The 46,349-nt window shown below is 59.9% G+C and carries 46 protein-coding genes (1 of these 46 cut by a window edge); 28 read left to right on the forward strand and 18 right to left on the reverse strand.

The features are described from left to right. Nucleotides 1-71, forward strand: partial view of a helix-turn-helix transcriptional regulator gene (locus HBN63_RS13605; RefSeq protein ID WP_160086160.1) — the end only. It extends 748 nt beyond the left edge of the window; 71 of the gene's 819 nt are visible here — the last part of the coding sequence; the start codon falls outside the window, past its left edge; the stop codon is at nt 69-71. Nucleotides 72-83: 12 nt separating this feature from the next. Here the strand turns inward: HBN63_RS13605 and HBN63_RS13610 are convergent, their stop codons facing one another. From HBN63_RS13610 to HBN63_RS13620, 3 genes are read right to left on the reverse strand one after another with little or no spacing between them, the layout of a single operon-like run. Next, nucleotides 84-758, reverse strand: a complete 675-nt coding sequence (locus HBN63_RS13610) for a GNAT family protein (RefSeq protein ID WP_170049798.1) — start codon at nt 756-758, stop codon at nt 84-86. A gap of 14 nt (nt 759-772) precedes the next feature. Then, complete coding sequence (locus HBN63_RS13615; RefSeq protein ID WP_170049799.1) at nt 773-1,216, reverse strand: GNAT family N-acetyltransferase; 444 nt, start codon at nt 1,214-1,216, stop codon at nt 773-775. Beyond that, a complete protein-coding gene (locus HBN63_RS13620) occupies nt 1,213-1,863 on the reverse strand; it encodes an FMN-binding negative transcriptional regulator (RefSeq protein ID WP_170049800.1) in 651 nt (216 codons plus the stop codon). Before HBN63_RS13620 ends, HBN63_RS13615 begins: the two co-directional genes overlap by 4 nt. Nucleotides 1,864-2,118: 255 nt before the next feature. Between HBN63_RS13620 and HBN63_RS13625 the strand changes: the two genes are divergently transcribed. Further along, nucleotides 2,119-3,600, forward strand: coding sequence for a PLP-dependent aminotransferase family protein (locus HBN63_RS13625; protein ID WP_170049828.1), 1,482 nt, complete (start codon nt 2,119-2,121; stop codon nt 3,598-3,600). A gap of 121 nt (nt 3,601-3,721) precedes the next feature. Here HBN63_RS13625 and HBN63_RS13630 read toward each other — a convergent pair whose 3' ends face one another. Then, on the reverse strand, nt 3,722-5,146 hold the full coding sequence (locus tag HBN63_RS13630; protein WP_170049829.1) for an aspartate ammonia-lyase: 1,425 nt from the start codon (nt 5,144-5,146) through the stop codon (nt 3,722-3,724). A gap of 169 nt (nt 5,147-5,315) precedes the next feature. On the opposite strand from HBN63_RS13630, the gene HBN63_RS13635 reads away from it, so the two are divergent. Beyond that, nucleotides 5,316-6,221 carry a LysR substrate-binding domain-containing protein gene (locus HBN63_RS13635; protein ID WP_170049801.1) on the forward strand — a complete coding sequence of 302 codons (906 nt, stop codon included), beginning with the start codon at nt 5,316-5,318 and terminating at the stop codon, nt 6,219-6,221. A 21-nt stretch (nt 6,222-6,242) separates the two neighbouring features. Here the strand turns inward: HBN63_RS13635 and ggt are convergent, their stop codons facing one another. The 3 genes from ggt to HBN63_RS13650 form a co-directional block, all read right to left on the reverse strand. Further along, nucleotides 6,243-7,916 (reverse strand): gamma-glutamyltransferase, encoded by a 1,674-nt coding sequence (ggt, locus tag HBN63_RS13640; protein WP_170049802.1) that lies wholly within the window; start codon nt 7,914-7,916, stop codon nt 6,243-6,245. 118 nt (nt 7,917-8,034) lie between these two features. After that, nucleotides 8,035-9,159, reverse strand: coding sequence for a polyamine ABC transporter substrate-binding protein (locus HBN63_RS13645; protein WP_170049803.1), 1,125 nt, complete (start codon nt 9,157-9,159; stop codon nt 8,035-8,037). Between the two features lie 38 nt (nt 9,160-9,197). Beyond that, on the reverse strand, nt 9,198-10,238 hold the full coding sequence (locus tag HBN63_RS13650; protein WP_170049804.1) for a histone deacetylase family protein: 1,041 nt from the start codon (nt 10,236-10,238) through the stop codon (nt 9,198-9,200). Between the two features lie 235 nt (nt 10,239-10,473). On the opposite strand from HBN63_RS13650, the gene HBN63_RS13655 reads away from it, so the two are divergent. The 4 genes from HBN63_RS13655 to HBN63_RS13670 are packed head-to-tail and all read left to right on the forward strand — an operon-like array spanning nt 10,474 to nt 14,675. Next, the gene (locus HBN63_RS13655; RefSeq protein ID WP_090250831.1) at nt 10,474-10,767 is read left to right on the forward strand and encodes a PepSY domain-containing protein; all 294 of its coding nucleotides are present in this window, start codon (nt 10,474-10,476) and stop codon (nt 10,765-10,767) included. Between the two features lie 23 nt (nt 10,768-10,790). Next, nucleotides 10,791-12,038: a sialidase family protein gene (locus tag HBN63_RS13660; protein ID WP_170049830.1), complete on the forward strand. Its 1,248-nt coding sequence runs from the start codon at nt 10,791-10,793 to the stop codon at nt 12,036-12,038. Beyond that, the gene (locus tag HBN63_RS13665) at nt 12,031-12,642 is read left to right on the forward strand and encodes a hypothetical protein (RefSeq protein WP_170049805.1); all 612 of its coding nucleotides are present in this window, start codon (nt 12,031-12,033) and stop codon (nt 12,640-12,642) included. Before HBN63_RS13660 ends, HBN63_RS13665 begins: the two co-directional genes overlap by 8 nt. Then, a complete protein-coding gene (locus tag HBN63_RS13670; protein ID WP_170049806.1) occupies nt 12,639-14,675 on the forward strand; it encodes an alkaline phosphatase family protein in 2,037 nt (678 codons plus the stop codon). Before HBN63_RS13665 ends, HBN63_RS13670 begins: the two co-directional genes overlap by 4 nt. A gap of 21 nt (nt 14,676-14,696) precedes the next feature. Here HBN63_RS13670 and HBN63_RS13675 read toward each other — a convergent pair whose 3' ends face one another. Then, complete coding sequence (locus HBN63_RS13675) at nt 14,697-15,689, reverse strand: AraC family transcriptional regulator (protein ID WP_170049807.1); 993 nt, start codon at nt 15,687-15,689, stop codon at nt 14,697-14,699. A gap of 101 nt (nt 15,690-15,790) precedes the next feature. Continuing rightward, on the reverse strand, nt 15,791-16,585 hold the full coding sequence (locus HBN63_RS13680; RefSeq protein ID WP_170049808.1) for a hypothetical protein: 795 nt from the start codon (nt 16,583-16,585) through the stop codon (nt 15,791-15,793). A 305-nt stretch (nt 16,586-16,890) separates the two neighbouring features. Here HBN63_RS13680 and purE point away from each other — a divergent pair, with 305 nt between their 5' ends. From purE to HBN63_RS13710, 6 genes are all read left to right on the forward strand, one after another. Beyond that, on the forward strand, nt 16,891-17,382 hold the full coding sequence (gene purE, locus HBN63_RS13685) for a 5-(carboxyamino)imidazole ribonucleotide mutase (RefSeq protein ID WP_170049809.1): 492 nt from the start codon (nt 16,891-16,893) through the stop codon (nt 17,380-17,382). Beyond that, on the forward strand, nt 17,382-18,467 hold the full coding sequence (locus HBN63_RS13690; protein ID WP_170049810.1) for a 5-(carboxyamino)imidazole ribonucleotide synthase: 1,086 nt from the start codon (nt 17,382-17,384) through the stop codon (nt 18,465-18,467). The genes purE and HBN63_RS13690 overlap by 1 nt, the downstream gene beginning before the upstream one ends. 51 nt (nt 18,468-18,518) lie before the next feature. Further along, nucleotides 18,519-19,277 (forward strand): ABC transporter substrate-binding protein, encoded by a 759-nt coding sequence (locus tag HBN63_RS13695; protein ID WP_170049811.1) that lies wholly within the window; start codon nt 18,519-18,521, stop codon nt 19,275-19,277. Nucleotides 19,278-19,345: 68 nt separating this feature from the next. Then, nucleotides 19,346-19,591, forward strand: coding sequence for a GlsB/YeaQ/YmgE family stress response membrane protein (locus HBN63_RS13700; RefSeq protein ID WP_090250808.1), 246 nt, complete (start codon nt 19,346-19,348; stop codon nt 19,589-19,591). Between the two features lie 34 nt (nt 19,592-19,625). Next, nucleotides 19,626-20,159: a DUF3299 domain-containing protein gene (locus HBN63_RS13705; RefSeq protein WP_167144066.1), complete on the forward strand. Its 534-nt coding sequence runs from the start codon at nt 19,626-19,628 to the stop codon at nt 20,157-20,159. A 16-nt stretch (nt 20,160-20,175) separates the two neighbouring features. Then, nucleotides 20,176-20,643, forward strand: coding sequence for an FAD/FMN-containing dehydrogenase (locus HBN63_RS13710; RefSeq protein WP_170049812.1), 468 nt, complete (start codon nt 20,176-20,178; stop codon nt 20,641-20,643). A 17-nt stretch (nt 20,644-20,660) separates the two neighbouring features. On the opposite strand, the gene HBN63_RS13715 is transcribed toward HBN63_RS13710, so the two are convergent. The 3 genes from HBN63_RS13715 to HBN63_RS13725 all read right to left on the reverse strand — a co-directional run bounded on the left by HBN63_RS13715 (nt 20,661) and on the right by HBN63_RS13725 (nt 23,601). Further along, nucleotides 20,661-21,581, reverse strand: coding sequence for a D-hexose-6-phosphate mutarotase (locus HBN63_RS13715; RefSeq protein WP_170049813.1), 921 nt, complete (start codon nt 21,579-21,581; stop codon nt 20,661-20,663). 105 nt (nt 21,582-21,686) lie between these two features. Then, complete coding sequence (locus HBN63_RS13720) at nt 21,687-23,063, reverse strand: TRAP transporter large permease subunit (protein WP_170049814.1); 1,377 nt, start codon at nt 23,061-23,063, stop codon at nt 21,687-21,689. Beyond that, nucleotides 23,056-23,601: a TRAP transporter small permease subunit gene (locus tag HBN63_RS13725; protein WP_160086066.1), complete on the reverse strand. Its 546-nt coding sequence runs from the start codon at nt 23,599-23,601 to the stop codon at nt 23,056-23,058. The genes HBN63_RS13720 and HBN63_RS13725 overlap by 8 nt, the downstream gene beginning before the upstream one ends. A gap of 196 nt (nt 23,602-23,797) precedes the next feature. Here HBN63_RS13725 and HBN63_RS13730 point away from each other — a divergent pair, with 196 nt between their 5' ends. Continuing rightward, a complete protein-coding gene (locus HBN63_RS13730; RefSeq protein ID WP_090250792.1) occupies nt 23,798-24,898 on the forward strand; it encodes a TRAP transporter substrate-binding protein in 1,101 nt (366 codons plus the stop codon). Between the two features lie 60 nt (nt 24,899-24,958). Here the strand turns inward: HBN63_RS13730 and HBN63_RS13735 are convergent, their stop codons facing one another. After that, entirely contained in the window at nt 24,959-25,360 is a 402-nt protein-coding gene (locus HBN63_RS13735) for an acyl-CoA thioesterase (protein ID WP_090250791.1), read from the reverse strand. A 311-nt stretch (nt 25,361-25,671) separates the two neighbouring features. On the opposite strand from HBN63_RS13735, the gene HBN63_RS13740 reads away from it, so the two are divergent. The 7 genes from HBN63_RS13740 (at nt 25,672) to HBN63_RS13770 (ending at nt 34,536) form a co-directional block, all read left to right on the forward strand. After that, nucleotides 25,672-26,643 carry a phosphate ABC transporter substrate-binding protein PstS family protein gene (locus HBN63_RS13740; RefSeq protein ID WP_160086064.1) on the forward strand — a complete coding sequence of 324 codons (972 nt, stop codon included), beginning with the start codon at nt 25,672-25,674 and terminating at the stop codon, nt 26,641-26,643. Between the two features lie 180 nt (nt 26,644-26,823). Then, nucleotides 26,824-29,109, forward strand: coding sequence for an ABC transporter permease subunit (locus HBN63_RS13745; RefSeq protein WP_160086062.1), 2,286 nt, complete (start codon nt 26,824-26,826; stop codon nt 29,107-29,109). 15 nt (nt 29,110-29,124) lie between these two features. Beyond that, nucleotides 29,125-30,801 (forward strand): phosphate ABC transporter permease PstA, encoded by a 1,677-nt coding sequence (gene pstA / locus HBN63_RS13750; RefSeq protein WP_167144008.1) that lies wholly within the window; start codon nt 29,125-29,127, stop codon nt 30,799-30,801. Between the two features lie 63 nt (nt 30,802-30,864). Continuing rightward, nucleotides 30,865-31,698 carry a phosphate ABC transporter ATP-binding protein PstB gene (gene pstB / locus HBN63_RS13755; protein WP_090250782.1) on the forward strand — a complete coding sequence of 278 codons (834 nt, stop codon included), beginning with the start codon at nt 30,865-30,867 and terminating at the stop codon, nt 31,696-31,698. Nucleotides 31,699-31,751: 53 nt separating this feature from the next. Next, entirely contained in the window at nt 31,752-32,483 is a 732-nt protein-coding gene (phoU, locus tag HBN63_RS13760) for a phosphate signaling complex protein PhoU (protein ID WP_160086060.1), read from the forward strand. 132 nt (nt 32,484-32,615) lie between these two features. Then, nucleotides 32,616-33,518, forward strand: coding sequence for a response regulator (locus HBN63_RS13765; RefSeq protein WP_160086058.1), 903 nt, complete (start codon nt 32,616-32,618; stop codon nt 33,516-33,518). A 121-nt stretch (nt 33,519-33,639) separates the two neighbouring features. Beyond that, nucleotides 33,640-34,536, forward strand: coding sequence for a peptidoglycan DD-metalloendopeptidase family protein (locus HBN63_RS13770; RefSeq protein ID WP_170049815.1), 897 nt, complete (start codon nt 33,640-33,642; stop codon nt 34,534-34,536). A 253-nt stretch (nt 34,537-34,789) separates the two neighbouring features. On the opposite strand, the gene HBN63_RS13775 is transcribed toward HBN63_RS13770, so the two are convergent. The 5 genes from HBN63_RS13775 to HBN63_RS13795 form a co-directional block, all read right to left on the reverse strand. Beyond that, nucleotides 34,790-36,130, reverse strand: a complete 1,341-nt coding sequence (locus tag HBN63_RS13775) for a hemolysin family protein (protein ID WP_170049816.1) — start codon at nt 36,128-36,130, stop codon at nt 34,790-34,792. Nucleotides 36,131-36,199: 69 nt separating this feature from the next. After that, on the reverse strand, nt 36,200-37,507 hold the full coding sequence (phoR, locus tag HBN63_RS13780; RefSeq protein ID WP_160086052.1) for a phosphate regulon sensor histidine kinase PhoR: 1,308 nt from the start codon (nt 37,505-37,507) through the stop codon (nt 36,200-36,202). A 69-nt stretch (nt 37,508-37,576) separates the two neighbouring features. After that, nucleotides 37,577-38,266 (reverse strand): phosphate regulon transcriptional regulator PhoB, encoded by a 690-nt coding sequence (phoB, locus tag HBN63_RS13785; RefSeq protein WP_090250769.1) that lies wholly within the window; start codon nt 38,264-38,266, stop codon nt 37,577-37,579. A 91-nt stretch (nt 38,267-38,357) separates the two neighbouring features. Continuing rightward, nucleotides 38,358-39,251, reverse strand: coding sequence for a 4-hydroxybenzoate octaprenyltransferase (gene ubiA / locus HBN63_RS13790; RefSeq protein WP_170049817.1), 894 nt, complete (start codon nt 39,249-39,251; stop codon nt 38,358-38,360). 111 nt (nt 39,252-39,362) lie between these two features. After that, nucleotides 39,363-39,917 (reverse strand): chorismate lyase, encoded by a 555-nt coding sequence (locus HBN63_RS13795; protein ID WP_170049818.1) that lies wholly within the window; start codon nt 39,915-39,917, stop codon nt 39,363-39,365. A 214-nt stretch (nt 39,918-40,131) separates the two neighbouring features. On the opposite strand from HBN63_RS13795, the gene HBN63_RS13800 reads away from it, so the two are divergent. From HBN63_RS13800 to HBN63_RS13830, 7 genes are all read left to right on the forward strand, one after another. Beyond that, on the forward strand, nt 40,132-40,299 hold the full coding sequence (locus tag HBN63_RS13800) for a rubredoxin (RefSeq protein WP_090250760.1): 168 nt from the start codon (nt 40,132-40,134) through the stop codon (nt 40,297-40,299). A gap of 97 nt (nt 40,300-40,396) precedes the next feature. Next, nucleotides 40,397-40,564, forward strand: a complete 168-nt coding sequence (locus HBN63_RS13805; protein ID WP_160086046.1) for a rubredoxin — start codon at nt 40,397-40,399, stop codon at nt 40,562-40,564. 63 nt (nt 40,565-40,627) lie between these two features. Continuing rightward, nucleotides 40,628-41,776, forward strand: coding sequence for an FAD-dependent oxidoreductase (locus HBN63_RS13810; RefSeq protein ID WP_170049819.1), 1,149 nt, complete (start codon nt 40,628-40,630; stop codon nt 41,774-41,776). Between the two features lie 186 nt (nt 41,777-41,962). Beyond that, entirely contained in the window at nt 41,963-42,235 is a 273-nt protein-coding gene (locus HBN63_RS13815; protein WP_170049820.1) for an HU family DNA-binding protein, read from the forward strand. A 212-nt stretch (nt 42,236-42,447) separates the two neighbouring features. Further along, the gene (locus tag HBN63_RS13820; protein ID WP_143003809.1) at nt 42,448-43,665 is read left to right on the forward strand and encodes a tyrosine-type recombinase/integrase; all 1,218 of its coding nucleotides are present in this window, start codon (nt 42,448-42,450) and stop codon (nt 43,663-43,665) included. Beyond that, a complete protein-coding gene (locus HBN63_RS13825; RefSeq protein ID WP_143003808.1) occupies nt 43,666-45,270 on the forward strand; it encodes a site-specific integrase in 1,605 nt (534 codons plus the stop codon). Next, nucleotides 45,271-46,233 (forward strand): hypothetical protein, encoded by a 963-nt coding sequence (locus tag HBN63_RS13830; RefSeq protein ID WP_170049821.1) that lies wholly within the window; start codon nt 45,271-45,273, stop codon nt 46,231-46,233. It abuts the gene before it with no gap. Nucleotides 46,234-46,349: the final 116 nt, after the last annotated feature.

Genomic DNA, 46,349 nt, shown 5'->3' on the forward strand with positions numbered 1-46,349 from the left:
GCATCGACGACGACGTGCGCCAGCGACTGGCCGATGCACCGCTAAAGAACGGGCTGTTCGAGATCGAATAAACCGCTGCGCTATTACCGCAGGTCTTGCAGACGCTGCTGCCGCCCCTCTGCATCGAAATTGTCCGCCGCCAGCCAGCGTTCAAAGGCCGCGTTGCAGGCCGACCATTCGCTGTCGAGGATGGAGAACCAGGCGGTGTCGCGGTTACGCCCTTTGACCACCATATGCTGGCGAAACAGCCCTTCGTAGCTGAAGCCCAGACGCTTGGCGGCGCGCATCGAGCGGGCATTGTCAGCGTTGCATTTCCATTCCAGGCGGCGGTAACCAAGCTCGCCCAATGCCAGCTTGGCCAGCAGATACACCGCCTCGGTCGACGCCGGGCTGCGCTGCATGGTGCGGCCGAAAGCGATATGACCGATCTCGATACAGCCATCCTTGGGCGCAATGCGCAGATAGCTCAGCAGACCAACTGCACGCTGCTGGCTCAGGTCGATCACGCTAAAGAACAACGGATCGCGACTGGTCGCATGACCGCTCAGCCAGGCATCGAACCCCGCGCGTTCGCTGAATGGACCGTAGGGCAGGTAATCCCAGAGTGCCGGGTCGCTATCCGGGCCTTGCAACGCCTGCCACAGATCGTCGCCATGGCGCGCCGGGTCGAGCGGTTCGAGGCGCACATACTGACCGTCCAGGGGTTTATGGGCCGGGGTGGGCACGGGCTGCCAGTCGTGTAGCGGTTGCTGGGGCATGCGGCGGCTCCTGCTTAGAACTGTTTGCGGTATTGGATAAAGCCCGAGCGCTCGGCGATGCGGTCGTAGAGCTGGCGGCCTGGGTAATTGGTTTCCTGGGTCAGCCAATGCACGCGGCTGGAGCCGGCCGCCTGGGCCTGGGCATAGACGTGCTCAATCAGCAGGCGACCGATGCCGCCGCCGCGCTGATCGGCACCGACAAACAGATCCTGCAGGTAGCAGCTGTTCTCCACCGACCAATTAGTGCGGTGGAAGATCCACTGCACCAGCCCTACGGCCTGGCCGTTGCGCCAGGCGAGGGCGGCATGGGTGGGCTCGCTCGGGTCGAGAAAACGCTGCCAGGTCATCGCGCTGACCTCGGCGGGTAACGCGCTCTGGTAGAAGTGCAGATAGCCCTGCCACAGCGGCAGCCAGGCGGCGTGATCGGCGGTGCTGACGGGACGGATTTCAATGTTCATGGCGCTTCCTTGGCTAAGTGTTGGCTATTGATCTGTGCGGCCAGTTCGCGGTCGCGTGGGTCATGGCTGGCGTGCAGGCCATCGCGCACGCCGGCCTGGTCGGCCTGGCTGCGGTTTTGGCCGAGCTTCCATTTGCCTTCCAGGCGCTCGATGGGCAGGGCGAAGCCGACAATGGCGCGCAGCATGCTGTCGATGTAATCGCGCGGCGCATCGCTCACCGCCCAGGGCTGCGGGCGCTCGGCTTCGTGCAGCGCGCTGAGGCGGCTGACCAGCTGCAGCAGGCGCTCGGCGTCATCGAACACTTCGGCGCGGCCATGGGCCTGCACGCTGATGTAGTTCCAGGTCGGCACCACCTTGCCGTGCTCGGCCTTGGCGGCGTACCAGGACGGGCTGATATAGGCCTCCGCTCCTTGGAAAATCACCAGCGCCGGGCTGCCCTCGTCGAGGTCGCGCCACTGCGGGTTGGCCCGGGCGAAGTGGCCGTAGAGTGTGCCGTAGGGACCTTCATCGGCATCCAGCAGTAACGGCAGATGGCTGGCGAGTAGGCCCTGAGTACCGTGGCTGACCAGCGTAGGCAGGCGCGTGGCGCGCATCTGCTGGTGCAGCGTAGTGAGGTCGTCCTGGCGGAAGGCGACGGGCGTGTACATGGGCGGGCTCCTAGCAGGCCGTTGAAAAACGTTGGCGAGGCAGCCAGTGCAAGGCAAAAACAAGCGAAAAAGCGGAGTTTACGAGCTGTAAATGAGCATTTTGAGACGCCGTGTCTCGGCCTGTTTTTAACGCCGCAATGGCAACGCAGGTAGTTTTTCAACAGCCTGCGAACGCGATGAAGCCATGCTAGGCAGGATATTGGCCTGTTGTAAGATCCACTTTCTGCGACTTCTATGGAGCCAATCGGCATGGCCATTCCGTCCGCTGCGCCGCTGCCGGTCGATCTATCCGGCATTCACCTCGACCCACAGCGCGGCCTGGCGCGTCAGCTGTATCAGGCGCTGCGCGAGCGCATCCTCGATGGTCGCCTGCAAAGCCGTACACGCCTGCCGGCCAGCCGTGATCTGGCGAACCTGCTGGGTATCTCGCGCAACACCGTGACCCGCGCCTTCGATCAGCTGTATGCCGAGGGCTATATCGAGGGGCGCATCGGTGCCGGTACTTATGTGGCCGAGTTGAGCGGGGCGACGCGGCCAACGCCCGTACCCTCTGCCCAGGCTCAGCTGTCTGGCAGCACGCAGAGTGCCGCTTTGCAGCTGTTACAGAATCATCATCTGAACCCGCCATTGAGCGGCCCGCCACGGGCGTTTCGCGTCGGCGTGCCAGCTTTTGATCTGTTTCCCTTCGAGACCTGGGCGCGTTTGTCCGCGCGCTTCTGGCGCAAGCCCTCGCCGGCGCGTCTGGGCTATGGCGACCCGGCTGGCGATTGGCAGCTGCGCGAGCTGATCGCCGCTTACCTGCGCAACAGCCGCGGCCTGCACTGCGCCCCGGCGCAGATCATCGTCACCAATGGCGCGCAGCAGGCCATAAGCTTGTGCGCGCAATTGCTGGTCACGCCCGGCGCGCGGGTGGCCGTGGAGAACCCCGGTTACCGCGCTGCCGGCCATGCCCTGGCGATCGCCGGGGCGCAGCTGTGTGGCGTGGCGGTGGATGGCGAAGGCTTGGATACCGATGCGCTGGAGGAGGTCGAAGGATGCCGGCTGGTTTACCTGACGTCCTCGCACCAGTACCCGACCGGCGTCACCCTGTCGCTGGCGCGGCGCCTGCAACTGCTGGAGTGGGCCGAGCGCAATAACGGCCTGATCATCGAAGACGATTACGACGGCGAGTACCGCTACAGCGGCACGCCGCTAGCGCCGCTGGCGGCCCTCGACCGTCAGGGCCGGGTGCTCTACGTCGGCACCTTCTGCAAGATCGCCTTTCCGGCGCTGCGTCTGGGTTATCTGGTATTGCCGCCAGCGCTGGCCGAAGCCTTCGCCCGTCGTCGCGCCCTGGATATGCGCCATTCGGAAATCGGCACGCAGGCGGTGATGGCCGAATTTATCGCCGCCGGGCATTTTCAGCGGCATATCCGCCGTATGCGCACTGCCGCCCGCAGCCGTCGCGATGCGCTGCTGGCCGGTTGGCCTGAGTTGGTACCGGGCTGCGCGCCGCTGCCAGTGGTGGAGGCTGGGCTGCATCTGTGTGTGCGGGTGAACAGCCTGGCCCGCGAGCGTGAGCTGATCAGCGCCGCCGAAGGGGTTGGCGTGGAGATAAGTGCGCTAAGCAGTTATTGGCTGCCCGACAGCAGCACGCCGGAAAATCAGCGGGCCGGGTTGGTGCTGGGATTTGCCGCAGTGCCTGAAGCGCAGATCACCGAGGCTCTGGAGGCGTTGCGCCGCGCCTGGACGTTGTAGCCCGAACTAACGCGGTCTCTTTCCCATGGGAAGAGGAGAACCATACGCGTATAAAAAAGGGATGGCCGCAGCCATCCCTGAAGGAAAAGAGGCGGGGAGGCCTCCTGGTCGATGTTGCGCATTACAGGGTGAGCGGCACGAGGCGCGGGGCGATCATGTTTTCTGGGCGCAGGATGTCGGCCAACTCGGCATCGCCCAGCAGCTTCTCTTCACGCACCAGCTCTAGTACGCCGCGACCACTTTCCAGCGCCACCTTGGCGATGCGCGTGGCGTTTTCGTAGCCGATATAGGGGTTGAGTGCGGTGATCAGGCCGATGGAGTTTTCCATCAGTTCGCGGCAGCGCGCTTCGTTGGCGGTGATGCCGTCGATGCACAGCTCGCGCAGCATATCCATGGCGCGGGTCAGCAGGCGGATCGAGTCAAAGATCTTGTAGGCGATCAGCGGCTCCATCACGTTCAGCTGCAGCTGGCCGCCTTCGGCCGCCATGGTCAGCGCCAGGTCGTTGCCGATCACTTCGAAGGCCACCTGGTTGACCGCCTCGGGGATCACCGGGTTGACCTTGCCGGGCATGATCGAGCTGCCTGGCTGGCGCGGAGGCAGGTTGATCTCGTTGATGCCGGTGCGTGGGCCGCTGGACAGCAGGCGCAGGTCGTTGCACATCTTCGACAGCTTCACCGCCGTGCGCTTGAGCATGCCAGAGAACAACACAAAGGCGCCCATGTCTGAGGTGGCTTCGATCAGGTCGGCGGCCGGGGTCAGCGGGTGGCCGCTGATGATCGCCAGGCGCTTGACCGCCAGCAGCTGGTACTGCGGGTCGGCGTTGATGCCGGTGCCAATCGCGGTGCCGCCCAGGTTCACTTCAGTGAGCAGGGTCGGGGCAAGCAGCTTGAGGTGCTGCAGGTCTTCGCCAAGGGTGGTGGCGAAGGCGCGGAATTCCTGACCGAGGGTCATCGGTACGGCATCCTGCAGCTGTGTGCGGCCCATCTTCAGCACGTGGCTGAATTCCAAGTGCTTTTTTGACAGCGACTGGATCAGCTTGTCCAGCGCAGTGAGCAGGCTGTCGTGGCCGAGCAGCAGGCCCAGGCGGATGGCGGTCGGGTAGGCGTCGTTGGTCGACTGCGCCATGTTCACGTCGTTGTTCGGGTGCAGCTGCTTGTAGTCACCTTTCTCGAAGCCCATGGCCTCCAAGGCAATATTCGCAATCACCTCGTTGGCATTCATATTGGTCGAGGTGCCGGCGCCGCCCTGGATCATGTCGACCACGAACTGGTCGTGGAACTCGCCCTGAATGATGCGTGCGCAGGCGGTGCTGATCGCTGTGTGCTTGGCCGCAGACAGGTGGCCCAGCTCGCGGTTGGCGTCGGCGGCGGCCTGCTTGACCATGGCCAGGGCAACCACCAGTTTCGGGTAGTGCGACAGCGTCACGCCGGACAGGCGGAAGTTCTGCACGGCGCGCAGGGTCTGGATGCCGTAATAGGCGTCAGCAGGAACGTCGAGGGTGCCGAGCAGGTCTTTTTCGAGGCGAGTGGATGCAGCAGCGGACATGATCAAGGTCATCTCAGGAAATACGGCATATGCCGCGATGGCCCGTAGGTTAGGGGCTGCAGCTCGATACTGGCCAATGCTGTTAAGCACTGGGTCATGCATAATCGGCATAACGTTGGCGTGACCGCTCAACGTCGACCGACGTGTTCGCATGCACAAGGGCTGATCCATGAACCTCGAAAGCAAATGGCTGGAAGACTTTGTCACCCTGGCCGCCACCCGCAGCTTCTCCCAGGCGGCGCAAAAGCGCTTTGTCACTCAGCCGGCATTCAGCCGGCGCATTCGCAGCCTGGAGAACATGCTCGGGCTGACCTTGGTCAACCGCGCCTGCACGCCCATTGAGCTGACCGAGTCCGGCCAGCTGTTTCTAGTCACCGCACGGAGCATGGTCGAGCAGCTCGGTGAGGTGGTGCGTCATCTGCATAACCTCGAAGGCCAGCAGGGCGAGGTGATGCAGATTGCCGCCGCGCACTCGCTGACCCTGGGCTTTTTCCCCGAGTGGATTGCCCGCCTACGCCGTGAAGGTCTGCCGTTGACCACCCGTCTGGTGGCGACCAACGTCGGTGAAGCGGTGCATGCGCTGCGTGAAGGCGCTTGCGACCTGATTCTCGCCTACTACGACCCCGACGCTGCGCTGCAGATGGACCCGGAAATCTTCCCTTCGCTGCACCTGGGCCGCACGGAAATGCTCCCGGTGTGCGCGGTGGGCGAAGACGGCGCGCCGCTGTTTGACCTCAACAGCGGCCAGAGCGTGCCGCTGCTGGCCTACAGCGCCGGGGCGTTTCTCGGTCGTTCGGTCAACCTGCTGCTGCGCCAACGCGCGCTGCGCTCGACCACGGTGTACGAAACGGCGATGGCCGACAGCCTGAAAAGCATGGCCTTGCAAGGTATGGGCGTGGCCTGGGTCCCGCGCCTGAGCGTGACCGCCGAACTGGCCCGCGGCGAGCTGGTGGTGTGCGGTGATGAACAGTGGCAAGCGCCGCTGGAGATTCGCCTGTACCGCTGCGCCCTAGTGCGCAAGGCCTCGGTGCGCTTGCTGTGGCGCAAACTGGAGAGTGGCGAGATCGGCCGCTAGACCGACCTCGATTGTCGCATGCTAACGCGGCACGACCTGGCCGACGCCGCGACCACGTGGATCTGACGCTGTTTCCAAGCGGCTACCGGTTACCTTGATGGCTTGAATATCGCCCATGTTCCAGCCCTGGTCTTCAAGGGTGTAGCCCATGCTTTTCAGCTCATCGGCCACCTTGCCAGTAAGCGGCGCATAGGCGTCATAGTAGATCGTGTCTTTGGGTAATAGCTGGTGGTGCACGCGCTGTGCATCGATGGCTTTTTGTAGTGGCAAGCCAAAGTCATACACGTTGTTCAGCACCTGAAAGATCGAGGTGAAGATGCGCGAGCCGCCTGGCGTACCCAGGATCAGGCTCACCTGACCGTCGCGGGTGACGATGCTCGGGCTCATCGAGGAGAGCATGCGCTTGCCCGGTTCGATGGCATTTGCGTCGCTGCCTACTACACCAAAGGCGTTAGCAATGCCGGGTTTGGCACTGAAGTCATCCATCTCGTCGTTGAGCAGGAAGCCTGCACCTTTTACCACTACGCCGCTGCCGTAATCCCAGTTGAGGGTGTAGGTGTTACTCACGGCATTGCCGTCAGCGTCGATGATCGAAAAGTGTGTGGTCTGGTGGGTTTCCAAGCCCGGACTAACTTTTTCAGTGGCTGAAATGGCCGTGGGGTTAACTTCAGCCGCGCGTTTGGCAATGTAGCTGGCGTCCACTAATTGCTTGACCGGCACATCTGAGAACTTGGGGTCGCCCAGGTAATCGGCGCGGTCAGCGAACACGCGCTTTTCGATTTCCGCCAGCAAATGGATGTAACGCGAGGAGTTGAGTTCAATGCCTTTGAAGTCAGCGGCGCGCTGCTCTTTGATACCGATCAGTTGGGCTAATGCGATGCCGCCAGAGCTGGGCAACGGTGCGGTGTACAGGGTGTTGCCTTGCCAGTCGATGCGCATCGGCTCGCGCCATTCTGCGCGATAGGTTTGCAGGTCTTTGGCACTGATCAAACCACCGTCGCGCTGCATTTGCGCCACCAGCAATTCAGCAGTTTTGCCCTGGTAAAACTCCGCAGCGCCATTGGCTGAGATCCGCTCCAGCGTTTGTGCCAGCTCCGGCTGCTTGAAGGTTTGTCCCGGGCGCATGCTGCCAAAATAGTCGGCAAAGTTGGTCTGGTCGTTGAACAGTGCCAGCGCGTCTTCACGGTATTGGTATTGCTGCTCGGCAACCGTGAAACCGTTACGGGCATAGCCGATGGCCGGGGTCAGCAGTTCTCCCCAGGGCAACTTGCCAAAGCGCTGGTGCGCTTCCCATAAGCCCATCACGGTGCCGGGTACGCCGGCGGCTTTGGCACCGACCATGGTGCTGTTTTCGATGACTTCACCCTTGTCATCCAGGTACATGGTTTTGGTGGCCGCGAGAGGGGCCACTTCACGGTAATCGATAAAGAACGGCTTGCCGTCCATAACTAGGGTCATAAAGCCGCCGCCGCCGATGTTACCGGCTTCGGGGTAGGTCACCGCCAGGGTAAAGGCCGTTGCTACGGCTGCATCCACTGCATTACCACCGGATTTCAGTACGTGCGCGGCGACCTTGGCACCATATTCGTCTGGGGCAGCCACTGCGCCACCGTCGAGCGGGGCAGCCCATACGCAAGAACTTGTGGCCGCCATGATCGCGGCGGCCAGCAGGGTGGAGCGGGCAGTCAATTGCATACAGTTATCCTTTTTCTTATGGTCTGACCAAGCTTCGCTGGCATCTCGTTGTACGTCATGGTGAGTTGCCAGAGAGGCTCAAGGAGTTATCCAGCTTAGGTCATTCGCCGGGCTGCCATCAGGTGCCCGACTTGATGGTGTTCCACACGCGGGTGCGGATGCGTTCGGTCTTTTGCGGCAGGGGCTGCAGCACATAGAGAGTTTTCTGCGCCTCGGCGGTAGGGGTCAGGCCAGGGTTGTCGCGGATTGCCGCGCCGACCAGCGGCATGCCGTCCTTGTTCGGGTTGGGGTAGCCGAGGAAATCGCTGATGGGGGCAATCACCGTGGGGTCGAGCAGGTGGTTGAGGAACTCATGGGCTTCGGCGACGTTCAGTGCGCTTTTCGGAATGGCGAAGGAGTCGTACCACAGTGGTGCACCTTCTTTCGGCAAGCGCCAATCAACTACCACGCCGTTGCCTGCTTCTTTGGCGCGGTTGGCGAACTGGTAGAAGCTGCCCGAATAGCCGATGGCCACGCAGATGTCGCCGTTGGCGATATCAGTCATGTACTTGGCCGAGTTGAAATAAGCCACGTGAGGGCGGATTTTCAGCATTAACGCGCTGGCTTTCTCGTAGTCCTCAGGCTTGGTGCTGTTGGGGTCCAGGCCCAGGTAGTGCAGGGCGATCGGCAGAATTTCACCGGGCGAATCGAGCATGGCCACGCCGCACTGCTTGAGTTTGCTGATGTTCTCTTCTTTGAAGATCAGGTCCCAGCTGTCCACCGGAGCGTCAGCGCCGAGGGCTTCTTTGACTTTGGCCGGGTTGAAGCCGATCAGCACGGTGCCGTACATGTAAGGCACGGCGAACTGATTGCCGGGGTCGTTGGCGGTCATCAACTTCAGCAGGCCTGGGTCGAGGTGCTGCCAATTGGGCAACTTGCTCTTGTCCAGCTTCTGGAACACCCCGGCTTTGATTTCGTTTTCCAGGAAGGTGTTGGTTGGCACCACCAGGTCGTAACCCGAGTTGCCAGTGAGCAGCTTGGCTTCCAGGCCTTCGTTGGTGTCGAAAATATCCCAGGTCAGCTTGATGCCGCTGTTGGCGGCAAAATCCGTGGGCACTGAGGGCAACATGTAGTCGGCCCAGTTGTACACGCGCAGCTCGCGCTGCTTGCCCGGCGATTGCTCCGGTGTTTGTGCCTGGGCCGCCGTGGCCAGCAGGGTTGCGCCGCAGACGGCGACAGCGAGCAGGTGTTTGATCGTGTTCATCGTGTCTCACCCCTGAATCATTATTGATGTTGTGTTGGCTAGGCCTGTACGTGAGCTGATTCGAAACCTTCCAGTACGTTGACCGCGTTGACGCCGATGGCCTCCACGGCATAACCGCCTTCCATAACGAATAGGGTCGGCTTACCGAGGGCGGCGATGCGTTTGCCCATGGCCAGGTAATCCGGGCTGTCGAGCTTGAATTGGGAAATCGGATCGTCCTTGAAGGTGTCCACACCCAGCGACACCACGATCACCTCGGCATCAAATTCGGCGATGCGCTGGCAGGCTTCTTCCAGTGCGGCGCTCCACACCGCCCAGGGGCTGCCCATGGCCAATGGGTAGTTGAAGTTGCAGCCCTCGCCAGCCCCTTCGCCGCGTTCATCGGCATAACCGAGGAAGAAGGGGAACTCGTCGGCCGGGTCGCCGTGGATCGAGGCGAACAGCACATCGTTGCGGGTGTAGAAGATGTCCTGGGTGCCGTTGCCGTGGTGGTAATCGACATCGAGGATCGCCACGCGCTGCTTGCCGTGGTCGAGAAAGGCCTGGGCAGCGATGGCGGCGTTGTTCAGGTAGCAGTAACCGCCCATCAACTCGCCTGCGGCGTGATGGCCCGGTGGCCGGCACAAGGCAAACGCACTGTGGGCGCCGGCGGCGATTTCAGCTTCGGCGCTCAAGGCCACTTGGGCGGCGCTGTAAGCTGCCTGCCAGGTGCCGGCGGTAATCGGCGCGCCGCCGTCGAAGCTGTAATAGCCAAGCTGGCCGTGCAAATCACGCGGGATGACTTGGCGCAGGGTGCGTGCCGGCCATGTGAAGGGCAGCAAATCGCCAGTGCCGTTCTGCGCTTGCCAGCGATCCCAGGCGCCTTTGAAGAAGTTCAGGTAGGCGGCGCTGTGGATGCGCTCAATCGGCGCCAGGCCGAAGTCCTGGGGCGGACGCACCTCACCGAGCTGACGGTCCTTGACGCGTTGCAGGATGTGGTCGGCGCGTTGCGGCTTTTCGAAACAGGGCATCAGTTGGCCGTCGATCAGCTCGCAGCTGCCGTGGTGCAGGTGATGGTCGTCGCTGTAAAAAGTGAGCATGTGGCACGGCTCCAGGCTTGTTGTTGTGCCTGCATTGTTCGCCTGCATGGCCGGATGGAGAACGCTGACAACGGCCAAAAGGGGATCGATGTGGCCAAATTTCATGGCCGCCACGGCTGACCGAGCCGCGCAAACTGTAACAAGCCATGAACCTTAAGCCTTTCTTAAGCTTGGAAAACGCATGGTGCGCCCCGCCGGGGGCGTTGCCCCTTCATTGCCGATAAGGGGGCAGAGCATGCTCAATCAGACTCGCCAGGTACTGCCGCTGTTGTGTGCCTGGCTGGCCACGCCTGTGCTGGCGGATGTGGAATGTCCACGCGCCGACCGCGCGGACTGGATGCCCGAATCGCACTTTCGTCAGCAGATGAAAAACCAGGGCGTACAGATCACCAAATTCCGCATCACTCCGGGTAACTGTTACGAGATTTACGGTTTCGACGTGAACGGGGAGAAAGTCGAAATCTATTACAACCCGGTCGATGCCACGCCCGTGGCTGAAGTCGCCACCGCGCATGTGGCCAAGCCATGACGCCAAAACTGCTCATCCCCCTCATGCTCACGGCGGTACTGGCAGTGTTCGCCGGGGCATGGCAGCGCGCACCGGCACAGCCGCCTGGCGCCTTCGCCGTGCTGCCGACGCCGACGCCCAGTGCGCCGGAATTCAGCGCGAAATTCGCCTCGTCGGACATGGACGACTTTGTGCACTCCGCCTCCATTACCGGGCTGCCTGGCGGTGACCTGATGGCCGCCTGGTTTGCGGGCAGTCGCGAAGGCGCGGCGGATGTGCAAATTCGCGCTGCACGCTTTGACGCCCGCAGCGGCCAGTGGAGTGCCGAGCGCGTGCTGGCCACTCGCGAATCCACCCAGCGCGCGGTCGGTAAGCACATCCGTAAGCTGGGCAACCCGGTGATCAGCCTGGCACCGGACAAGCGCCTGTGGCTGTTTTATGTCTCGGTTTCGCTTGGCGGCTGGGCCGGCAGTGCGGTCAATGCCATGGTGTCCGACGACCTGGGCAAGACCTGGTCGGCACCGCGCCAGTTGGTGACCAGCCCGTTTCTCAACATCAGCACCCTGGTGCGCGCCGCGCCGGTGTTTCATGCCGATGGCAGCATTGGCCTGCCGGTGTATCACGAATTTCTCGGCAAATTCCCCGAGTACCTGCACCTGAGTGCACGCGGTGAGGTGCTGGGCAAGTACCGCATCGGCAAGGGCCGCTACTCGCTGCAGCCAACCGTGGTGGCGCTGGATGAGCAGCGTGCCGTGGCGTTACTGCGCTATGCCGGCGAGCAGTATCACCGTGTGTTGGCCAGCCACACCACGGACAGCGGGCGCACCTGGAGTACGCCGCAACCGCTGGAACCGAGCAACCCCAACTCATCGCTGGCCGCCGTCGGTCGTCCCGATGGCAGCCTGCTGGTGGCGATGAATGATCTGGAGGATGGTCGCTTCCGCCTTACCCTCTACGCCACCGACAGCCAGCTGGCGAACTGGCGCACCCTCGGTGAGCTGGATGAAAGTCCCAACCCTTGGGGGGAACCCATTGCGCCGGCGGAATTCCCGGCGGTAATCCGCGAGAAGTTCCGCGCCAGCGGCGGCCGCCCCGAGCAGGAGGCGCGCTTTCTTGAGCAGGTCAGTGCCCGGATGTGCAGCCCGACGGGGTGCGACTTCGATTACGAATACCCCTATTTCACCCGTGACACCGATGGCACGTATCACTTGGTCTATTCGTGGAACGACATGTTTATCAAGCACCTGGCCTTCAATGAAGCCTGGCTGACGGAGCGCCGCCCAAATGACTGACTTCTGGTTGCCGCACCTGGCCTTCACTCTGCTGGTTTTCCTGATCTTCGTTCGACTGGCGCGCAATCCGGCGCAGCGCGGCATTCTGCTGGCGGGCAGTCTGCTGCTGAGCCTGCTACCGGTGCAGGGCATCAGCCTGGCGCTGCAGTTGCGCACCTACATCGGTGACCTGTCGATCAGCAGCCTGGTGCTGCTGAGCTGGGCGATGCTGTGTCGTTTTGGCTTGCCGGGTGCCAGCCCCCGTGATCGCCTGGCCAGCCTGGCGCTGTTCGCCGGCCTGGCTGTACTGCTCTACCCGGCAGCCCTGGGCTTGAGCTACAGCGACCCGTACCAGCTGGGCTTTGCGCCGCGACCCATGCTGCTGGTGCTGGGCGTGCTGAGCCTGGTGCTGATCATCCAGCGCAGCTGGCTCGGCGCGTTGGCGCTGGTGCTGGCGACCTTGGCCTTCACTCTGCACCTGAACGCCTCGGAAAATTACTGGGACTACCTGATTGACCCCTACCTGGCCCTCTACAGCCTTGGCGCACTACTGAGTTCCGGTCTGCGCGGGTTGCTGGCGTGGCGTAAGGGTACGTATGCAACTGACACAAGGAACGCCGTATGAGCTGGCTGAAATCCCGTCGCCTGCATTATCTGGCAGGCCTTACAGCGTTGCTGTTCATACTCTTCGCCAGCTTGCGCGTGCTGTTCCTACTGGGCTTCTCCGCCGTCGAAAGCATCAGCGAGTCGGACGTACTGCCCACCCTCGGCATCGGTCTGCGCTTCGACCTGCGCCTGGCCCTGCTGCTGATGCTGCCGGCAGGCATTCTGCTGGCTCTGCCCAAGCTGCGCCTGGCGCGATTTCGCGCCGTGCGCTGGTTGCTGCGTGTCTACCTAGTGCTGGCTGTGGCTGCGCTGGGCCTGCTGTATATCCTCGACTTCGGCCACTACGCCTACCTGGGCGTGCGCCTCAACGCCACGGTGCTGCGCTTTGCTGGTGATGCGCAGACCTCCGCCGGCATGCTCTGGCAGACCTATCCGGTGCTGTGGATCACCCTGGCCTGGCTGGCCGCTGCAGCGCTATGGGCCTGGGCGCTGCTGCGCCTGGAGCGTGCCACCCTGGATCGGCCGCAAGCGCAGCCGGTGGGTGTGTTGCCGGCCCTCGGCGGCACTGCGGTGGTGGGCGTGCTGGTGTTTTTTGGCTTGCTCGGCCGCGCCACGGCGTTGAACCTGGAGAACCCGGTGCCGCTGCGCTGGAGCGATGCCTTCTTCAGCGGTAACAGCCAAGTGGCGGCGCTGGGCCTTAATCCGGCGTTGTTTCTGTTCGACACCCTCACGCTTGAACCCAGCGCCTTCGATGAGGCAGCTACCCGTGAGCATTACGCGGTGGTGGCTGACTACCTGGGTGTCAGCGACCGCGACGCGCAGGGGTTGAACTTCTTCCGTCAGCAACCGGTACATGCGCACCGCATCCAGGCCGAGCGCCCGCCTAACGTAGTCTTCGTTATGCTCGAATCGCTCGGCACCAGTGCCGTCGGGGCTTACGGCAACCCGTTGAACCCGACACCGAATCTGGATCGTCTGGCCAAGGAGAGCTGGTTCTTCCGGCACTTCTACGTGCCGGTGACCGGCACTGCCAAGACGGTATGGGCGAGCATCACCGGCATCCCCGATGTGTCGCGCCAGGAGACTGCCACGCGCAACCCGTTGATTGCCCGCCAGCGCACGCTGATCAACGCGCTAGACGGCTATGAGAAGTTCTACATGATCGGCGGCAACGCCGGTTGGGCCAATATCAATGCGCTGATTCGCCAGAGCATCGACGGCGTGCGGCTCTATGAGGAACGTGATTGGCAGTCACCCCAGGTCGACGTGTGGGGCATCTCGGATCTTGATTTCTTCAAGGAGAGCAGCCGCATCCTCGGCGCGGTGCCCAAGGATCAACCGTTCTTCGCTTACCTGCAGACTTCCGGCAACCACCGGCCCTTCACCATCCCCAAGAACAACGATGGTTTCGAGGCGCTCGATCTACCGCTGGAGCAGGTGCAGCAGGCCGGTTCGCGCAGCGTGGAGCAGTACAACGCCGTGCGTTTGCTGGACTTCAACATCGGCCGCCTGATGGAGCTGGCCAAGGAACACGGCTTTTACGACAACACCATTTTCGTGTTCTTTGGTGACCACAACACGCGTATCAGCCAGATCCCGCACATGGCGCCGGCCTTCGAGCAGTTGGGGCTGGAGAGCAACAACGTGCCACTGCTGATCCACGCGCCGCAGTGGCTGGCGCCACGCGAGTTTGATGAGGCGGTGGGGCTGGCCGATCTGCTGCCTACCGTGGCGGGCATGCTTGGCGTGCCGTTCAGCAACGGCAGCCTGGGGCGTGATATCCAGCAGCCGGCGCCAGAAGGCGAACGGGTGGTGCCCCTGGTGTTGCAGGAAGGCAGCTTCCCGGTGATCGGCGCGGTGACCCGCGACTTCCTCTTGCAGATGCAGCATGACGGCAGCTCGCCGACCTTGCACAGCCTGCACTCGCCCACCCCGCGCGATAACGTGGCTGCGGATCACCCGCAAGAGTTCCAGCGCCTGTTGGCGCTCAGCCGCGGCCTGCATGAAGCCTCACGCTTGCAGATGTACCGCAATGTTCGGCCCGAAGAATGAGCATCCCACAAGCCTATGAACCTATGCGCGAAAACGGCTCGGCGGCACGCCGCTCCAACGCTGGAAGGCGTGGCGGAAGCTGGCTGTTTCACTAAAGCCGAGGTATTCAGCAATCCGGCAGATCGGCCAATCTTCCTGGCCGAGCAGGGTTTTCGCCCGCTCGAAGCGCAGCTCGTCGAGTAGTTCCTGATAGTGCGTGCCGAGCTCCTGCAGATGGCGACGCAGGGTGCGCGGCGAGCAGTGCATCTGCTGCGCTAATTGCTCCAGGCCGGGTGGCGCGGTCAGCTGTTCGGCCAGGAGCTGGCGGATGCGCGCGAGCCAGGCCTGGCGGCTGTTGAACTCGCTATTCTGCTTGCGGCAGCGTTCGAGCATTTCCCGATGGGTCACCGCATCGGCCAACGGCAGTGGTTGTTGCAGCCAGCTGGCAGGGAAGGCAAAAGCATTGCGCGCGGCATCAAACTGCAGCGGGCAGGCGAAGCTGTGCGGGTAGCGCGCGCTGTAGTCGGGCTCGCCATAGCGGAACTGCGCGGCGCTGAGCGGCAGGGGCTGGCCGAGCAGGTCGTCGCTGATCAGCTTGAGCGAGGCCAGGCACATTTCCAGGTTGAACACTTCCAGTGCTGGCGCGTGCTGGTAGTCGCTGGCGCTGACCCAGGCCAGCTCGCCCTCAAGGTGCATATCCAGTTTGAAGTAGGTACCGAGCAGCGCCGGGTACTGCAGCATCAGCCGCCAGGCGTCACCAAAGGTGGCACTGGAGAGTGCGGCGTAACCGACCATGCCATAGGCCGACACATGCATGCGCCGGCCCAGCTCCAGGCCCAGATCACTGCGCAGCTGCAGGGCATTGGCGCAGACCTGCAGCTCCTGAGTACGGGTGATGCGCGTGTCGGCACAGTCCAGATCAGCCGCAGCAATGCCGCTGTCGGCCAATAGCTGCTCGGTCAGTTCGGGTTGCGCGGCAAAGATTTCCAGGATCAGTGAAACCACATGCAGGGTGGTCAGGTGGGCGTGCAACATCGGGGCAACCGCAACAGTTCAGAATGCCTGAATGAGGCAAGAACTATGCCGCGGCACCGCAGCGACCGGGCGGGATCCGGGCCGCTGCGGTCTAGGCAGATTTAGCGATTACGCAGGAAGGCGTTGATAAAGTCGCCCTGATTGGGGGCTTCTTCATGAGTGGTGAAGGTCAGGGTCGCCTCGTTTTCGCGCAGCTTGAGCTGCTGCGCAAAACTGCACTGCACGGTTTTCAGGCCCTTAGCTGCAGCTTTATGCTCATCGCCGTTCTGGCACAGGTTGGCCAGCTGGCTGACCACTTCACCGCAGAAACTCGGCACGCTGAGGCGTTTGAGCTTGTCGTCGTCGATGGCACTCCACTCGACCTTAGTGGCCAGCGGTGTGTCACAGGCTTTCGAGGCGTCCTGGTCGATCTGCTGCAGCTGCTGAGTGAAGTCGGCGACGCGCTTTTCCCGGTCGAAACTGCTCAGCTTGTCCTGAATGCCCTTTTTCTTCTGCTGTTCATAAAGTGCCAGCAGGTTGGCCGGCTTGGTCTCTTTGCTCTTGGTTTCATCGAAGCCCAGCTCGAAGCCGTCGGTGCTTGGCAGGTACAGCTGATATTGCTCGCCGCCCCAGCCCTGACGTTTGATCAGCATGTTGTAGGCGCTGCCATCGAGGGTGGTGGTGTAATCGCGCTCATCGTTGCCGCGCTCGCTGATAGTGCTCAGTAGCACCACTTCATCCAGCGGGTGGTTGATGCCGCTAACCTGGATCAGCGCTTGCTTGCCGTCGCTGCTGGGCGCGACGGTCACGCTGATGCCTTTGCCGGCATCGAATACTTGCGGGTATTTGGCCAGTTCGAGGGCGCTGGCGTTGAGGGCGAATAGCGAAGCGGCGAGTAGCAGTGACAGCCTTGTCATGGTGTGGTCCTTGGTGGATAAAAAGAACGCCCAGTATAGCCAGGCCGCAGGCTGCGATTTGTGCGCCAGGTCTGCTCGTGACGTCGGCCCGGAACCGCGTTGGCGTGTCGCCTGGCATCGCGGCGGGCGGCCCGCGACAAACGGCGCGCCGAGGTGCACGCCAGCCCAGGCTTTACGGTATACTGCGCGGCCTTTGGCGGTCCGCACTGCCATAATTCATTCCCTAACAAGCCACGCCTGGTTTCCAGCGTGGCTTGTTAGTTTCTGCAGCGCCTACGGGCACTTGATGAAGAAGAGGCACGACGATGAGCGCACTGGTTGGCGTGATCATGGGCTCCAAGTCCGATTGGTCCACCCTTAGCCACACCGCCGAGATGCTGGACAAGCTGGGCATTCCGTACGAAGTGAAGGTGGTTTCTGCCCACCGCACCCCGGACCTGCTGTTCCAGTACGCCGAACAGGCTGAAGAACGCGGCATTCAGGTGATCATCGCCGGTGCCGGCGGTGCGGCGCACTTGCCGGGCATGTGTGCGGCCAAGACCCACCTGCCGGTACTCGGCGTACCAGTGCAATCGGCAGTGCTCTCGGGCGTCGATTCGCTGCTGTCTATCGTGCAGATGCCCGCCGGTATTCCGGTCGCCACCCTGGCCATCGGCAAGGCTGGCGCAATCAATGCTGCGCTGCTTGCGGCGAGCATTCTTGGCCACCAGCACCCGCAGTTCCACGAACGCCTGAAGGCGTTCCGCACCGAGCAGACTGAATCCGTACTGGAAAATCCGGACCCGAGGGACGCGTAATGAAGATCGGCGTAATCGGTGGCGGCCAGCTGGGCCGCATGTTGGCCCTGGCAGGCACGCCGCTGGGGATGAACTTCGCCTTCCTCGACCCCGCGCCGGATGCCTGCGCGCAAGCGCTGGGCGAGCATATCCGCGCCGATTACGGCGATCAGGATCACCTGCGTCAGCTGGCTGATGAAGTCGATCTGGTGACCTTCGAGTTCGAAAGCGTGCCGGCGGAAACCGTGGCTTTCCTTTCGCAGTTCGTCCCGGTGTACCCAAGCGCCGAAGCCCTGCGCATCGCCCGTGATCGTTGGTTTGAAAAATCCATGTTCAAGGACCTCGGCATTCCGACCCCGGATTTCGCCGATATCCAATCGCAGGCTGATCTCGACGCAGCCGTGGCGAGCATCGGTCTGCCGGCGGTGATGAAGACCCGCACTCTGGGCTACGACGGCAAGGGCCAGAAAGTCCTGCGCAAGCCAGAAGATGTAGTCGGTGCTTTTGCCGAACTTGGCAGCGTGCCGTGCATCCTTGAAGGTTTCGTGCCGTTTAGCGGCGAAGTGTCTCTGGTGGCGGTGCGCGCCCGTGATGGTGAAACGCGCTTCTACCCGCTGGTGCATAACCGTCACGACAGCGGTGTGCTGGCGCTTTCTATCGCCAGCACCGATCACCCGCTGCAGGCGCTGGCAGAAGATTACGTCAGCCGCGTGCTGACCAAGCTCGACTACGTCGGCGTGCTGGCCTTCGAGTTCTTCGAAGTCGATGGCGGCCTGAAAGCCAACGAAATCGCCCCGCGTGTGCACAACTCCGGGCACTGGACCATCGAAGGCGCCGAGTGCAGCCAGTTCGAGAACCACCTGCGCGCCGTTGCCGGCCTGCCGCTGGGTTCGACTGCCAAGGTCGGTGAGAGCGCGATGCTTAACTTTATCGGTGTGGTTCCGCCGGTAGAGCAGGTTATCGCCGTCGCCGACTGCCGTCTGCATCACTACGGCAAGGCCTTCAAGGTCGGCCGCAAGGTTGGTCACGCCACCCTGCGCTGCGTTGATCGCGCCACTCTGGATAAGCAGATCGCCGTGGTCGAGGCGCTGATCGCCAAGGCCTGAAGCCTGCTTTGTGACTAAGCTCTTGCGTAGGCCATACACAAGAGCCTCGTCATGAAGTATCTGTTGCTGCTGTCTTTGCTGTACCTGCCGCTTTGTCATGCTGACCAGGTGTTGCGCGCCGATTACCGCGAGCGCCCGCCAGAGATGCAGGCCATCGACGCGCTGCCCGTAGGCCCGTTGATTGAGGTCTTGGATACGGCTGCGCAACGCGTCGGTGCGCGAATCGAATGGCGCTACGCGCCCTTCGTGCGCAGCCTGGAAGACCTCAAATCCGGGCGGATTGATCTAGCCCCCCGTGTGTTGTTCACCACCGAGCGCATGGACTACGTGCACTTTCTGCCGTCTATCGGCACCCAGCGCAAAAGCATCCGCTTTATCGTCAAGACCGGTCAGCAGGCCAGCCTGCGCAGCTATGCCGACTTGCAGGGCAAGGTGATCGGGGTCAAACGCGGCACCGCTTATTTCGATCAGTTCGACGGCGACAGTGCCCTGACAAAAAGCCTGGCGACGGACGACTACCTGCTGGCCGGGATGTTTCGTGCCGGGCGCCTGGATGTGATGGTGGTGCTGGATGCCGAAGCCATTGAGGCGCAGTTCCACAAGATTGGCTTCAGCGACTACAGCTATGCCGACTACCAGTACGAGCAATCCGTTGGTAACTATTACGGTGTCTCGAAGCGTCACTATCTGGGTGACAAAAAGACCCTCTATGAGCAGTTGGGACAGACGCTGCGCGGCATGCGCGAGAGTGGCGAGATTGCCCGCATCTACCACCGCTACGGTGTCGTGCCACCCGAGACCGAAGAGTAGCGAACTGCCAGCATTTCCCGTGGTCAGATCAACGGTCGTAAATCCCACCGTCCATTGAGGAGGCTCGCATGAGCATTATTGGCATCATTTTTATCGGCCTGATCGTCGGTCTGATCGCGCGCTTTATCAAGCCGGGTAACGACAGCATGGGCTGGATCATGACCATCCTGCTGGGCGTCGGCGGCTCGATTGCTGCGACCTATGGCGGCCAGGCGCTGGGCATCTACAAGGTGGGCGAGTCCGCTGGTTTTATCGGTGCAGTAATCGGCGCGGTGGTGCTGCTGGTAATCTACGGCGCTGTTAAAAAGGGCTAAGGCCCTGTCACTTCGCTGCCCTGTGAGCCCACCGATGCGCTACCTGTTGTTACCTCTGCTGCTGCTCAGCACCCTGGCCTGTGCCGAACTTCCGGAAACCGATTGGCTGGAGTTGATGCCACCGGAAGACCGCCAGGCCCTGGAAGACATGCCCGAGATCAGCCACCAAGGCCTTGAGCAGGACAGTGGCTTCTATAACCCCGGTGGCCTCAAGCAGCAGGATCAGAACTTGCCGGCGGTGATGTACTCGACGAAAACCGTCGCCGCCTTCGATGGTAAGGCGGTGCGCCTGGGCGGCTATCCCGTGCCACTGGAAACCGACAGCAAGGGCCACAGCACGCTGTTCTTCCTGGTGCCCTACCCCGGCGCCTGCATCCACGTGCCGCCGCCACCGCCCAATCAACTGGTGCTGGTGCGCTACCCAAAAGGTATTGAGCTGGAAGACATCTACGCCCCGCTATGGGTCAGCGGCACGCTGAAGATCGAACAGGTTAATAACGAGCTGGCGGATGCTGCATATGCCATGCAGGCGGATCTGGTTAGAGTGGTGACCGATGACGACCTATAAAGCCGGAGTGCCCACCATGAAAGCCGCTATTGCTCTGCTGTTGTGCCTGTTCTCCGCCACCAGCATGGCCCTGGAAACCGGTGAGCGTTTGGCGCCCTGGACCCTGCTCGATCAGCATGACCAGGCCTACACCTTGGACGATCAGCTGCAAGTATTGCTGGTAGCCCGCAGCATGGACGCCGCCAAACTCGTTGACGCCGCCCTGCAGGGCAAGCCCAAGGGTTATCTGGAGCAGCGCCACACCATGTTTCTCGCCGATATCAGCCGCATGCCGAGCATCATCGGCAAACTCTTCGCCATCCCCAAAATGCGCGACTACAACTACCGCGTCCTCCTCGACCGCGACGCCCGCATTGCACCCCGATACCCGGCGGACAATGCCAGCGTACTTTGGCTCGACCTGCGCCAGGGCCAGCTACAGGGGCAGCGCAGTTTTACTGATGCTACCGAGTTGGCGCAGGCGTTGGAGGCAGCGGGGCGGTAAGTACAGCGCGTGTATGTCTATTCGTCAGGTTGTTCTCGTTCAGCTGGGTCAGCCCAGAGACTCAAATCGAGCTGATGTTGCTCGCCCGCGGCCAGTACGCGGATGTCGTCCAGTACGTTGGCGTGTTCGATACACAGCATCCCTGGCCAGGCGTCGGCGGCGAATTGCGAAAGGCGTTGCGCCTTGTCGATCCAGGGGGTCCACAGTACGGCTGAGTTTGAGCCGCTGCTGTGCAACTGGATGCGCCGCTGCCACGCGCGGTCGAGGATGCTCAGCTGCGCCGGGGTGTCGAGGTAGATGCGGTCGGTCTCTCCGCTGAACTGCAGCAGACCGTCCTGTTGGCGTTGCTGCCAGTCTTCCAGGGTTTCGATATAGCGGCAGCCGTGCAGGCCTTCAACTGCGACGTTGCGGATATCGCTGACGGCAAAGTAGCTGTGCAGCGCCTGGCTGATGGCCAGCGGCGTGTCGCCCAGGTTGCGGCTGTTCAGCTGGATATGCAGGCGCTCATTCAGGCGAATGCTCAGGCGCAGTTCGGCGGCGTGGGGCCAGTCGGCCAGGGGCTGAGTTGCGCTGTTGAAGATGAACTCGAGTTGGACGCCATCATCGCGACTGTCGATGCCTTGCAGCTGCCAGTCGAGGTTGCGCACCAGGCCGTGGGCGGGCGCAGCGGCAGGCTGCAGGTGCATAGCCTGCACCGCCTGCGGGTTGCGTTGCAGGCTGCCGAACCATGGCCAGCACACTGGCACGCCGCCGCGTACACCTTGGCCGCGCTTGTAGGCCGCTTGCTCGCTGAGCCAGATCAGCGGTGGCTGGTCGTCTTCCTGATAGCTGAGTATCTGCGCACCCTGCTGGCTGATCAGCAGCTCGCGGGAACCAACGCGTGCGCGCCAGCAGGTCAGCTCATCCAGCTCAAGGCGTTCAACGTGGGATCTGGCCATTGGCGTACTCGTAGAAGGAAGAATAAAGAAGGCTATTGGAGCCCAGCTTGTGCGCAGAAAGCAAAACGCCCGTCAGTGACGGGCGTTCTGTGGCTGGAGCCAGGCTTACTTGCCGTAGACCTGTTCCGGCAACCAGGTGATCAGTCCCGGGAACTGGTAGGCAATCACCAGCAGCAGGATCTGGATCAGGATAAACGGCACCACGCCTTTATAGATGGTGCTGGTAGGTACCGACGCCGGGGTGACCCCGCGCAGGTAGAACAGCGCGAAGCCGAACGGCGGAGTAAGGAAGGACGTCTGCAGGTTCAGCGCGATCATCACGCCCAGCCACACCGGGTCTAGGCCCATGGCCAGCAACACCGGGCCGACAATCGGTACCACCACGAAGGTGATCTCGATAAAGTCGAGGATAAAGCCGAGCAGGAAGATCACCACCATTACCAGGAAGAACGCGCCAAGCACGCCGCCAGGCAACTGGGCAAAGATGTCCTCGATCATCGCTTCGCCGCCGAAGCCGCGGAACACCAGGGAGAACAGCGAGGCACCGATCAGGATGAGGAACACCATGGCGCTGATTTCGGTGGTGCCGTAGGCCACTTCGCGCAGCTGGCCGAAGTTCAGCTTGCCCTTGTAGAAGGCCAGCAGCATGGCGCCGAGGGCGCCGAGTGCAGCGGCTTCGGTCGGGGTGGCGTAGCCCGCGAGGATCGAGCCGAGTACCGCACCGATCAACAGCAGCGGCGGTACCAGGGCATTGATCAGCTTGCCCCACTCGATCGGGCCCAGCTCTTCCTGCGGCAGAGCCGGCAGCTTCTTCGGTTGCAGGATCGCCACGCCGATGATGTAGAGGATGTACATGCCCACCAGCATCAAACCGGGGATCAGCGCACCGACGAACAGGTCGCCAACCGAGACGGTCTTCGGCGAGAAGATACCCATCTTCAGCTGCGCCTGTTGGTAGGCGCTGGACATCACGTCACCCAGCAGCACCAGCACGATGGACGGCGGGATGATCTGCCCCAGGGTACCGGTGGCGGCCAGGGTGCCGGTGGCAATCGCCGGGTCATAACCGCGGCGCAGCATGGTTGGCAGGGCCAGCAGGCCCATGGTCACCACGGTGGCGCCAACGATACCGGTGGATGCCGCCAGCAACGCGCCGACCACGCACACGGAAATCGCCAGGCCGCCGCGCAGGGTGCCGAACAGCCGCGACATGGATTCCAGCAGGTCTTCGGCGACTCTGGACTTCTCCAGCATCACCCCCATAAACACGAACAGCGGCACCGCTAGCATGGTCTGGTTGTTCATGATGCCGAACAGGCGGTTGGGCAGGGCGCTCAGGTAGCCGCCATCGAAGGTGCCGGTGAGGATGCCGATACCGGCAAACAGCAGCGACACACCGCCCAGGGTAAAGGCCACCGGGTAGCCGGCCATCAGGGCCGCGCAAATGCTGATAAACAGCAGAATCGCCATCAACTCAGCCATGGTTCACCTCCGCGGCTGGCAGGCGGCCGGTGAGGATATTGGCGAATTTGATCAAGTCGGAGATTCCTTGTAATACCAGGCTGATCACCAGCACCAGGATGATGCTCTTCTGCAGGTAGACGAATTTCAGGCCGCCCGACTCGCTGGAGCCTTCCAGGGTCGACCAGGAATTACTGACGTAATCCCAGCTGGCCCAGCCGAGGAACAGGCACACCGGCAGCAGAAACAGCAAGGTGCCGAGGCTGTCGACCAGGGCTTTACGTTTGGCACTGAACTTCTGATAGAAGATGTCCACGCGCACATGGCCGTTGCGTTGCAACACCCAGGCGGCCGCGCCCATGAATACCAGTGCGTGGCTATACAGCACGGCTTCCTGCAGGGCGGTGGCGCCGATGCCGAAGCCGTAACGCAGGACCACCACGATGGCGGTGCCCAGCACCAGAAACAAGGTCAGCCAGGCGCAGGCCTTGCCGAAACGGGCGTTGAATGAATCGATCAGATGAGCAAGGCCGAGCAGCAGAGGAGGTTTATCGGACATTATGAGTCCTTATGGTTATGGGCTTTGTGGGCAGGCAGGCCGGCGATTCTAGGCAGGCCCGGGCACGTGCGGCAATGGCACTACAACTTTAGTCGTATCCGCTAGGCTTGAGAGTCACTTACCCCTATGTTACTCAGGCGCGGTGGGTCCGCAGCGATCCTGTGGTCAGACCACTACAACAATAAAGGAGCTTTGCATGAAACGTCGTCAAATTCTCGCAGCAGCAGGCGTAGGCCTTGCAGCCACGGCACTGGCCGGTTGCAAACAAGAGGCTGAAACCGCTGGTAAGCCCCAAGAAGGCGCGAGCAGCCAAACCTTCAACTGGAAAATGGTCACCTCCTGGCCGAAGAACTTCCCCGGCGTAGGTGTCGGCGCTGAGCGCTTCGCCAAGCTGGTTGAAGAAATGAGTAACGGCCGCTTGAAGGTCAAGGTCTATGCCGCTGGCGAGCTGGTGCCGGCGCTGGAAGTATTCGATGCAGTAAGCCGCGGCACCGCCGAAATGGGCCACGGTGCGCCTTATTACTGGAAAGGCAAAGTGCCGGCCGCACAGTTTTTCTGCGCCCTGCCATTTGGCCCCAATGCCCAGGAAATGAATGCCTGGCTGCACAAGGGCGGCGGTATGCAGCTGTGGGAAGAAACCTACAAGCCGTTCGGCGTACTGCCGATGGCCTGTGGCGCGACGGGCGTGCAAACCGCGGGTTGGTTCAACAAGGAAATCAACGGCGTCGCCGACTTCCAGGGCTTGAAGATGCGTACCCCAGGCCTGGGCGGCGAAGTGCTGACCAAGATGGGCGGTACTGTGGTCAACATGCCGGCCGGTGAGATCTTCACTGCGCTGCAAACTGGTGCTATCGATGCCACCGAGTGGATCGGCCCATACAACGACCAGGCCCTGGGCCTGCACAAAGCCGCCAAGTACTACTACACCCCGGGCTGGCAAGAGCCGAACGTCACCTTCGAGCTGGATATCAACATCAAGGCATGGGAAACCCTGCCGGCTGATCTGCAAGCTATCGTCCGCGCCGCCGCTCGCGAAGTGAATGGCGACATGCTCGACGATTACAACGCGAAGAACATGGAAGCCCTGGAGCAGCTTAAAGGCGAGGGCGTGGAAGTACGCCGTCTGCCAGATGAAGTGCTGGCCAAACTCAAGGAAGTGGCCGCCGAAGTAGTCGACGCCAGCGCCGCCGCCGATCCGGTAGCGAGCAAGGTGTGGGCGCAGCAGAAGGCTTATTTGCAGCGTTTGTACGACTACGCTGAGCTGAACGAGAAGGATATTTACAACATCCGCGGCTGATTTCTTAGCGCACAGCAAAACGCCGGCTTATAGCCGGCGTTTTTGTTTCACCATCGGCAATCAGCGCCGCGCTGGTACCGGGCGCGTGCGGCCGCTGCCGTCGATGGCGACAAAGACGAAGACGGCTTCGGTGACTTTGCGCCATTCGCTGGACAGCGGATCGTCGCTCCACACTTCAACCAGCATCTGGATCGAACTGCGGCCCACTTCCACGGTTTGCGTATAGAAGGACAGTTGCGCGCCAACCGCCACCGGCACCAGAAAGGCCATGCGATCGATAGCCACCGTGGCTACTCGCCCGCCGGCAACCTTGCAGGCCATGGCCGTGCCGGCCAGGTCCATCTGCGATACCAGCCAGCCGCCATAGATATCGCCGAAACCATTGGTTTCACGCGGCAGCGCGGTGATCTGCAAAGCCAGGTCGCCTTGCGGGATGGGGTCTTCCTGTTCGAAATCGTGCATCGGATAGGCTCGCGGCGCGGTTGTTTTTATTAGCGCGGTGCGGGGCTTGGCGGTGGCGGCGAGTCAGGCTCTGCGGCTATCGCGGGTCGTCCCAGCAGGCCCGCGGGAGTGCGGGCGTTGCGAGTATAGCGACTCAGCAGTCGCAGGGCGACCATGGCACTTGGCCGCCTGGGCGTAGCGCGTCAGTGCATCGACTGCGGCAAAATTTCAGCAGCGTTCATCTAACTGTCACATTGCATACATACAGTCGTCATGCGGCCTACAGATACTTGGCCCCGTTCAATCCAACACTAGTTTGCTAGGAGTAAGGCATGAAACTTAAGCGTTTGATGGCGGCCATGACTTTTGTCGCCGCTGGCGTGGCTACCGCCACTGCGGTTGCTGCTGTCGATCCGGCTCTGCCGAGCTACACCAAAACTTCCGGCGTATCGGGCAACCTGTCCAGCGTTGGTTCCGACTCCCTGGCCAACCTGATGACTCTGTGGGCTGAAGAGTTCAAAAAAGAATACCCGAACGTCAACATCCAGATTCAGGCCGCTGGTTCTTCTACCGCGCCGCCCGCTCTGACTGAAGGCACCGCTAGCATGGGCCCGATGAGCCGTGCGATGAAGGATGCCGAGATTCAGGCGTTCGAAGAGAAATACGGCTACAAGCCGACTGCTGTACCGGTGGCTATCGACGCCCTGGCCGTGTTCGTACACAAAGATAACCCCATCAAGTCGCTGGACATGGCTCAGGTCGACGCGATCTTCTCCAGCACCCGCCTGTGCGGTGGCGCTACCGATATCAAAACCTGGGGCGACGTGGGTATGACTGGCGAGTGGGCTGCCAAGCCGATTCAGCTGTTCGGTCGTAACTCGGTATCCGGCACTTACGGTTACTTCAAAGAAGAAGCCCTGTGCAAAGGTGACTTCAAAGCTAACGTCAACGAGCAGCCAGGTTCGGCTTCCGTGGTGCAGTCGATCTCCAGCACCATCAACGCCATCGGTTACTCGGGCATCGGCTACAAGACTTCCAGCGTGAAGACTGTGCCACTGTCGAAGAAAGGCGGCGAAGCCTTTGACGCCAACGAAGAAAACGCCCTGGCTGGCAAGTTCCCGCTGGCTCGCTTCTTCTACGTTTACGTCAACAAAGCACCGAACAAGCCGCTGAGCCCGCTGGATGCTGAGTTCATCAAGCTGGTGCTGTCCAAGCAAGGCCAGGAAGTTGTCGTGAAAGACGGCTACATCCCGCTGCCGAGCAAAGTGGCTGCGAAAACCATGAAGGAACTGGGCCTGGAGTAATCCTGGTACAGGCAAGGACGCCTAAGTAAGTCGCACGCCCACCTTCGTTTACGACAGGTGGGCGTTGCTTTGTCAAAGCGCTGTAACTTTTCTGTCACATAGAGTGGCTAGAGTTAACGCCTCGTATAGCGACAGAACTCATTATGGCGCGCTCATGGCTGCGCAGAGACGCTCTTACCTATGAATGACTTGGCTAGTGAAACCATGACCGCCACCTCCAAATCCCTCGGGCTGGACTTCAACACCCCGGCCCTGCAGCGCAAGCGGCGTATCCGCGCGCTGAAAGATCGTTTCGCCCGCTGGGCAGTATCCATCGGTGGTATGGCCGTACTCGGTGCCATCACCCTGATCTTTTTCTATCTGGCCTACGTGGTGCTGCCGATGTTCCAAGGCGCAAGCCTGGAAACTCGCAAGCCGGTGCAGGTTGCCTGGTTGAATGAAGCCGCCGCGCCACTGCTGCTGACTCTTGAAGAACAGAACCAGATGGCAATGCGCCTGGACCAGAGCGGCAAGGTACAGTTCTTCGATGCGAAGAAGATGCAGCCGCTGAACAGCGTGCAACTGCCTATCCCGGCGGATGCCCGGATTGTTTCGGTCGGCCAGGACCAGCCAGGTAGCAACCGCGTTGCCCTGGGCCTATCCAACGGCCAGGTGCTGGTGTTCCAGCATGTCTACAAGCTCAGCTACCCGAATGATGTGCAAACCATTACGCCGAGCATTGAGTACCCGTTCGGCGAAGCGCCGATTGAGCTCGACCCTCAGGGCCGCGAGCTGGATCACATGGGCGTCAGCCTGAACAGCGGCACGCTGATGTTGGCGGGTTCCACCGGTACCGAGCTGCACGTGCTGAGCCTGGGCCGCGAAGAGAACATGATGACCGGCGAGGTTACCCTCAGTGAAGAGCGTGTCGCCCTGCCGCAGATTGCCGAGCCGATCAAGGCACTGATCATCGACCCGCGCCACCTGTGGTTGTATGTGGTCAACGGCCGCGCCACGGCCGATGTCTTCGATATGCGCAGCAACAGCCTGAACGGTCGTTACAAGCTGTTGGAGGACGGCAAGCTGGAAGTCAGCAACGCCACCTCGCTGCTCGGTGGTATCTCGCTGATGATCGGTGACACCAGCGGCGGCATCGCCCAGTGGTTTATGGTGCGCGAAGCAGACGGCAAGGCCGTGCTGAAGTCGATTCGCAGCTTCCAGCTGGCCGATAGCCCGATTATCCAGATTCTCCCGGAAGAGCGCCGCAAGGGCTTCTTTGCCCTGGACGCCAAAGGCAACCTGGGCATCTTCCACAGTACCGCGCACCGCACCCTGCTGGTTGAGCCCGTTGCGGATGGTAAGGCCCTGGCTGCTCTGTCGCCGCGCGCCAACCGCGTGTTGGTGGAGAGCGATGGCCAGCTGCAGCGCTTGATCATCGACAACCCGCACCCGGAAATCTCCTGGAGCTCGCTGTGGGGCAAGGTCTGGTACGAAAACTATGACGCGCCCGGCCACGTCTGGCAGTCGACGTCCGCCAGCACCGACAACGAACCCAAGCTGAGCCTCGCGCCGCTGGCCTTCGGTACGCTGAAAGCCGCGTTCTACGCCATGCTCCTGGCGGCTCCGCTGGCCATCGCGGCTGCGCTGTACACCGCCTACTTCATGGCCCCGGCGCTGCGTCGCAAGGTCAAGCCGGTGATCGAGCTGATGGAAGCGCTGCCAACGGTGATTCTCGGCTTCTTTGCCGGCCTGTTCCTCGCACCTTATGTGGAAGGCCATCTGCCGGGCATCTTCAGCCTGCTGATCTTTACCCCGATCGGCATTCTGCTGGCCGGTTACCTGTGGAGCCGTCTGCCAGAGTCGATCCGCCTGAGCGTGCCGGATGGCTGGGAGTCGGCGATGCTGATCCCGGTAATCCTGCTGGTGGGCTATGTGTCGCTGGCCATGAGCGGTCACGTGGAGAACTGGCTGTTCGACGGCAATATGCGTATGTGGTTGAGCAATGACCTGGGCATTCCGTTCGACCAGCGCAACGCCCTGGTAGTCGGCCTGGCCATGGGCTTTGCGGTGATCCCGACCATCTACTCGATTGCCGAAGACGCCGTATTCAGCGTGCCGAAGAGCCTGACGTTCGGCTCCCTGGCCCTCGGTGCCACGCCGTGGCAGACCCTGACCCGCGTGGTGATTCTCACTGCCAGCCCAGGCATCTTCTCGGCGGTGATGATCGGCATGGGTCGCGCCGTTGGTGAAACCATGATCGTGCTGATGGCCACCGGTAACACCGCGATCATGGACATGAACATTTTCGAAGGCTTGCGCACCCTGGCCGCCAACGTGGCGGTAGAAATGCCCGAGTCGGAAGTCGGTGGTACTCACTACCGCGTGCTGTTCCTCTCGGCATTGGTGCTGCTGGCTTTCACCTTTGTCATGAACACCCTGGCGGAGCTGGTGCGCCAGCGTCTGCGCGTCAAGTACGCCTCGCTCTAAGGCTTGGGAAGGTATATGTCCGTGAAACAGAACAACCTGAAAACCTGGTTCAAGAGCGGTACGCCGTGGATCTGGATGAACGCCGGTGCAGTGTCGATCGCCGTGATCATGACCCTTGGCCTGATGATGGTGATCGCCGTGCGCGGCCTCGGCCACTTCTGGCCGGCCGATATCGTTGAAGCCGACTACCAGATCCCTGGTCAGGAAGCCCGGGTGATGGCCGGCGAGATCACCCAGATCGAAGAAGTGCCGCGTGCCCGTCTGGCTGCTTCCGGTTTGCCGGTGGAGGCTGAAGGCGGCGAATTCATGACCCGCGAGCTGTTCAAGGTGGGTAACCGCGATGTGTATGGCGCGGACTTCACCTGGGTGGTCGGCGAATGGCTGAGCAACCTACGTACTCCGGAAAACCTCACGGCGCTGGAGCGCCGCGAGTGGGGCAACTTCTACGGCTACCTGGTCAACGTCAAGGAAGCCGGCGTGTTGGTCGCCGAGGGTGATGCCAGCTGGCCGGCGCTGCAGGAGCGTATTGAGCGTGTTGAGCAGTTGCACACACAGCTGGTGCGCCTGGAGAAGAAGGACATCGGGCGGATCAACGCCGGCTTGGAGCGCATCCGTCTGCAAACCCGCAAGCTGGAGCTGCAGGGCAAACTGGACGATGTTGCCCAGGCTGAACTGGACGCCGAGCGCGCGCAGTGGGATGCCGAGTACAAGGTGCTGGAAACCGAGCTGATCGCCCTTAATCAGGCGTTCAATCGCGACAGCGTCACGCTGAAAACCGTTGATGGCCGCGAAGTGACCATCAGCATGGGCAAGGTGGTGCGCGCGTTCCAGCCGAATGCCATGGGCCTGGGTGAAAAGCTCGGCTTCTACTTTGCCAAGCTGTGGGAATTCGTCAGCGACGACCCGCGTGAAGCCAACACTGAAGGTGGCATCTTCCCGGCGATTTTCGGCACCGTGATGATGACCCTGATCATGGCTGTGATCGTGACGCCGTTTGGCGTGGTGGCGGCCATTTACCTGCGTGAGTATGCCAAGCAGGGCCCGCTGACCCGGGTGATCCGTATCGCGGTAAACAACTTGGCGGGCGTTCCGGCCATCGTTTACGGGGTGTTCGGCCTGGGCTTCTTCGTCTACGTGCTGGGTGGCTCGCTGGACCGTATGTTCTTCCCCGAAGCCGCGCCGGCGCCGACCTTTGGTACGCCGGGTCTGCTGTGGGCTTCGCTGACCCTGGCGATCCTCACCCTGCCGGTGGTGATTGTGGCCACCGAAGAAGGTCTGGCGCGTATTCCGCGTGCCGTACGTGAAGGCTCCCTGGCTCTTGGCGCAACCAAGGTGGAAACCCTCTGGCGCGTGGTGCTGCCAATGGCCAGCCCGGCCATGATGACCGGCCTGATTCTCGCTGTGGCCCGCGCCGCCGGTGAAGTGGCGCCGCTGATGCTGGTGGGCGTGGTCAAGCTGGCCCCGAGCCTGCCGGTGGATGGCAACTACCCGTACCTGCACCTCGATCAGAAGATCATGCACCTGGGCTTCCACATCTACGACGTCGGCTTCCAGAGCCCCAACGTTGAGGCCGCGCGGCCGCTGGTTTATGCCACTGCGCTGCTGCTGGTGTTGGTCATTGTGGTGCTGAACATGGCGGCGGTTTATATCCGTAACCACCTGCGTGAGAAGTACAAGGCGCTGGATCACTAATCATTGCGCCACGGCCCACTGGCCGTGGCGGCTTAACGAATTTGTTAGCGTAGGGAGCATCCCATGCAGCACGAAGCACACACCCACGGTATCGACATGGCGGCCCTCGGCCGCGACCGCCAGGGCTTGAACATGGCCAACGAACGCGTGGCCATCGACGTACCGGGTTTGAACCTGTACTACGGCGAGAAGCAGGCGCTGTTCGACGTCAAGATGACTATCCCCAATCAGCGTGTGACGGCGTTTATCGGCCCGTCTGGTTGCGGTAAATCGACCCTGCTACGCACTTTCAACCGCATGAATGATTTGGTTGACGGCTGCCGCGTAGAAGGCGAAATCAACCTCGACGGTAAGAACATCTACCGCAAAGGCGAAGACGTGGCTGAGCTGCGTCGCCGCGTCGGCATGGTGTTCCAGAAGCCCAACCCGTTCCCCAAGAGCATCTACGAGAACGTGGTTTACGGCCTGCGCATCCAGGGTATTAACCAGAAGCGCGTGCTCGATGAAGCCGTGGAGTGGGCACTGAAAAGCGCAGCACTGTGGGATGAGGTCAAAGACCGTCTGCACGAGTCGGCTCTCGGCCTGTCCGGTGGTCAGCAGCAGCGTCTGGTTATCGCCCGCACCGTGGCAGTTCAGCCGGAAGTGCTGCTGCTCGACGAACCCTGCTCGGCCCTCGACCCGATCTCCACGCTGAAAGTCGAAGAGCTGATCTACGAACTGAAATCCAAGTACACCATCGTCATCGTTACCCACAACATGCAGCAGGCTGCGCGGGTATCGGACTACACGGCGTTTATGTACATGGGCAAACTGATCGAGTTCGGTGATACCGATACACTGTTCACCAATCCGGACAAGAAGCAGACAGAGGACTACATCACCGGTCGTTACGGCTGATGGCAAGCCCATCCTAAGCAGAGACGCTATTCGGTTAATTCAAGGGTTTGCACATGATCAACAAAGAAAACCTTACCCAGCACATCTCCCAGCAGTTCAACGTCGAGCTGGAGGAGGTGCGCAGCCACCTGCTTGCGATGGGCGGCCTGGTCGAGAAGCAGGTTAACGACGCCGTTACCGCACTGATTGACGCCGACTCCGGTCTGGCCCAGCAGGTGCGCGAGATCGATGACCAGATCAACCAGATGGAGCGCAATATCGACGAAGAATGCGTGCGCATTCTGGCGCGTCGTCAGCCAGCTGCGTCCGACCTGCGCCTGATCATCAGCATCTCCAAATCGGTGATCGATCTCGAGCGTATCGGCGACGAAGCCACCAAAATCGCCAAGCGGGCGATCTTGTTGTGCGAAGAGGGTGAAGCGCCGCGTGGCTACGTGGAAGTGCGGCATATCGGCGACCAAGTGCGCAAGATGGTGCAGGAGTCGTTGGACGCCTTTGCCCGTTTCGACGCTGACCTGGCGTTGTCTGTGGCGCAGTACGACAAGACCGTCGACCGCGAATACAAGACCGCTCTGCGTGAGCTGGTCACTTATATGATGGAAGATCCGCGTTCGATCGCACGCGTGCTCAACATCATCTGGGCGCTGCGCTCGCTGGAGCGCATCGGTGACCACGCCCGCAACATCGCCGAACTGGTTATCTACCTGGTGCGCGGCACCGACGTGAAGCACCTCGGCCTGACCCGCATGCAGGAAGAAGTGCAGGGCACCAAGAAGGACAGCTGAGTCGGCTGTTGCGGGCAGTGAACGCATTGCCCGATGGCCAAGATGCACCTGATCGCGACATTGGGTGCATTTCGGTTGGCCTTTGGCCAGTAGCCGTGACTATGCTTATGGCCATCAGAACAGGAGTGGCCGATGAGCAAAGTCAGCGTGCTGGTAGTGGACGACGCAACCTTTATCCGTGATTTGGTGAAAAAGGGTTTGCGCGACCACTTTCCAGGTATCCAGATCGAGGAAGCCGTGAATGGGCGCAAAGCCCTGCAGATGCTGACGCGTCAGCCGGTTGACTTGATTCTGTGCGACTGGGAAATGCCGGAAATGTCCGGCCTGGAGCTGCTCACCTGGTGCCGCGAGCAAGATGCTCTGAAGATCGTCCCGTTTATCATGGTCACCAGTCGAGGTGACAAAGAGAACGTGGTGCAGGCGATTCAAGCGGGCGTTTCCGATTTTATCGGCAAGCCCTTTTCCAACGAGCAGCTGATCACCAAGGTGAAAAAGGCCCTGAGTCGGGCCGGCAAGCTGCAGGCATTGGTGTCCAGTGCCCCACCGAAAATGCTCAGCAGCGGTGCCTTCGCCAACGATTCGTTGTCCGCACTGACTGGCGGTAAAGCCGATACCGTCAAACCCGCCGCCGTGCAAGCCGCTGCTGCCTTTGCCAGCAAACCCGCCGCCAAGGCACCTGCTACCAGCGCACCCAGCGGGCGCGGGCAGGGCCAACTGCGGTTACCCGGCGGCGCCACCATGTCCTGCGTGATCAAGGCCCTGAGCCTCAAGGAAGCACTGTTGGTGGTTAAACGCACCGAGGAGCTGCCGCAGGTGCTCGACAGTGCGGTGCTAGATCTGGAGCAGGGCGACGCGGCGGAAACCGCTCGGCTCAACGGCTACTTGCATGCCGTGGCGGCCTTCGAGCCGAAGCCAGACAGCGAGTGGCTGCAACTGACCTTCAGATTCGTCGACCGCGACCCGCAGAAGCTCGACTACATCTCCCGGCTGATCGCCCGGGGAACTGCGCAGAAGCATTTCAGCCCCGGCGCCTGAGCAGGCTACCCCGCCGGTGCATGCGAGATGGCTCACAACCCTGGCGCGCCGGTTCGCGTCGCATGGGTTCGGCTGCTAATCTGATTGGCCCGGACAGACAAATCATAAGATCCGAGTCGTTATGCTAGGGCGTCTGATACTTCTCTGCAGTTTGTTGACCCTTGCCGGCCAGGTAGCGGCGTTGACTATTTACAAGTACACCGATGCTAACGGCGTGGTCACCTATACCGACCAGGCCGCGCCCGGTGCCCAGGTGTTCGTGTTTCGCGACCGTATGGTTGAGCGCCTGGATAATCAGGTAAAGCTGGAGACCAAGAAACACGAGGCCGGTGAAACCCTGTTGGTGCGCAACGACCTGCACGCCCCGGTGCAGATTGAACTGCGCCTGGAAGCTACGGATAACGTCACCGGCGTGCCGGAAAAGCCGATTAGCTGGGTATTACCGCCGCGCAGCAATATCCGTTTGGCCACCCTGGCCCCGCGTGATGCCAGCAAACCTATGCGGTATACCCCCAAGTTGCGTTATGCGATGGGCGATCCGCGCCTGCTGCCGACGCAGAAAAGCTACCCACTGCCGTGGCGTGGTGGGCCGTTCCGTCTGACTCAAGGGGCTAACGGCCAGTACAGCCACTTCACCCCCAAAGGCCGTTACGCCATGGATATCGCCATGCCCGAAGGCACGCCGATTGTTGCGGCACGCGGTGGCATCGTGGTGAAAACCGAGAATCAGCAAAGTGGGCGCGGCAACAACCCGTCTGGCAACTATGTGCGCATTCTCCACGACGACGGCACCATGGGTGTTTACCTGCACTTGATGCAGGGGTCGGTGACCGTCAGTGAAGGTGCCCGTGTGCGCGCTGGCAGCCTGCTCGCGCGTTCGGGCAACACGGGCAATAGCACCGGGCCGCATCTGCACTTCGTGGTGCAGCGCAACGTTGGCTTGGCGTTGGAGTCGATCCCGTTCAACTTCGCTCAGCCGGTCAACAGCCTGCCTAATTTCGCCGTCGGCGGCGAGTAAGAACCTGCTTACGATCTGCTGCGCTTCGGCCTTACTGCGTTAAAAACAGGCTCGGCAAGCCGCTTACGCCTAACGCGCTTTAGCGCGACCCGAATGGCGAGTGGAATGAGTAATGCTCGTGTACAAAAGTACACTCGCGTGCGAGCCCAGTCCGTTTCCTCGTCCTTTTGACCAGCCGAAGGCTGTTACTACGTAACGCCTTGTAGGGCTCTAACTCGCGAGATCATAAATACGCTCTACGGCAGTCTGTCCCTCAATCCAGCTTAAGCACCTTGGCCAGCACGATCTTCGGGCCTTTCATCTTCTTGACGATGATGCGCAGGCCATCGACTTCTAGTACTTCCTCTTCTTCAGGCATGCGCTTGAGGGTGTCGTAGATCAGCCCGGCGAGGGTTTCCGCTTCGACGTGATCGAGGTCGACGCCGAGTAGGCGTTCGACCTTGGCCAGTGGCGTGTCGCCGCGTACCAGCAGCTTCCCCGGCTGGTACGCGAGAATGCCGCGTTCGGCTTTGCGATGTTCATCCTGAATGTCGCCCACCAGGGCTTCCAGTACGTCTTCCATGGTCAAGTAGCCGATTACCTTGCCGTCGGCTTCTTCGACTAAGGCGAAGTGCGAACCACCCATGCGGAATTGTTCTAGCAGGCTGGAGAGCGGCATGTGCCGGCCGACGCGTTCAACAGGGTGCATCAGGTCAGCCAGTTTCAGTGCCGAGGGCAGCATTTCCAGCAAGGACAAGTGCAGCAGCAGGTCCTTGATATGCAGCACGCCGACGTACTCGCCACTGTTATCGTCGTAGACCGGGTAGCGGCTGTACTTGTGCCGACGGAACACGCTGAACACTTCATCCAATGCGGCTGTCAGCGGCAGGGACACCAAGTCCTCGCGAGAATTGGCCCAGTCCACCACCTCCAGCTCGCCCAGCTCTACCGCCGAGGCCAGTACGCGCATATCCTGGTCGCTGGGGTCGCTGGCGCGGCTGGAATGCAGGATCAGCTTGAGTTCGTCGCGGCTGTAGTGGTGCTCATGGTGCGGACCCGGCTCGCCCTGGCCGGCCACGCGCAGAATGGCATTGGCGCTGGCGTTGAGCAGAAAGATCGCCGGGTACATGGCCCAGTAGAACATGTACAGCGGCGCGGCCGTCCACAGCGACAGCAACTCGGGTTTGCGGATAGCCCAGGACTTGGGGGCTAGCTCGCCGACCACGATATGCAGGTAGGAAATGATAAAGAACGCGGTAAAGAAGGCGATGCCATGTATTAGCTTCGGCGATTCGATACCGATACCCGCCAGCAGCGGTTCGAGCAGGTGGGCAAAGGCCGGTTCGCCGACCCAGCCGAGGCCGAGGGAGGCCAGGGTGATACCCAGCTGACAGGCTGAGAGGTAGGCGTCGAGCTGGTTGTGTACGGTGCGCAGAATATGCCCGCGCCAGCCATTTTTTTCCGCCAGGGAGTCAACCTTGGTGGCGCGCAGTTTGACGATGGCGAACTCTGCGGCAACGAAGAAGCCGTTGAGCAGCACCAGAAACAGAGCGAATAGAACGAGGCCGAAATCGGCGAAATAGTTGCTGGCGACGTAACTCGTGGAGGGGTCCATAGAGGGTTCGGGTAGTGAATGACCGCTAAAGGGTGGGGGCTGACAGCTGGCTTTGCAAGTGGGGCGCGGTTACTGGCCGCGCCGTACCACTTGCAGCGTCGGGAAGTGGCAGGTGAAGGTGCTGCCTTTGCCCAGGGTGCTGGCGATATCCAGGCGCGCGCGGTGGCGCAGTAGCACATGCTTGACGATGGCCAGGCCAAGCCCGGTGCCACCGGTGTTGCTGGCACGGCTGGAGTCGACCCGGTAGAAGCGCTCGGTCAGGCGCGGCAGATGCTTGGCCTCGATACCCAGACCGCTGTCCTGCACGCTGAGGTGCGCGCCCTGTTCATCGCCCCACCAGCGAATCTGGATGCTGCCTTCGTCCGGGGTGTATTTCACGGCGTTGAACACCAGGTTGGAGAAGGCGCTGCGCAGCTCAGTTTCGCTGCCCTTAAGCTTGAGGTGCGGGTCTGCTTCCAGGCTGATGCGATGGTGGCGCTCGCCGGATAGCGCCTGGGCATCGTTCTTGATGCTCAGCAGCAGCAGGTCGACGGCCACTGGTTGATTGTCCGAGGGGTAATCGGTGGCTTCCAGCTTGGCCAGCAACAGCAGATCATTCAGCAGATTCTGCATGCGTCCGCCTTGCTGCTGCATCTGCTGCAGGGCGCGCAGCCAGCGCGGATTCACGTCCTCGACGTTATCCAACAGCGTTTCCAGGTAGCCGCTGATCACCGTCAGCGGGGTGCGCAGCTCGTGGGAGACGTTGGCGACGAAATCCTTACGCATCTGCTCCAGCTGAAACAGGCGGGTGATGTCGCGTACCAGCATTAGGTGTTCGCGGTTGCCGTACTGGGTGATATGGAATTGCAGGCGCAGGCGGTCGCTGACTGGTGAGGGCAGCTCCAGCGGCTCGTTGTAATTGTGGTTCTCGAAATATTCGATAAAGCGCGGGTCGCGTACCAGGTTGGTGATCTGCTGGCCGCTGTCCTGTGGGGTTTTCAGGCCCAGCAGTTTCTCGGCGGCGATGTTCCACCATTCCAGGTTGCCGTCGCGGTCGAGCATGATCACCGCATCTTTAAGCGCAGCGGTGGACTCCTGGACGCGGTCGATCACTGCCTGCAGGCGGCCACGGACTTTCTGGTCGCGGCGCTGCAGGTGGTAGATGCTGTCGAACACTTCGCCCCACAGGCCGTAGCCATCGGGCGGCGCTTCGTCACCCTGGCGGGTGCGCAGCCATTTGTGCAGACGCAGCAGTTGTTGCAAGTGCCAGCCAAGGTAGCCGGCCAGGCCAATGACCAGTGCCCAGGCGTATTCGCCAGTGATCAACCCCAGCAGCAGGCAGACACTGACCAGGAGCAACAAGCGACGTATCAGGGGGCCGCGCCAGTCTTGATTCAATTCGAGCTCATCCGCCAATCAATCCTTTTCACCGAGCGCTCATCGCGCCGGCAGGCCATCCTAACCGTGTTAGCTCTTGGTGGAGAAACGATAGCCGGTGCCGCGTACGGTTTGCACCAGGTTTTCGTAGGCTTCGCCGAGGGCTTTGCGCAGGCGACGGATATGCACGTCGACGGTGCGCTCCTCGACATACACGTTACCGCCCCAGACTTGGTCCAGCAGCTGGCCGCGGGTGTAAGCGCGCTCCTGGTGCGTCATAAAGAACTGCAGCAGGCGGTATTCGGTGGGACCCATCTCGGCCGGTTTACCGTCGATGGTGACGCGGTGGCTGACTGGGTCGAGCAGCAGGCCGCCGACTTCGATCGGCCCTTCACTGTCGGTCGGTCCAGCGCGGCGCAACACGGCTTTCAGGCGGGCGACCAGTTCGCGCGGGGAGAACGGCTTGGTGATGTAGTCGTCGGCGCCGACTTCCAGGCCCTGGATCTTGTTGTCCTCTTCGCCTTTGGCCGTGAGCATGATGATCGGGATGTCGCCGGTCAGCTCATCGCGCTTGAGGCGGCGCGCCAGCTCAATGCCGCTGGTGCCGGGGAGCATCCAGTCGAGCAGAATCAAATCAGGTTTACGGTCGACGATGATGGCGTGTGCCTGCTGGGTATTTTCCGCTTCCAGGCACTCGTAGCCGGCCATTTCCAGGGCCACGGCGATCATTTCACGGATCGGTGCTTCGTCATCGACGATCAGGATGTTCTTGCCAACCATGGGTCAAGCCTCGGGTCATCTCGCTGTAATGGGCTGCATTAGATAACGGAATTATTGCAGCGATATGACAGGCGCGCGGCAAAGCTTCTTTCTAGCCGCGCACAGCGTAGTCCACTACCAGGCCGATAAAGATCGCCAAGCCCGCCCAATGGTTGTGCAAAAAGGCATTGAAGCAGGCCATTGGCTTGCGGTTGCGGGTCTTGTGAAACTCCCAGGCAAAGCAGCCAGCGGCGACCAGCAGACCGAGGTGGAAGTACAGGCCCAGCTCGAAGCGCGCCGCCGCCAGCAGCAGGCAGAGCAGCGCCAGGCCCTGGAGGATGACAATGATCAGACGGTCGGCATCGCCAAACAGAATGGCGGTGGAGCGTACGCCGATCTTCAGGTCATCCTCGCGATCGGCCATGGCGTAGTAGGTGTCGTAGGCCACCGTCCATAGTAGGTTGGCGATATACAGCAGCCAGGCTTCCGGTGGCAGGCTGCCGGTTTCGGCAGTGAACGCCATGGGCATGCCCCAGGAGAATGCCGCACCCAGCACTACCTGCGGGTAGAAGGTGTAGCGCTTCATAAAGGGGTAGCAGGCGGCCAGAGCCAGGCCGCCGAACGACAGCCAGATGGTGGTGGCGTTGGTAAACAGCACCAGCACGAAGCTCAGCGCCACCAGCACGGCGAATAGGATCAGCGCTTCACGCGGCTTGACCCTGCCACTGGCCAGCGGCCGAGCCTTGGTGCGGCTGACGTGGCCGTCGAAGTTGCGGTCGGCGTAATCGTTGATCACGCAGCCGGCGGCGCGCATCAGAATCACCCCGAACACGAAAATCAGCAGGTTCTTCATGCTCGGCACGCCTTCGGCAGCAACCCACAGCGCCCACAGCGTTGGCCACAGCAGCAGGTAGATGCCGATGGGCTTGTCCAGGCGCATCAGCTGGATAAAGTCCCAGGCGCGTGGGTGCAGGCGATTAAGTGAATGCAGCAGGCGGGTATACATCGAGCGCGTCTCCATGCGAGGTGCGGCTGATTATAAGACGGGCGTAGGGTGGATCACGCTTTATCGATCCAGCATGGTGGCTGTTAGGTGGCTGTAAAAACGACACCCACCTTACGGCGTGTCGATCTCGGCGGCCTGCCAGAATGCGGGTAAGAACACCTCGGCCACCAATACGCCCAGCGCGCCACGGCTAAAGCACGAGCGGCGCGCCCACAGGCGCTCGCGGCAGGCTTCCGCTGGCAGCCACTGCGCCGGGTAGCGGCATACCTGCAGTTCGCCGCGATCGAAGGCGCGGTCGCTGAACAGCAACTCTCCCAGCGAGCGGCTGCCAAGTTGGTCCAGCGCCAGGCCGGAACCTTCCAATGCGCTGCGGGCTGCCACGCTGCGGGCAAATACCCAGGGCTGGCCGTGACCGCGCAGGTACACCTCGCGCACCCAGCCCTGGCTGCCGTTGACCACGCCCAGCGCGTTGCTTTCATCGCTACGCAGGCGCTGCCAGCCTTCCTGCAGCGGGGTGACGCTGAAGCTATCGGCCGACAGGGCGGTGAGCCGCCGCGTCAGCGAATCCTCATTGAATAGCCAGTCGCGCACCGCAGCAGTGGGCGCAGGGTGCAGTTGGCTGGCAGTCAGCCAACGCGGCGGATGGGCGAGGGCGGTGTGGGGCACGAGCGGTTTCACCGTAGGCAGAGGCGCGCGAGTCTAGCATGGGCCTTGCGCCTGGATAGATGACGTAAGGCGCGGCGATTGGCCGCTACGCCGGGCACAACCCGACTTTGGTTGGTCTCAATGGCGCGCTATTCATCGCCCGGCGGCTTGGCGCACCTGCGCATATACGGTAGTTTCCCCGGCGCAATAGCCGTGTGATCCACCTGAGGTAGTTATGAAGAAGTGGCAATGTGTGGTCTGTGGACTGATTTACGACGAGAGCCAAGGCTGGCCTGATGACGGTATCGCCGCCGGGACACTCTGGCAGGATGTCCCGGAAGACTGGCTGTGCCCTGACTGTGGCGTGGGTAAATTGGATTTCGAAATGATCGAAATCGGTTGAGTCCAGGCTGTGACAAGCGGCGACCCAAGGGTCGCCGTTTTGTTTAGTGAGTGCGCATACTAAACCCTCGAACGAGCTGAGTAAGCGCGAGGTGGTTATGCGCAAGTGGCAGTGTGTGGTGTGCGGTTTTATCTATGACGAAGCCCTCGGCCTGCCCGATGAAGGCATCGCCCCGGGCACGGCGTGGGAAGATATTCCCGCCGATTGGTTGTGCCCCGATTGCGGCGTCGGCAAGCTGGATTTCGAGATGATCGAAATCGTCTGAGCCGCGTCAGCCCTGAAATCTATTACGGCCGCCGCAATGCGCGGCCTGTGTGAGGAATGCAGCATGAGTGCACCTGTCGTCATCGTAGGCACCGGCTTGGCCGGCTACAACCTGGCCCGTGAATTCCGCAAGCTGGACAGCGAGACCCCGCTGCTGCTGATCACTGCTGACGACGGGCGCTCGTATTCCAAACCGATGCTTTCCACCGGCTTTGCCAAAAACAAGGATGCCGATGGCCTGAGTATGGCCGAGCCGGGCGCCATGGCGGATCAGCTCAACGCGGAAATTCGCACCCACACCCGCATCAGCGGCATTGACCCTGGCCACAAGCAGCTGTGGATTGGCGAAGAGGCTGTGCCTTATCGCGACCTGATCCTGGCCTGGGGCGCCGAGGTGATTCGTGTGCCGGTGGAAGGTGATGCCGACGATGGGATCTTCTCGATCAATGATCTGGAGGACTACGCACGCTTTCGCACGGCCGCAGCCGGTAAGCAGCGGATTCTGCTGTTGGGTGCCGGGCTGATTGGCTGCGAGTTTGCCAATGATCTGAGCCTGGGCGGCTACCAGGTCGAACTGGTCGCACCCTGCGAACAGGTGATGCCCGGTCTGTTGCACCCGGCGGCCGCCGCCGCAGTTCAAGCGGGCCTGGAAGGGCTGGGCGCGTGCTTTCACCTCGGGCCGGTGTTGGCCAGCCTCAATCACAAAGGTGATGCACTGGAAGCGCACCTGTCCGACGGCACGCTGATTGAGTGCGATCTGGTGCTTTCGGCTGTGGGCCTGCGTCCACGTATCGAGCTGGCGGCAGCGGCTGGGCTGGCGGTTAATCGCGGGGTTGTGGTCGACCGCCAGCTGCGCACCTCGCACGCCAATATCTACGCCCTGGGTGATTGCGCCGAGGTCGATGGCATCAACCTGCTCTACGTTATGCCGCTGATGACCAGTGCCCGCGCACTGGCGCAAACCTTGGCCGGTACCCCTACGGCAGTCAGCTACGGGCCGATGCCAGTAACGGTAAAAACTCCGGTCTGTCCGCTGGTGGTCTCGCCGCCACCGCGCGGCCTGCAAGGCGAGTGGAGCGTTGAAGGCAGCGGCGCCGACATCAAGGTGCTGTGCCATGACAGCAGCGGTGCGCTACTGGGCTACGCCCTTACCGGTATGGCCGTGCAGGACAAATTGGCGTTGAATAAGCTGCTGCCTGCGCTTTTGGCCTGAATGACGGTCGTTCTGTCGGATATGCCACAAAATTGCCTGGTTTAACTGTCGGACAAGACTGGCGCAGGGCTGGATGGCATGCCATCCTCCCTGAGTCTGCCGCAGCCTAGAGCTGTTGCCGCGCCTTGGTATCTGCTCGCGCAGAGCAGCCCGGACACAACAACAAAAAACCGTAAAGAGGCATTTATGCGTAAACCGGAACTCGCCGCCGCCATCGCCGATAAGGCGGATCTGACTAAAGATCAGGCAAACCGTGTACTTAACGCCGTACTCGAAGAAATCACCAATGCACTGAACCGCAAGGACAGCGTCGCATTGGTCGGCTTCGGTACCTTCGTGCAACGCCACCGTGGTGCTCGCACCGGTAAAAATCCGCAAACCGGCGAGCCGGTGAAGATCAAGGCCAGCAACACCGTCGCCTTCAAACCGGGCAAGTCCCTGAAAGATGCTGTAAATTAAACAGAGAGTGTTTCATTTTCTGTGGATAAGTTCTGCAAAGCCCCGTGATTCGGGGCTTTGTACTATCTGGGGTAAGTGAAAATATCGAAACAGTGTTTCATTAAGTATTTAAAAGAAAAAGTGACCGCATTGAAGCAGTAGCGTTTCATTATTGACGCCCATTTAGCCTGTCTATAGGCTTCCGTGCTCGTGAAAAAAGCGCGGTGTTTCATTTGAAGAATTCAGTCTTTTCGCTCACTACCGTCGTCTTCGATAAATTGGGCGGTATAAAACTAAAGTTAGTAACTGAAAGTAGCCAGGTTGATATATTTGCCGGCGCGTATGCTTTGCAACGATTCGACAATGGCTCGAAGCCAAATACCATACGAGTTGATCAGAGTTCAATTCTGATCCTATATCGGTTCTGTGAAATTCAAAAAGTAGATTTGATTGAGCGCATCGCAAATCTTAATCCGCTTACTATCGGTGAAATTGAGTCTTTCTCATCGTATTGCGGCTTTGCTCAGCAGAGCGGCGAGCAGGTTAATCCGAATTGGTATGGTGCCCGCATGCGAGGCGCTAAAAAATTTATAGATTACCTATGGCTGTTCTATGAGGGGCGGTGCGCTCGAAACTTGGAGCAACTTAAAATTGCTAAGCGTTCGTATGAGAGGATGACTGCCGGCTTCAAGTTGTATATGAAAGCCCCTTACAGGGGCGATAAAAAAGACAGGATCGGCCTTACTCCTGCGCTTCAGGCTAAGTTCATTGCTATTATTGACCCTGATGAGAGCAATAATTTAAATCCTTGGAAGATTTATAAGGTGCGATGGAGAAATTATATTCTCCTGCTTCTATTGATGTTGGGCGGAAATCGTAAAGGTGAGACGTTACTGTTGAAGCTGAATAATTTCCAGCTTACAGGAATGCGAAAATATTACGACATCGTCAAGAACAAAGATGTGATTGATTATCCTCGCGCTGAGTCCCCCTCAGTTAAAACACTCGGCCGGCAGGTGGTGTTGCATGATCAACTGGCCGCATTAGTTGAACACTACATTGTGAATGTCAGAAAAGAATTCATCGGCTGGCAGTCAACAAGCTATGTCTTCCTGTCTTACCGGGATGGGCGTCCTCTTTCAGTGCAGACTCCTAATTCAATCCTGAATGAACTTATAAAACAATATCCAGAGTTTGTGGGTCTTCTCAGCCCCCATCGCCTTCGCAATACGTTTCATGATCTTTTGAATCAGGCACTGGATAGAAAGTTTAAGGGTGAAAGTGGTTTAAGTCGTAAGATTTTAAAAGCACCTATTCAGGAAGCGGCAGGCGGTTGGGCTAAGAATAGTAATATGCCTGAGCATTATGCTAAAGGATCGATACAAGCCAAAGTTGCCGAGTTACAAGCCCTACTCCAGCAAGAAGCCCTTAAGCCACAACTGGTTGATTAAATGAAAGAACTCCAGATTCAGAGGGTGTTGTCCGGCAACGATGAACATTCATATTTTTTGCCGGGAGGCACTTTTGTAAAAAGTCGATTGGGCTATGACATCGAATTATTTGATGAGTATGGTGGCTTTCGATCTGCAATAAAATTGCCGGATGATACGGGTGAGTTTGTTTATCTTACATCACAGTATCTTAATCTGTTGGATTTTGAGTTAAGAGAGATTGCGAGGAGTTATCTAAGATATATCTTGGAGAGATATCACGCTTCAACTGTTAGAATTAAATATAAATTTCTTGATTTGTTTGCCCGTGAGATGTCCAAAGGAGTTCATATCAACGACTTCTTGGAAAGTCTTTCTGTGCTTGAAAATAAAGAAAAGGCAGCATATATCTCTGCTTGTAAGGAATTTTTGAAGTTTCTATTGCTTTGCGGCTATGAAGATCTTTCACTTGAAGTGTATGAGGATTTCCATAAGCTTCGAAATTATTCAGGTAAAGAAAATGCCTATTTAGCTCTATTTGTAATGGATGATGCCAGAGGACCATTTACTAGAGAGGAAGTTTCCGTACTGTCAGGTCAGGTTAATAACCAGGCACTTCCGTTGGAATTTCGCTTGGTGTTAGATCTGTGTTTGTGTTTTGGGTTGAGACCAATACAAATTTCTTTATTGAAAAGAAAAGATTTTATTAAAGATAGTAAGAGCGGATTATATTATCTTAACGTGCCGCGTGTGAAGCAAGATTCGCGAAATCGGCGAGTTCAATTCAGCTCTCGAATACTCACGGAAAGAACTGCAAGTCTTATTCAGTCTTACATAGATTCTGCAAAAAATCCCGATGGTATTGATCCTGCAGAGCTACCACTTCTTATTAACTCAAAATCGATAGATTTAGAAAGAGACGGAAATTCCTTAGGAAGTCACTACTGGGAAGATGCAGAGCGGTTGTCAAGTGACTATTTCTCAGATGAGTCAAAGCGGGCCATACTCTACCAAAAGTCGAGTGGCAAAATTAATTATATCCTTTGGGGAAATGAACATAGGCTGCCATTATCCCCTCGTACCGGAAAGAAATTCAGTTTATGTGCATATAGATTTCGTTACACGGTTGGCACGCAAGCAGTAATGTCCGGTTGTTCGCCAGAAGAGCTTGCCGATTTACTCGATCACAATGATACGAATAGCATTAAACACTACTTCAGGTTCACTCATGAAATGTGGGAGATTCTAGAAAATGCCACGTTGAGTCGCATTGAACAGAAGCAATTCACAGCTGCTTGGATGAGAGAAGGTGACCTTGTAAATAATATATATAGTCACGTATGTGAGCCAAGAAATTTCAATGTCATAGGAAAGTGTGCGTCTCAATCTATATGCTTCGAGGAACCGGCGGTATCTTGCTATTCGTGTGACAGATTTTGTCCTAATAAAGATGTTGTAGCACATGAAAGTGCTTTGGAGGGTTTGGTAGAGCGAAAAGATCGCTTGCTAACCGTCAGCACCGCTAATGTGGTTTCAGTTATAGACCAAGCCATAGCTGGTTGCCGTGCTGCAATCGCCTACTCTGAAGGGCAGGACGTGGTTCTAATTAATGTGAAGGAAGTCTGAGTGCAAAATATAATGGCACAGGATATTTTGCATGAGGAGCTTCGGATTAAGCTAAGCCGCCTTGCCAGCAAAGCCGAGCAGAGATTCTCAAAACTCAGTTGTTTCAATGGGTCAAAGTGGGAGGATTTATCTTGGTTATATAACGGAAGGCATAATATTTATTTGCTGGCTCGTGGAGAAACTAATGCAGAGTTAATGTTGCTTAATAAGGTCTTCTTGGTAAGTTATCTCTGGGACAGAAGGGCGGACCACAAGATGGTATCAGTCGGTCGAGTTATGGACTTATCGGCTGCGATAAAGTATATGGCTGCCCAGGGTGTTGTTAACCTTAGAGGGCTTGATCAATCTTCCTACATGACAACTTTTAAATACATTAAAACACGCTATAAATCACCTGCTAGTGCATGTAGATCGCTAAATTATTTTATCAGATTCATCTTTAATTCTTCCTTGGCCGTTAGCAATTTTGACCTCATCGGTACGCAGGATCTTCAAGAGAAAGATAAGTATGGCCGTGTTGCCCTTGGAGATAAACTGCCGCTTCCAGAATTGGTCAAAGCAATCATAGCGTTGAAGTGGGCAGTGCAAGACCAGTGGGATGGCAGCTTTCGTGCTCAGATGGATATGTTGTCGGTTCTGACTCAGGCATTTCAATATGGATTAGGCCTAAGAATCGGGGAGGTCCTGCGGTTACCTAAGAACTGCTTAGCTACAATAAACGGTGAGTTATATTGTCGAGTATGGACAGAAAAAGGTGCGGAGCCAATCGCTAGGTATGTCCCTACGATCTGGAGAGCCGCCCTCTGTGAAGCGGTTCTCCGAATTGATGCCATCTGCGAACCCTACAGAAAAAGGGCTTTGAGCATTGAAGATGGTTCCTATGCCGAGACTCTCGATTATCGCTTTCAGGGAAGAATAGAAGCAATTGGTCGGCATGTTGAATCTGCCCTAGGGAAACTCTGAAGAAGACTTCCTGATTTTGGCAAAATGCCCGGATTCCACCCGCCGAGTTTTCCAATGAAGCAGATGACCTTCGCCGACGCCGAGTATGCCGGTAAGCGCAAACAGACCCGCAAAGA

It is taken from the genome of Pseudomonas sp. WS 5011 (assembly GCF_012985775.1).
Classification (GTDB): domain Bacteria; phylum Pseudomonadota; class Gammaproteobacteria; order Pseudomonadales; family Pseudomonadaceae; genus Aquipseudomonas; species Aquipseudomonas peli.

Bases quoted from the DNA above. Each gene is read 5' to 3' on its own strand.
- HBN63_RS13610 (WP_170049798.1), bottom strand. From the start codon at position 758: ATGCCCCAGCAACCGCTACACGACTGGCAGCCCGTGCCCACCCCGGCC.
- HBN63_RS13615 (WP_170049799.1), bottom strand. From the start codon at position 1,216: ATGAACATTGAAATCCGTCCCGTCAGCACCGCCGATCACGCCGCCTGG.
- HBN63_RS13620 (WP_170049800.1), bottom strand. From the start codon at position 1,863: ATGTACACGCCCGTCGCCTTCCGCCAGGACGACCTCACTACGCTGCAC.
- HBN63_RS13630 (WP_170049829.1), bottom strand. From the start codon at position 5,146: ATGTCCGCTGCTGCATCCACTCGCCTCGAAAAAGACCTGCTCGGCACC.
- HBN63_RS13635 (WP_170049801.1), top strand. From the start codon at position 5,316: ATGAACCTCGAAAGCAAATGGCTGGAAGACTTTGTCACCCTGGCCGCC.
- ggt (WP_170049802.1), bottom strand. From the start codon at position 7,916: ATGCAATTGACTGCCCGCTCCACCCTGCTGGCCGCCGCGATCATGGCG.
- HBN63_RS13645 (WP_170049803.1), bottom strand. From the start codon at position 9,159: ATGAACACGATCAAACACCTGCTCGCTGTCGCCGTCTGCGGCGCAACC.
- HBN63_RS13650 (WP_170049804.1), bottom strand. From the start codon at position 10,238: ATGCTCACTTTTTACAGCGACGACCATCACCTGCACCACGGCAGCTGC.
- HBN63_RS13655 (WP_090250831.1), top strand. From the start codon at position 10,474: ATGCTCAATCAGACTCGCCAGGTACTGCCGCTGTTGTGTGCCTGGCTG.
- HBN63_RS13660 (WP_170049830.1), top strand. From the start codon at position 10,791: ATGCTCACGGCGGTACTGGCAGTGTTCGCCGGGGCATGGCAGCGCGCA.
- HBN63_RS13665 (WP_170049805.1), top strand. From the start codon at position 12,031: ATGACTGACTTCTGGTTGCCGCACCTGGCCTTCACTCTGCTGGTTTTC.
- HBN63_RS13670 (WP_170049806.1), top strand. From the start codon at position 12,639: ATGAGCTGGCTGAAATCCCGTCGCCTGCATTATCTGGCAGGCCTTACA.
- HBN63_RS13675 (WP_170049807.1), bottom strand. From the start codon at position 15,689: ATGTTGCACGCCCACCTGACCACCCTGCATGTGGTTTCACTGATCCTG.
- HBN63_RS13680 (WP_170049808.1), bottom strand. From the start codon at position 16,585: ATGACAAGGCTGTCACTGCTACTCGCCGCTTCGCTATTCGCCCTCAAC.
- purE (WP_170049809.1), top strand. From the start codon at position 16,891: ATGAGCGCACTGGTTGGCGTGATCATGGGCTCCAAGTCCGATTGGTCC.
- HBN63_RS13690 (WP_170049810.1), top strand. From the start codon at position 17,382: ATGAAGATCGGCGTAATCGGTGGCGGCCAGCTGGGCCGCATGTTGGCC.
- HBN63_RS13695 (WP_170049811.1), top strand. From the start codon at position 18,519: ATGAAGTATCTGTTGCTGCTGTCTTTGCTGTACCTGCCGCTTTGTCAT.
- HBN63_RS13700 (WP_090250808.1), top strand. From the start codon at position 19,346: ATGAGCATTATTGGCATCATTTTTATCGGCCTGATCGTCGGTCTGATC.
- HBN63_RS13705 (WP_167144066.1), top strand. From the start codon at position 19,626: ATGCGCTACCTGTTGTTACCTCTGCTGCTGCTCAGCACCCTGGCCTGT.
- HBN63_RS13710 (WP_170049812.1), top strand. From the start codon at position 20,176: ATGAAAGCCGCTATTGCTCTGCTGTTGTGCCTGTTCTCCGCCACCAGC.
- HBN63_RS13715 (WP_170049813.1), bottom strand. From the start codon at position 21,581: ATGGCCAGATCCCACGTTGAACGCCTTGAGCTGGATGAGCTGACCTGC.
- HBN63_RS13720 (WP_170049814.1), bottom strand. From the start codon at position 23,063: ATGGCTGAGTTGATGGCGATTCTGCTGTTTATCAGCATTTGCGCGGCC.
- HBN63_RS13725 (WP_160086066.1), bottom strand. From the start codon at position 23,601: ATGTCCGATAAACCTCCTCTGCTGCTCGGCCTTGCTCATCTGATCGAT.
- HBN63_RS13730 (WP_090250792.1), top strand. From the start codon at position 23,798: ATGAAACGTCGTCAAATTCTCGCAGCAGCAGGCGTAGGCCTTGCAGCC.
- HBN63_RS13735 (WP_090250791.1), bottom strand. From the start codon at position 25,360: ATGCACGATTTCGAACAGGAAGACCCCATCCCGCAAGGCGACCTGGCT.
- HBN63_RS13740 (WP_160086064.1), top strand. From the start codon at position 25,672: ATGAAACTTAAGCGTTTGATGGCGGCCATGACTTTTGTCGCCGCTGGC.
- HBN63_RS13745 (WP_160086062.1), top strand. From the start codon at position 26,824: ATGAATGACTTGGCTAGTGAAACCATGACCGCCACCTCCAAATCCCTC.
- pstA (WP_167144008.1), top strand. From the start codon at position 29,125: ATGTCCGTGAAACAGAACAACCTGAAAACCTGGTTCAAGAGCGGTACG.
- pstB (WP_090250782.1), top strand. From the start codon at position 30,865: ATGCAGCACGAAGCACACACCCACGGTATCGACATGGCGGCCCTCGGC.
- phoU (WP_160086060.1), top strand. From the start codon at position 31,752: ATGATCAACAAAGAAAACCTTACCCAGCACATCTCCCAGCAGTTCAAC.
- HBN63_RS13765 (WP_160086058.1), top strand. From the start codon at position 32,616: ATGAGCAAAGTCAGCGTGCTGGTAGTGGACGACGCAACCTTTATCCGT.
- HBN63_RS13770 (WP_170049815.1), top strand. From the start codon at position 33,640: ATGCTAGGGCGTCTGATACTTCTCTGCAGTTTGTTGACCCTTGCCGGC.
- HBN63_RS13775 (WP_170049816.1), bottom strand. From the start codon at position 36,130: ATGGACCCCTCCACGAGTTACGTCGCCAGCAACTATTTCGCCGATTTC.
- phoB (WP_090250769.1), bottom strand. From the start codon at position 38,266: ATGGTTGGCAAGAACATCCTGATCGTCGATGACGAAGCACCGATCCGT.
- ubiA (WP_170049817.1), bottom strand. From the start codon at position 39,251: ATGTATACCCGCCTGCTGCATTCACTTAATCGCCTGCACCCACGCGCC.
- HBN63_RS13800 (WP_090250760.1), top strand. From the start codon at position 40,132: ATGAAGAAGTGGCAATGTGTGGTCTGTGGACTGATTTACGACGAGAGC.
- HBN63_RS13805 (WP_160086046.1), top strand. From the start codon at position 40,397: ATGCGCAAGTGGCAGTGTGTGGTGTGCGGTTTTATCTATGACGAAGCC.
- HBN63_RS13810 (WP_170049819.1), top strand. From the start codon at position 40,628: ATGAGTGCACCTGTCGTCATCGTAGGCACCGGCTTGGCCGGCTACAAC.
- HBN63_RS13815 (WP_170049820.1), top strand. From the start codon at position 41,963: ATGCGTAAACCGGAACTCGCCGCCGCCATCGCCGATAAGGCGGATCTG.
- HBN63_RS13825 (WP_143003808.1), top strand. From the start codon at position 43,666: ATGAAAGAACTCCAGATTCAGAGGGTGTTGTCCGGCAACGATGAACAT.